Raw genomic sequence first — 57671 nt, 5'->3', positions numbered from 1 at the left:
TACGCAAAAGGCCCCTGACCTCGCCGAACGAGGTCAGGGGCCACCAGGCCGTACCGGCGCCGAAGCGCCGGATCGCTAGAGCTCCGCGCGGAACGCCTCCGCCGCCTTCAGGAAGAGGTCGTTGCCCTCGCTCTCCCCGATCGAGACCCGTACGCCCTCCCCCTTGAACGGGCGCACCACCACACCGGCCCGCTCACAGGCGGCGGCGAAGTCGAGGGTCCGCTCGCCGAGCCGCAGCCAGACGAAGTTGGCGTGCGACTCCGGCACGGTCCAGCCCTGCCGCACCAGCTCCTCGCTCACCCGGCTCCGCTCGGAGACCAGCGAACCGACCCGGCCCAGCAGCTCGTCCTCGGCGCGCAGCGAGGCGACCGCCGCGTCCTGGGCGAGCTGGCTGACGCCGAAGGGGACGGCGGTCTTCCGCAGCGCGGCGGCCACCGGCTCATGGGCGACGGCGAACCCGACCCGCAGCCCCGCGAGGCCGTACGCCTTGGAGAAGGTCCGCAGCACCGCCACATTGGGCCGGTCCCGGTAGATCTCGATGCCGTCGGGCACATCGGCGTCGCGGATGAACTCCTTGTACGCCTCGTCGAGCACCACCAGCACATCGCTCGGCACCCGGTCCAGGAACCGCTCCAGCTCGGCCCGGCGCACCACGGTCCCGGTCGGGTTGTTCGGGTTGCAGACGAAGATCAGCCGGGTCCGGTCGGTGATCGCCGCGGCCATCGCGTCGAGGTCGTGCACCTCACCGCTGGTCAGCGGGACCTTCACCGAGGTCGCGCCGCTCACCTGCGTGATGATCGGGTACGCCTCGAAGGACCGCCAGGCGTAGATGACCTCGTCGCCCGGGCCCGAGGTGGCCTGGAGCAGCTGCTGCGCCACCCCGACCGATCCGGTGCCGGTCGCCAGGTGCGAGAGCGGCACACCGAACCGGTCCGACAACTCGTTCATCAGCCCGGTGCACGCCATGTCCGGGTAGCGGTTGAAGCTGCCCGCCGCGGCGAGCGCCGACTCCAGGACCCCCGGCAGCGGCGGGTAGGGGTTCTCGTTCGAGGACAGCTTGTACGCGACCGGTCCGCCGGCCGCGGCGGGCTTGCCCGGCACATAGGCGGGAACGCCGTCCAGCTCGGCGCGCAGCTTGGGGCTCGTCTCGCTCACCGCAGGTCCTCCTCGACCGTCGTACACATCCATACCGTCGTACACATCAATACTGCTCACCTTATGAGGATTGGGCGCCGCTGCGAATGGCCCGGGCGCGGAATCTCCCGCAGTGCCGGGAATGGTCCGCGTCCGGAGGCTTCCTCAGGGGGAGCGTTTCGGGTTCCGGCGCGCGCCCGTGTCTCACGCCGTGGCGCGCGTCCCCCGAAGTGGTGAGTTGAGACCTCTTCGAGACATCGACCATTCAGCAGGCCGCCGACCGCCAACACCTGACACACTAAAGTCATATCCACCAACGCCCTTTTTTTACAAGGCATTTGATGGCTAACGATCATGCAAAAACGTGCCTGTCAATGGGTGCATATGCGACCGGACCGACCACCCCTCGGAGCCCTACTATCGGCTCGCCATGACAGCAGCAGGGAAGCACCAGGTGAGCCGGACGGAGACCCCCCGGCGCAGCGGCCGGCCAGGACGGGCGGGGATCCGTGACGTGGCCGCCGCGGCCGGAGTCTCGATCACGACCGTCTCCGACGCGCTCAACGGCAAGGGCAGGCTCCCGGACGCCACCCGCAGCCATGTCCGCGAGGTCGCAGAGCGCTTGGGCTACCGCCCCTCCGCAGCGGCCCGAACCCTCCGTACCGGCAAGTCGGGGCTGATCGGCCTGACCGTGACCACGTACGGGGATGAACCTTTCACCTTCACCGAATTCGCGTACTTCGCGGAGATGGCGAGAGCCGCGACCTCGGCGGCGCTCGCCCGGGGCTACGCCCTGGTCATCCTCCCCGCCACCTCCCGGCACGACGTCTGGTCGAACGTCGCGCTCGACGGGACCGTCGTCATCGACCCCTCCGACCAGGACCCGGTCGTCACCGAACTCGTCCGCCAGGGGCTGCCCGTCGTCTCGGACGGCCGCCCGGCCGGCACGCTCCCCGTCACCGCCTGGGTCGACAACGACCACCGGGCCGCCGTGCTCGACCTCCTCGACCACCTCGCCGCCGCCGGAGCGCGCCGCATCGGCCTGCTGACCGGCACCACCACCGACACGTACACCCGGCTCTCCACCACCGCGTACCTCCACTGGTGCGAGCGGGTCGGCCAGGATCCCGTCTACGAGTCCTACCCGGCGCACGACCCCTGCGCGGGCGCGGTCGCCGCCGACCGGCTGCTCGCGCGGCCGGACCGGCCCGACGCCGTCTACGGGCTCTTCGACCCCAACGGCACCGACCTCCTCGCGGCCGCCCGCCGCTACGGACTGCGGGTCCCCGAGGACCTGCTGCTGGTCTGCTGCAGCGAGTCCACCGTGTACGCGGCCACCGAACCGCCCATCACGACGCTCTCGCTGAAGCCCCGGCGCATCGGCACGGCCGTCGTCCAGCTCCTCATCGACGCCATCGAAGGCGTGGAGCACGACGGGCCGGTGGAGCAGGTGATACCGACGGAGCTCATCGTCCGGACCTCCTCGCAACGCCGTCCGCCGCGCACCACGGTCAGCGCGCCCCGCTCTCCGAGCAGGGACTGATCGTCTCTTGAGCAGGGACTGATCGTCTTTTTTCGGACCAATCGGCCGGTGAACCGTACGTGCGCCCGGATTCACCACCCCTGGTGCGTCACACAGATCGATCCGCATTCCTATGATGGGCGCACGACACCGCGGACCACCTCTACCAGGCAGGGCCCGTCAGGTGTACGGCGGCGCGACGGTGGTGGAGGGGTCGATGACTCAGGGGGCCGGTCAGGAACCCGTGGTGCGGACGGCGACGTTGCGTGACTTCAGAGTTCCGCCGTACGCGCAGACACCCGTACCACCGGCGGCGCCCGGCGCGGCGCCGCACCCGTCCGTGCCCCCGCACGCGCCGGCGCCGCCCGCGCCCGCGCCGCACTCCTCCGTGCCTCCGCACGCCCCGGCACCGCCCCACCTGCCGCATCCGGGCAACGCCGCCGTCGGCGACGAGCCGCCGGAGGGGTACACCCCCACCGAGCGCGACCTCCCCGTCATCAACCGCGGCGACACCGTCAAGATGGACACCGTCACCGAGCCCCGACCGGTCACCGAGGAAGGGCGCGGCCCGCTCTTCGTCGTCGGCGACGTCCACGGCTACCTCGACGAGCTGGTGGCCGCCCTCGCCGCACAGGGCCTCATCGACGCCGACGGCAACTGGGCCGCGGGCAACGCCCGGCTCTGGTTCCTGGGCGACTTCACCGACCGGGGCCCCGACGGCATCGGCGTCATCGACCTCGTCATGCGGCTCTCCGCCGAGGCGGCGGCGGCCGGCGGCTACTGCAAGGCCCTGATGGGCAATCACGAGCTGCTGCTGATCGGCGCCAAGCGGTTCTCCGACACCCCCGTCAACTCCGGTGCGGGCACCGCCACCTTCCAGGCCGCCTGGCTGCTCAACGGCGGCCAGAAGAGCGACATGGACCGCCTCCAGGATGTGCACCTGCAGTGGATGTCCCGGCTCGACGCGGTCGTCGAGGAGGACGGACATCTGCTGATGCACTCCGACACGACGGCCTACCTCGACTACGGCACCACCATCGACGCCGTCAACGACACCATCACCGACATCCTCACGCGCAACGACGCCGACGAGTGCTGGGACCTCTTCCGCAAGCTCACCAAGCGGTTCGCCTTCCGCGACGAGGGCGGCGCCGAAGCGGTACGCGAACTGCTGACGACGTACGGCGGACAGCGCGTCGTCCACGGTCACAGCCCGATCCCGTACCTCCTGGGCGAGGTCGGCACGGAGGACGGCGAGGACGGTTCGGGGCCGGTGGTGAACGGTCCGCACGTCTACGCGGACGGGCTCGCCATCGCCATGGACGGCGGAGTGACCATGGCCGGAAAGCTCCTGGTCGTCCAACTCCCCCTGCATGACTGAGCCCTGACGGGGAAGACGGCCCTGGATCGGACCGCGCCGATCATCGGGCCTATTTCCGGAAACACCCTGTCACCGCGCGCCGTGAGCGCTCTACCATCGGCTCATCAGTAGCAGGCTCTCCTCCGTTTCCGCCCGACCGCCCGGCCAACGCGGGCTGCCGGGCCCGACGGAGCATCGGGGGATGCAGATGACAAGCGCTCCGCACCTGCAAGCCGAGGACGGTCCCGAGTACGCCCGGATTCTCGGCGACGCGCTGCGCCACGCCCACGAACGCCCGGACCTGGAAGGCGTCGGCGACCGGCTCAACACCGAGCAGCTGCGCACGATGGCACTCAACGCCACGGCGCTGATCACCGCGGCCGCGGCCACCGAGTACGAGCACTACGTGAAGGCCCGGGCCGAGCTGCGCGCGGCGAGCGCGACCGTGCCGGAGGGTGAGCCGTACGGAGACGCCTCGTCGGCCACCGGGCCGGGCGCCGGCATAGGAGCGGTCCTCACGGTCCTGACGCCGATCCTGGCGGGCACCGCCGCCGTGATCTTCCTGCTCGTCGGCTATCTGATGAGGGCCCTCAGCCCGTCCGTCGGCTTCGGCAACACCATGGTCGCGGCCGGGTGGTCCTTCGCGGCCCTCGCCGCCGCGGCCATCCTGGTCGCCGCCGTGGGGCTGCTCGTCACGGCCCTGCGCAACGGTTCGACCTCGCTCGCCGCCGAAGACGAGGAGGACGAGCTGTCGGAAGAGGTCGCCCGGGCCCGGGAGGCCTGGCGCCACGCGCTGCTGGAGCGCGGCATCCTGCCGTTCCTGCGGGACGCCCTGGCCGACCCGACCGCGGGCCCCGCCGCGCGGACCCCGCACCGCTCACCGAACCGGATCCCGAAGGTCGGCTACAGCAGGCCGGACTTCTCCGGTCCGGAGGACGGCCCGTCGGCCGGACCCCGGCCGACCTTCACGAGCCCCGACTTCACCAGCCCGGACTTCGGCGGACCGGACCACCGGCCGGAGTAGGACCCACGGGTCACGAGAAACGCCACAGGCCGGGGCGGCGAGTGCCGCGCCCGGCCTGTGCGGTGCTCCGGGTCGACCGGAGCGGTGGATCAGACGGTCTGCGGAGCCAGCTTCGGGTTGGCGCCGTGCTCGTTCTGCTCCGGCTTGCCCTCCGAGGCGACAAAGACCAGCAGAATGATGCCGCCGACCAGCGGGACGAACGAGATCAGGAACCACCAGCCGGAGCGGCCGGTGTCGTGCAGACGGCGCACCAGCACGGCGAGCGACGGGACGAACGTCGCGAGGACGTAGAGGAAGTACGGGATCGTCGTGTCGATCGCGAGGCCGAGACCGAACAGGACGGCCGCGACGACCAGGTGGATGAGCGAGAACATCCAGAACTCCTTGCGGCGCGCGCGCCCGCTGAAGCCTGCGTAGTTCTTGAGTACGTCGACGTACCAGTTCACTGTGATTCCCTCCCCAGGCCCCCGTGCGAGGGCCACCAAATTTCAGCCAAGCAAGCCGGAAAATAAGCCACAGATAAGGAACGGGTCAAGCCCAGTTGACGCAGCTGCGAAACGTACATCCAGCTGCCACACGACTGTGTCCATACTGTCGCTTAACATGCACCGCTATCACGCCAGATGGTGGCCAAGGCGACAAGTAGCCCATAGGGGAGGGGCCTTGGCATCACATCACCGGTCACCCGGCCCGTACGCAAGCCGTCCCCGACGCCGGACGGGGCGTCGGGGACGGAGAGGCGGACCACGGTCCCAGGGCGTGTCCTAGTCGGCGATCGGCAGGTAGACCCGGTTGCCGGCGGCCGCGAACTCCTTCGACTTCTCGGCCATGCCCTCCTCGATCTCCTCCTGCGAACCGCCGTGCTGACGCCGGATATCCTGGGAGATCTTCATCGAGCAGAACTTCGGCCCGCACATCGAGCAGAAGTGCGCCGTCTTCGCCGGCTCGGCCGGCAGCGTCTCGTCGTGGAACTCCCGGGCCGTGTCCGGGTCGAGGGCCAGGTTGAACTGGTCCTCCCACCGGAACTCGAACCGCGCGTCGGAGAGCGCGTCGTCCCACTCCTGCGCGCCCGGGTGGCCCTTGGCGAGGTCGGCCGCGTGGGCGGCGATCTTGTAGGTGATGACGCCGGTCTTCACGTCGTCCCGGTTCGGCAGGCCCAGGTGCTCCTTGGGCGTGACGTAACAGAGCATCGCGGTGCCCCACCAGGCGATCATCGCGGCGCCGATGCCCGAGGTGATGTGGTCGTAGGCGGGCGCGACATCCGTGGTCAGCGGGCCGAGCGTGTAGAACGGCGCCTCCTCGCAGATCTCCTGCTGAAGGTCGATGTTCTCCTTGATCTTGTGCATCGGGACGTGCCCGGGGCCCTCGATCATCGTCTGCACGCCGTGCCGCTTGGCGATGGTGTTCAGCTCGCCCAGCGTGCGCAGTTCGGCGAACTGCGCCTCGTCGTTGGCGTCCGCGATCGACCCGGGGCGCAGTCCGTCACCGAGGGAGTAGGTGACGTCGTACGTCGCGAGGATCTCGCAGAGCTCCTCGAAGTGCTCGTAGAGGAACGACTCCTTGTGGTGCGCCAGGCACCAGGCCGCCATGATCGAGCCGCCGCGCGAGACGATGCCGGTCTTACGGCGGGCCGTCAGCGGGACGTACGGCAGCCGCACTCCGGCGTGCACCGTCATGTAGTCCACGCCCTGCTCGGCCTGTTCGATGACCGTGTCCTTGTAGATCTCCCACGTCAGCTCCTCGGCTCGGCCGTCCACCTTCTCCAACGCCTGGTAGAGCGGCACCGTTCCGATCGGTACGGGGGAGTTGCGCAGCACCCACTCGCGGGTGGTGTGGATGTTGCGGCCGGTGGACAGGTCCATGACCGTGTCGGCGCCCCACTTGGTCGCCCAGGTCATCTTGTCCACCTCCTCCTCGATGGAGGAGGTGACGGCCGAGTTGCCGATGTTGGCGTTGACCTTCACCAGGAACCGCTTGCCGATGATCATCGGCTCGATCTCCGGGTGGTTGACGTTGGCCGGCAGCACCGCCCGGCCCGCCGCGATCTCCTCGCGTACGACCTCGGCCTCGACGTTCTCCCGGATCGCGACGTACTCCATCTCCGGCGTGATCTCCCCGCGCCGGGCGTACGCGAGCTGGGTGACGGGCCGTCCGTCGCGGCTGCGGCGCGGCTGGCGCGGGCGGCCGGGGAAGACCGCGTCCAGGTTGCGCAGTCCGCCGCGCGGCGAGGTGTGCTTGAGCCCGTCGTCCTCGGGGCGGACCGGGCGGCCCGCGTACTCCTCGGTGTCGCCGCGGGCGATGATCCAGTTCTCCCGCAGGGGCGCGAGGCCCCGGCGGACGTCGGTGTCGATCCCGGGATCGGTGTACGGCCCCGACGTGTCGTACAGCGTCACGTCCTTGCCGTTGGTGAGGTGCACCTGCCGGACCGGCACCCGGAGGTCCGGGCGCGAGCCCTGGACGTACCCCTTGTGCCAGCCGATGGACTTCCCGGCCTCGCCGTCCGGAGCGCCGTCCGGCGTTCCGTCGTTCTGTTTCGAGGCAGGCGTGCGTGCGTCCGCTGTGGTCATGAGACCTACTCCCTACGCCGGCATTACCCGGTAACAGGTTCGGCGGTCGGCGCAGCGTGTCCCGTACGGATGTACGGCGGTCAGCGCCCTCTCAGCCCGGTGCTCCGAGCTCCCGCGTGTGCAAAGGTGCCTCCACGCTAGCGTCCTTTCCGGCGAGCTGACCAGAGGGCCCTCCTGTTCTTGCGATGATCGCCCCGTGACCTCCCCCCAAAGCGACCCCGCACCCCAGCCGCCGCCCCAGGGCCACAGCCACGGCCACACGCACAGCCACGGACCCGCCGCACCGGTCTCCAAGCACCTGCGCAAGGTCATCGCGGCCGTCCTGATCCCGTTCGCCACGGCGGTCGTCGTCGGCCTGATCGCGTTCTGGCCCGGCGGCGTCCCCGACCACGAGCGCACCGGCGTCGGCTTCGACCGGCAGACCCAGGACGGCAAGGTCGTCCAGGTCGTCCAGGTCGACTGCGCCGACGTCAACGCCGCACAGGTCCCGCCGACCGGTGACACCTCCACGCCCTCGGGCCGCGAGGCGGTCGCCGAGCAGGAGGGGGAGTGCGCGAAGGCGACTGTCGAGGTGACCAGCGGCGACGACAAGGGCCGCAGGTTCGTCGAGGTGGTCCAACCGGACGCGCCGCGTCAACTGCGCGAGGGCCAGGGCGTGGTGGTGGCGTACGCCCCCGACGCGCCGCGCGACCTCCAGTACAGCGTCACCGATGTGAACCGGAAGATCCCCATGACGCTGCTGGCCGCGATCTTCGCGCTGGCGGTGGTCGCGGTGGGCCGGCTGCGCGGGGTGATGGCGCTGGTGGCGCTGGCCGTCTCGTTCGCCGTACTGACCCTGTTCATCCTGCCGGCGATCCTCCAGGGCTCGAATCCGCTGGTGGTGGCGGTGATCGGGGCCAGCGCCATCATGCTGGCGGCGCTCTACATGTGCCACGGGGTGACGGCCCGGACCTCCGTCGCTGTCGTCGGCACGCTGATCTCCCTGCTGCTGATCGGCCTGCTCGGGTCCCTCTTCATCGGCTGGGCGGATCTGAGCGGCAACACCGACGACAACACCGGCCTCATCCACGGCCTCTACCCGGACATCGACATGAGCGGTCTGCTGCTGGCCGGTGTCATCATCGGATCGCTCGGTGTGCTCGACGATGTGACGGTCACCCAGACCTCCGCCGTCTGGGAACTGCACCAGGCGGACCCGCGGATGGGTTGGCGCGGGCTGTACCGGGCAGGTATCCGGATCGGACGGGACCACATCGCCTCGGTCGTGAACACCCTGGTGCTGGCGTACGCGGGCGCGGCGCTGCCGTTGCTGCTGCTCTTCTCCATCGCCCAGAGCAGCGTGGGCACGGTGGCCAACAGCGAGCTGGTCGCCGAGGAGATCGTGCGGACGCTGGTCGGCTCGATCGGTCTGGTCGCCTCGGTGCCGGTGACGACGGTGCTCGCCGCACTGGTGGTCTCGGCTGACCGCCCGGGCGCCTCCCCCTCCTCGTCGACGGCCGCCGCCCCCGCACGGACCGGCAGGGGCCGCCGCCGCAAGGCGTGAGGAAGATGAGGCGGGGAGGTACGTGCGGTGCGGCTCAGCCGGCGTTCTGCTCCTCGGCGAGGATGCGGCCGAGCGCCTCCTCCAGGTTCCCGTCGAAGTCACCCAGCGTGTGCTCCTGACCGAGGGGAACCAGTTTGTCGGTTCTGTCGAGGAAGGCGACGAGCGGTGCCGTACCGGCCCGGAACAGCGCGCGGTCCGCGCCGACCTGGAGGCGGATGTGCACATCGCCGAGACCCTCGGGTTCGGTCGGCCCGATGTGCACATCGCCGTCGCCGCTCGGGCTGTTGAGCCCGTCCAGCAGCAGCTCACGGCCGAACGCCCAGGTCACCGGGGCATCGCCGGGCAGATGGAACGTCATCCGGATGGCATAGGGATCAGCCACCTCGTACCGGAGCTCCACCGGAATACGGAACGAGAGCTCCTCGGAGACGAGGAAGCTCATCATGACCTCTGCTTGAACCGACTCGCGCATCGTTCAACCCCGCAGTAGATGAAACTGGCCAGGAATGATCCCCTATGGCCCTATTGACGCCATCGTGGTGCACGCGATAGCAGATCACAAGGAGTGATTTTTCAGATACTGATAGAGAACACGAACGAACGCAAGAGGCTCGCCACTTCGCCACGTAGCTGTTCGACTGCGGGCAGCAACCGTTCCTCACGGTCCAGGGGTACGGAAATGGCCATCGCCGCAATGGTGGCACCGGCTGTGACGGGAATGGCGGCGCAGACGGTCCCCAGTGCGTACTCCTGGCGTTCGATGACCGGTTCACCCCGGCGCAGCGTCCGGAGGCGTTCCAGAAGTGCCGCGCGATCTCGCACTGAGTAACGAGTAAGGGGCCGTACGGGGTGCCGGTCGAGGTGGTCCTCGCGGTCCTTCTCGTCGAGCTGGCCGAGAAGACACTGCCCGATCGCGTGCGCGTGCCCGGTCTCCCGGAAGGAGGCCCACTCGTCGACCGCCGGGGCGTCGGGGGCGTCCGCGACCGCGATGAGCTCGATCTCACCGTCGCGGTAGACCGCGCAGTACACCGGGACCCCGATGGCGTCCCGCCAGTGCGCGAGGGAGTCGGTGACGGAGGCGGGCCGGCTCCTGGAGCCCCGGGCCGCGGTCAGGTTCTCGGCGGCCGCGCCGAAGAGGAAGACGCCGTTCTCCCGGCGGAGATAGCCCTCATGGGTCAGCGTGCGCAGCAGGTGGTACGCCGTCGGCAGCGGTAGCCCGGCCTCCCGCGCGAGTTGCTTGGCGGGCGCCCCGTCCCGATGGGTGCCCACAGCCTCCAGCAGCCTCAACGCCCGCTGAACCGAACCGATCAACGTCGGGACAGCGGTGCTCGATGCCGTGGTCAAAGGTCACCCCCAGGCATGGTGACGGGCCGTCGGCCCTCCCGTGGGGGCCGCCCCCACGGGCCTGCCGCACCTACGACCGGACTGTCGTTCAAACCACTGGTCACTCGGTCGGTTCGGTGACAGAAGGTCACATTCCAGATGGCGGCGGCAGCGTTACGTCACTGTATCGGCCGCCCTCTGAAGGGAGGAGTTTTCCTCCGGGACTTAGCTCAGCTGGGCTAATCCGCAGGCCTGTGCGCACCCCCGATCCCGCACGGGCCCGCGGCAGCCTTCCTACCAGTCACCACGCGAGGACGAGGAGGACATGAACTTGCGTACGACGAAGACCAGACCGCCGACCAGCACGACGAAGACCAGCACCTTGAAGAGCAGGCCGATCACGAAGCCGATCACACTGGCGATCAGACCGCCGAACACGAAGATCGCGATGACGGGCACCGCGATCCACTTCACCCACCAGGGCATCCCCGCGAATATCTCCCGCACGGCCATCGCCATCTACCTCGTCTCTCTGGGTTCCTGCCTCGATGCTAAGCGCGCGGGGGACCCCGTCGGGGGCTCCACAGCCCTTGAAGACCCCTGATCGAACCCTTAGGGAACCCGGGGCTCCGGAGACCTCCGACCGGGGGTCTCAGCCCTCCGGCGGCGAGAAGACGACCATCACCCGCAGGTCCTCGGTGATGTGGTGGAACTTGTGGGCCACCCCGGCCGGCACATAGACGACGCTCCCCCGGCCGACCTGGGTCGTCTCCGTCCCGACCGTGATCGACGCACGGCCGCTGACGACGAAGTACACCTCGTCCTGCTGGTGCGGCTGCTGCGGATCGAGTTCGCCCGCGTCCAGGGCGTACAGGCCGACGGACATGTTCCGCTCCCGCACGAACTGCAGGTACGCGCCGTCGTTGGCGGCCCGTTCCGCCTCCAGCTCGTCCAGTCTGAATGCCTTCATGGCCTGTCCGCCCCTTGTGACCTGTGCCGTCGGCCCTGGTGACCTGTGCCGTCGGTTCCGCCTGCGCTGTCGGTGTCCACCACCGATCATGTCTGCCACGATCAGACACATGAAGAATTTCGTAGTCAAGACGATCGCCAACGCGGGTGCGCTGGCCGTGGCCATCTGGCTGATCGGGGACATCACGCTGGAGGGCGGCTCCACCGGCCGCAAGGTCCTCACCCTGATCCTGGTCGCGCTGCTCTTCGGTCTGGTGAACTTCCTGGTCAAGCCGGTGGTCCAGCTGCTGACCTTCCCCCTGTTCATCCTGACGCTCGGGCTGATCACCCTGGTGGTCAACGCCCTGATGCTGCTGCTGACCTCCTGGCTGGCCGGGGTCTTCGATCTCAGCTTCCATGTCGAGGGCTTCTGGACCGCGGTCCTCGGCGCCCTGATCATCTCGGTCGTCTCCTGGGCCCTCAACATGGTCCTGCCGGACGAGGACTGACTTCCCGGCCCTCCGGGGCCGCCCGACCACTTGACTACGGAGCAGCATGAACAGCATGGGCGACGGAACGCGCGCGGTACGCGCCGGACTTCCCGAACCGGAGCAGTACGAGCCGACCCTGCCCGGGCCGGTCTTCGCCGCGCACTTCCATCTCTCCGGCGAGCCGGTGGGCCCCTACACCTACGGCCGGGACACCAATCCGACGTGGACCCGTCTGGAGCGGGCCATCGGCGAGCTGGAGGCGCCCGGCGAGGACGTGAGCACGACGGTGTTCGCCTCCGGCATGGCGGCGATCACCGCGGTGCTGCTCTCGCAGGTGCGCACCGGCGACACCGTGGTGCTGCCGGACGACGGCTACCAGGCGCTGCCGCTCGTACGGGAGCAGCTGACGGCCTTCGGTGTCGAGGTCAGGACCGCGCCGACCGGCGGCGATGCCCAGCTGGCGCTGCTGGAGGGCGCGAAGCTGCTGTGGATCGAGAGCCCGTCCAACCCGGGCCTGGACGTCTGCGACATCCGCCGGCTCGTGGCCGCCGCGCACGAGGCGGGTGCGCTGGTCGCCGTCGACAACACCCTGGCCACGCCGATCGGCCAGCGTCCGCTGGAGCTCGGGGCGGACTTCTCGGTCGCCAGCGACACCAAGGGCATGACCGGGCACGGCGACATCCTGCTGGGCCATGTCACCTGCCGTGATCCCGGCCTGACCGCCGATGTACGGCGCTGGCGCAAGGTCGTCGGCGCGATCCCCGGCCCGATGGAGGCCTGGCTCGCCCACCGCTCGCTCTCCACGCTCCAGCTGCGCATCGAGCGGCAGTGCACCACGGCGCTGGCCCTCGCCGAGGCGCTGTCCCAGCGGGCCGAGGTCACGGGGCTGCGGTATCCGGGGTTGCCGACGGACCCGTCGTACGGGATCGCCGTGCGCCAGATGCGGCGCTTCGGTTCGGTGGTGTCGTTCGAACTGGCCGACCGGGAGACAGCGGAGCGCTTCCTCTCCGCGCTGCGGCTGGTCGACGACGCGACGAGTTTCGGGGGCGTACGGTCCACCGCCGAGCGCCGGGGCCGCTGGGGCGGCGACGCGGTGCCGGAGGGGTTCATCCGCTTCTCGGTCGGCGCGGAGGACCCGGAGGACCTGCTGGCGGACGTGGCGCGGGCGCTGGACGAGGCGGCCCGGTAGGCCGGGGGAGTTTCAGACGGGTCCGCACGGGCCACTCTCTTGCCATGACCGAACGTCCTGTGGTCAAGCGCACCGCACGCGCCATCCTGGTCGACGGCGACGACCTCGTCCTGATCAAGCGCACGAAGCCGGGGGTCGATCCGTACTGGCTCACGCCCGGCGGCGGGGTCGAGCCGGAGGACGCCACCGTCGTCGAGGCCCTGCACCGCGAGGTCGACGAGGAGCTCGGCGCCAAGATCACCGATGTGGTGCCCTGCTTCGTCGACACCGTCGAGCACATCGCGGACGGCGGGGTCACGGGCGTGAAGGTCCAGCACTTCTTCGTCTGCCGGCTCGCGTCGATGGACGTGAGCCGGCGGCACGGCCCGGAGATCGACGAGCCCTGCGGGGAGTACGAGATCGTCAGGGTGCCGTTCAGCCGGGTCGGGATCGCCGCCGTCCACCTCGTACCGCTCTCGCTGCGCCACTATCTGGACGGCAACATCGAAGGCGTACGGGCGATGCACGCGCCTGACCTCAGCTGACGGCCCCTGGCCTCCACACGCGTCCGCCGTCATGTTTCACGTGAAACATGACGGCGGACGCTTCGGTTCTCGGCCAGTTCCGGGAAACCGCTGGACGGGCGATCATCACGTCGGACAGCCTGGCCCCATGCACAGCCCATCACCCCCGCCCCTCGTCGACCTGCCCGTACGCCGCCTCACCCGGGGAGATCTGGTCGCCTGCGCCGACCTCTCCGAGGAACGCGGCTGGCCGCGCGACGAACACCGATGGGGGCTGCTGCTCTCCGCGGGCACCGGGTACGGGATCGCGGAGCCGGACGGGAAGGGCCTGGTCGCGGCCTGTGTGGTGACGTCGTACGGGCCCCGCCTGGCCGCCGTCGGGATGCTGCTCGTCGCCGGACGCCACACCCGCCAGGGGATCGCCCGGCGCCTCATGCGCCATGTCATGGAGGAGACCGGGTCCACTCCGCTCGCGCTGTACGCCACACCCCAGGGAGAGCGGCTCTACGAGGAGCTCGGCTTCACCCACGTCGGCCGGAGCGAGCGGGTGCTCGGCCGGTTCCGGGCGGAGGACGGGCCGTCGGCCGTCACCACGCGCGCGGCCGCAGCGGACGATCTCCAGGCGATGGTCCGCCTCGACCTGCCGGCCTTCGGGGTCGACCGTACGCACATCATCGCCCGGCTCCCGGCCTTCTCCGACCGGCTCCAGGTCGCGGAGGAGAACGGCGAGCTGACCGGTTACGCGGCGCTCTGGCCGAGCGGCGACGTCCATGCCGTCGGCCCGCTCATCGCGCGCGACACGGCGACCGCCGAGGCCCTCGTCACCGCGCTGGCCGCCACGACGGACCGGCCGCTGCGGGCCGATGTCGACGCGCGCCACGAGGAGCTGCTCGGCTGGCTGGTGGAGCGCGGCCTCGAACCGGGTTCCCGTACCTCGGTGATGACGTACGGCATCGCGGACCTCCCGGGCGACGCGACCCGCAGGTTCGCCCCGCTCACCATCGCGACGGGCTGACGCCCCTGTTCCGGGTGCTCGGCCTCAGCCGAGGGAGTCCGCGGCGGCGGACGCGAATCCGTGGTCCTGCTCCGGCGCTCCCCCGCCGACGCCGATGGCGCCGATCAGCCGGCCGCCGCGGTGCAGGGGGATGCCTCCGGCGATGAAGAGCAGCGGGCGGTCCAGCGCGGTCGGCAGGGTGTGGAAGAGCCCGCCGGGCTGGACCGCGTCGACCAGGTCCGCGGTCGGGGCGTCGAGCTGCAGCGTGGTGAACGCCTTGCGGGTGCTGGTCTCCCCGGCGATGAGGACCGCCCGGTCGTCACGCCGGAAGGCCAGGAGGTGGCCGCCCGCGTCCACGACGCTCACGGCGACGGCGACCCCGGCCGCCTCGGCGGTGCTGCGGGCGGCGGTGACGAGAGCCTCGGCGTCCTGGATGGTCAGCGGGGTGACAGCGGGGATGGTGCTCATGGAACTGCTCCTGATCGTTGTGCGGTGCGGTGCGGAGGGGTCTGGGGCGGGGCTCAGTGCCTTGCCGGGGCGGTGACGGGTTCGAGGCTGCTCCCGGCGACGATCCGGCCTCCGGTTCCGGCGGTACGGCGCTCCAGCACGCTGGAGACCACGGCCAGCACCAGGGCGGAGGCGGCGAGGGCGGCGCCGACCCAGTTGGGGGCGGTGTAGCCGAGGCCAGCGGCGATCACGAGGCCGCCGAGCCAGGCGGCGAGGGCGTTGCCGAGGTTGAAGGCGCCGATGTTGACCGCGGAGGCCAGGGTGGGGGCGCCCGCCGCCTGGTCGAGGACCCGCTTCTGCAGCGGGGGCACGGTCGCGAAGCCGAGGGCACCGATGAGGACGATGGTGACGGCCGCGGCGGCCTTGTTGTGGGCGGTCACGGTGAAGAGGCCGAGGACCAGGGCGAGCGCGCCGAGCGAGACGTACAGCATCGGCATCAGGTGGCGGTCGGCGAACCGTCCGCCGACCAGGTTGCCGCCCACCATGCCGAGGCCGAAGAGGACCAGCAGCCAGGTGACGGAGGAGGCCGAGTAGCCGGCGATCTCGGTCATCATCGGGGTGATGTAGGTGATCGCGGCGAAGACTCCGCCGAAGCCCAGGACGGTCATGGCCATCGCGAGGAGGACCTGGACGTTGCGGAACGCGGCCAGTTCGTGGCGGATGCGTACGCCTTCGGCCTTGGGCTGCTCGGGGACGAGCTTCGCCACTCCGAGGAGCCCGATCACGCCGAGGAGCGCCACGATGACGAAGGTGGTCCGCCAGCCCGCGGACTGTCCGATGTAGGTGCCGAGCGGGACGCCGACGACATTGGCGACCGTGAGCCCGGTGAACATCATGGCGATGGCGCCGGCCTTCTTCTGCGGGGCGACGAGATCGGCCGCGACCACCGAGCCGATACCGAAGAAGGCACCGTGCGCGAGGGAGGCGACGACCCGGCCGGCGAGCATGACGCCGAAGACGGGGGCGAGGGCGGATACGAGGTTGCCCACGATGAAGAGGCCCATCAGGAGCATCAGCATCCGTTTACGGGTGACCCGGGTGCCCAGGAGCGTCATCAGCGGAGCACCGAGGACGACCCCCAGCGCGTAGCCGGTCACCAGGAAGCCTGCGGTCGGGATCGAGACCTGGAAGTCCGCGGCGACCTCGGGGAGCAACCCCATGATCACGAATTCGGTCGTTCCGATCCCGAATGCCCCGATGGCCAGGGCCAGGAGCGCGAGCGGCATGGGTTCCACCTTCTCTGAAGATTGCGTCTGCGCCTTACGAGCGTCCACAATAATTGCAGACGCTAGCTAATTGCAAGCGCGGGCTATTGCAGGCGTCCCCTATCCTGGAACCACGCAGCTCCCGCACGGAGGAGAGACCATGACCGCGACCGACCCGGCCCTGACCGCCCTCGCCCAGGGATGGTGCGCCCTCTCCTTGCTCCACGGGAAGATCGAGGCCCGCATCGAGCGCGCCCTGCAGTCGGGCCACGGGCTCAGCGCGCGGGAGTACTCGCTGCTCGACGTGTTGAGCCGGCAGCACAGCGGCCCCGGCGGCCATCTCCAGATGAAGCAGGTCGCCGACGCCGTGGTCCTCAGCCAGAGCGCCACCACCCGTCTGGTCACGCGGCTGGAGGACCGCGGACTGCTGACCCGGTATCTGTGCGACACCGATCGGCGCGGCATCTATACCGATGTCACGGAGGCCGGTCTCACCCTCCTCGCGGAGGCCCGGCCGACCAACGACAGCGCCCTGCGGGCGGCGCTGGACGAGGCCGCGGAGAACCCCGAACTGGCGCCGCTGGTCCGGGCGGTCGAGGAGCTGAAGGTCGCGGCCTGACGGCTGTGGAGCGCGTACGCTGCCGATCATGAGCGATCTTGAGATACGCCCCGTTGCCGAGCCCGACCTCGACGCCGTGGTGGCCATGCTGGCCGACGACCCGCTCGGCGCGCAGCGCGAGTCGCCGGACGACCTCACCCCGTACCGCGCGGCGCTCCGGCGGCTGGCCGACGACCCGAACCAGCACGTCGTCGTCGCCGTCCGCGAGGACCGTGTGGTCGGGACCCTCCAGCTGTCGGTGATCCCCGGTCTCTCCCGGCGCGGCGCCACCCGCTCGATCATCGAGGCCGTCCGCATCCACGCCGACGAGCGCGGCAGCGGGCTCGGTACGCAGCTGATCCAGTGGGCGGTCGACGAATCCCGCCGCCAGGGCTGCCAGTTGGTGCAGCTGACCTCGGATGCCACTCGCGAGGACGCGCACCGCTTCTACGAGCGGCTCGGGTTCACGGCCAGCCATGTGGGCTTCAAGCTGGCCCTCTGAAGGTCTCGCTCTCCGAAGGTCTCGCTCTCGAACGGCAACGGCCGGCGGGTCGGTGTTTCACGTGAAACACCGACCCACCGGCCGTTGCCGTTCAGCCGTCAGCCGCCGAGCCCCCGCCATCCCGCCGGGTCCAGCCCGCCCGGAACGTCGGCGCCCGTCTCGTACGGCTCCCGGGTGAAGGCGAACGATCCGAGGTCGAGGTGGTCGACCGAGCCGTCGTCCCGGCGTACGACGCGCAGGGTCTCTCCCGCGTAGTAGTCGTCCAGGCCCGTCCACGTGCCGTCCGGCCGGCGTACGAAGGCCGCTCCGCGCCCCGTACCGCCCAGCGGCCTGAGCTCAAGCCCCCGGCCCCCGGTGAGCCGCAGCGTGAACGTGTGCGTCCCCCAGTGCCAGATCCCGGTCAGGGCCAGCAGCTCCTGGTCGACCTCGGGCAGCGGGCGCCAGGGCTCCGGGATCCGCGGCTCGGCGTCCGCGACGACGGTCAGGAGTTCGGCGGCCACCGTGGCGGCGGGCAGCCCGGAGGTGGCGTTGGCGAGGGCGACCGCGGCCACGTCGTCCTCCTCGCTGAACCAGAGACCGGCGACGAACCCGGGCAGCGAACCCGCGTGCCCGCAGAGGACGCGGCTGTCGGTCTTCACGATCTGCAGCCCGAGGCCGTATCCGCTGCCACCGGCCTCGGCGGCGGCCGCGGCGGGCGTCCTCATCTCCCGTACGGAGGCGGCCGACAGGACCCGGTCGTCGCCCTCGGCCAGGAAGCCGGCGAAGCGCAGCAGGTCGGCAGCGGTCGACCAGAGCTGGCCGGCGGGCGCCATCAGCCCGAGGTCCTCGGCGGGCTCGCTCACCACGGCATCGGCCCAGGGATGCACGGCCCAGCCCTCCGCGTACGGGGCGACCGGCCCGTAGGTCGTGCGGTGCAGGCCCAGCGGCTCCAGGATCTCTCTGCGCAGCGCCTCCTCCCAGGAGACCCCGCGCACCGCTTCGACCAGCGAACCGAGCAGCGTGTAGCCCGGGTTGGAGTAGTGGAAGCGGTGGCCCGCCGGGTGCGTCTGCGGCCGCTCGCCGAGCACATCGGCGAGCTCGGGCCGCAGGCTTCCCGGGGTCCGCTCCCACCACGGAGCGGGAGTCTCGGCACCCAGGCCCGCGCTGTGGCCGAGCAGTTGGAAGACGGTGGCACTGCCCGCTCCGGTGCCCGGGAGGTGCTTCTCCAGCTGGTCGTCCAGGTCGATCAGGCCTTCGTCGCGCAGCCGCAGGACCAGCACCGCGGTGAACGTCTTGGTGAGCGAGCCGATCCGGTACTGCGTATCGGCGTCCGGCGCCTGCCCCTCCAGGCCCGTACGGCCCCCGCTCCACGCGATCCGGCCCTCCCGCTGCACGGCGGCCACCAGTGAGGGTGCCCGGCCCTCCCGCTGGGCCGTGGCGACGCGGTGGAGAAGGGAGCGCCGGGTACTGGGAAGCAGTTCTTCACGCGGAGAGGTCATGGTCAACCCATACCCGACGGGCCGCCGCCTGACGAGGGGATTACCTCGCGGCGAAAGTCCTGGGGAGCAGGCCTCAGCGCTTCCGGCTGTACGTCCGCACCAGAACCCCGTTCGCGAAGGCCCGCACCTGCTCCAGCGTGAACTCCTGGGCCGCGAACCCGGACCCGAACATCGGCATCCCGGAGCCGTACACCAGCGGATAGGTCTTGATCACGAGCTCGTCGACCTCGTCGGCCAACTGCCCCGCCAGCTGGGATCCGCCGCAGAGCCAGATGTCCAGCCCGCTCTCCTCCGCCTTCAGCTTCCTGATCCTGCCGACCACGTCCTCCGCGATCAGCTCCACGTTCGGATCCGGTGACTCGGTGAGCGTCCGGGAGGCGACGAACTCGCGCATATGGCCGTAAGGGCTCGTCAACCCCGCGTCCAGGCCCACCTGGTAGCTGGCCCGCCCCTGGATCACGGTGTCGAACCGCCGGTTCTCCAGGTGCTCGATTCCCAGGGCCTTGCGGCCCGGAGCCGAGATCGTCTCCGGGTACTCCTCCTTGAGGAAGGCGATGAACTCCTCGTCGACGAAGGCCATCATCGTCTCGGCATCACCGTGCGGGTCACCGATGAAGCCGTCGATCGAACAGGCGATGAAGTAGGTGAGCTTGCGCATGTGTTCCCCGTTCGACGTGCCGGCACGGGCCCGACGGCCCAGGACGAGGCCGCGACCGTGTCACCGGGGTGACGAGCCGCAACCACGACACTTATAGTGCTTCAGGTGTAGTGGTCGCGCAACCTCTTCCCGGAGGACGACGAGCAGGGAGAAGGACGCATGGCGAAGAACCCCGAGCGCAGGGTGGCGCTCACGGACGCGGCGGTCGAGGTCCTGGCGCAGGAGGGGGCCCGCGGGCTCACCTTCCGCGCTGTGGACGCCCGGGCCGGCGTGCCGGTGGGCACCGCGTCGAACTACTTCAGCAGCCGTGACGACCTGTTCATGCAGACGGGCGCCCGCATCCACGACCGGATGACCCCGGACCCGGTCCAGGTCGAACAGGCGCTGCGCCCCGCGCCCTCCCGTGAACTGGTCGCCGAGCTGATGCACTGGCTGGTCCGGCGGATGACCGACGACCGCACCGGCTACCTGGCCCTGCTGGAACTCCGCCTGGAGGCGACCCGCCGCCCGGAGCTACGTACGCAGCTGACCCGGACCGTCCGCACGGCCTTCGAGGAGAGCGCCGCCTTCCACCGCGACACGGACCTCCCCGGCGACCACTCCGCGTTCCTCGTGCTCTACCTGGCCATGACCGGCGTGCTCCTGGAGCACTTCACCCTGCCCGAGATGCTCGGCGACATCGCCCTCGGCACCTTGGTGGACACGGTCGTGGAGCGGATCATTCCGGTCCGGTGACGGGGTGACTTCCACCTCACGATCTTGTCCTTCCGAGGCCACCCTCGCCATTGACGACGGGAGCAGGATGCGGCGCACCGCCGTGGCGACTTCGCTCGCGGCACGCAGCTGGGCCTGGCGGGTGCCGGCGCCGATGTGCGGTGTGGGGAGCACAGCAGCATCGCCGAGGAGCGGGGAGTCGGCAGCCGGGGGTTCCATGGCGAAGACGTCGAGAGCGGCACCGGCGATACGGCCCTCCTTGAGAGCGGCCTCCAGGGCACTCTCATCGACAATGCCGCCGCGGGACGTGTTGACCACGCGGAGCGTCGGCCTGGCCAGCCGAAGTGCTTCGTGGCTCACGATGCCCATCGTCTCCGGGGTACGCGGCAGATGGACGGTCAGGATGTCCGAGCGAAGCATCAGGGTCTCGAACGGGACTCCGGTCACGCCCAGTTCGCCCATGAAAGAGTCTGGTACGTGCGGGTCGTGGGCGAGCAACTCGACGCCGAACGGGGCGAGCCGCGCAGCAACGAGCCTGCCGATACGGCCGAAGCCGAGGACACCGACCGTCTTGCCGCACAGTTCCTCGCCCTGGAAGGCGCTGCGCCGCCATTCGCCACGGCGCACGGACGCGCTCGCCGCAGGGATGTGCCGCAGGGAGGAGAGGATCAGGCCGACGGCGAGTTCGGCGACGCTGACGACATTCGATTCAGGCGCGTTGACGACCTCAACGCCGGCCTGAGTCGCCGCGGGGACGTCGACGTTGTCGAGGCCGACCCCGGCACGGGCGACGACGCGCAGCGCCGGAGCGGCGTCAATGACCTCTCGGTCGACCTGTGTGGCGCTGCGGACGATCAGCGCGGCCGCCTGCGGGATGGCATTCAGCAGGGCGGAGCGGTCTGCTCCGTCGCAGTGGCGTACGTCGAAGTCAGTCGCCAGATCGGCGGAGACGCCCTCGTCGAGCGGATCGGCGACGAGGATGACCGGCTGAGGCACAGTGGGAGCTTTCCTTGGGTGGGGGTCGGTCAGGCGTAGCGGTTCATATCGTGGAAGAAGCCCTCGACAGGCGCCGCGAGACCCCTACGGGTGGCCTCGGCGTAGATGTGCGTGCCCACGGCCAGATCCAGGACGCCGAGTCCGAACGGCGAGAACACCACAGGGCGGTCCGTGGGGAGCTCGACCTTCTTCTCCAGCACGTCATGAAGCGTGCCGTCGATGAACGACCGGTTCCCAGAGGCCAGTTCGGCCAGGTGCGGCGACGTACGCGCCTTCAGGCAGTGCTCGACATCGTCCACGATGTTCGTCGAGCCAAGGATGATCTCCGGGGCCAGATCGCGCAGGGAGATGTGCAGGACGGTCGGGTTGTGGTCGAACCAGGCCGCTTCGTGCACATGCGGCTCCCCTGCCGTCGTGGCGAAGACGACAAGGTCGGAGTCGCGAATGGCAGTCTCGGCGTCGGGCATGACCCGCACCGTGTCCGCAGTGCCCGTCCCGGACACGTACTCGGCGAACCGCGTGGCGTACTCAGGACTGTGGTCGTACACACTGACGGCGTCGAAGTTCCAGCCGGTGCCGATCAGGTACCTGTGGATGTAGCGGGCGATCAGTCCCGTGCCGAAGAACGTGATACGCCGCGGCCGGGGTCGGTCGGAGTGCAGCCGGTCGGCGGCGAGAGCTGCCGAGGCGGCGGTGCGCGTAGCACTGATGATGGAGCTCTCCAGGCACGCGAACGGATAGCCCGTCTCGTGGTCGTTCAGGATCAAGACGGCCGAGGCGCGCGGCATGCCCGAGGCTATGTTGGCCGGGAAGCTGGAGATCCACTTGATGCCGTCAACGCTGAACTCCGCTCCCAGGGAGGCGGGAAGCGCGATGATGCGCGCGTCGGGCTTGTCGGGGAAGCGCAGGAAGTAGCTGGGCGGGTTGACGCTCTGCTGCTCGCCGTGGGCGGTGTAGGCGCGGGAGACCAAGTCGACGATCTCCTGCTCGCGGCCGGCGAGCACGTCGTGGACGGTGGCTCCGCTGATGACGGAGAACTGCGGGGTGTTCGACATGAACTGCCTCCAGAGGCGGAGTAGATGTGGATCCAGGGGGAAAGGTGGTGGCTTCAGGCGTCCGTGGCCCGGGAGTCCGCAGTCCTGAGGCGCCCCTCCCACACGGCGACGCCCACCGTTGCCGCCAATGTCGCCAGAAAAAGACCGCTTTGGTACGGAAGTTGGTGCAGGGCCAGAGCGAGTCCGCCGCCCAGCAGGCCCGCTGCGACCGCGCGCCTGCTTGTGAAGCAGGAGACGACCAGGCCGATGTAGGTGGCGTAGATCGCGAAGTCCAGACCGAGTCCGTCGATTCGCGTGACGTCTTGGCCGAACAGATAGCCGACCAAAGTGCTGGAGAGCCAGCCGACGTACATCACGACGGCGGTGGCCAGGACGTACCAGTGCCGCTGACCGGTTCGCTCGCCGACCGCCCCGTCGTATCGCTTGGCAGCGAGCGCGTAGACGGCGTCGATCATCCCGAAGGCGAGCACCGCGCGCCACACCGGCGACAGATGCCGCACCTGTGCCGACAACGCCGCCGAGTAGAAGACATGGCGCATGTTCACGACCAGACAGGTCGCCACGACCAGGAACCAAGCGGTACCCGACGACATCAGGCCGATGCCGATCATCTGCGCGGAGCCGCCGTTGACCAGAGCGCTCATCAGCATGGCGTCCGGCAGGCTCAGCCCCGACTGCTGCGCGACAGCGCCGAACAACAGGCCGAAGGGCAGCGCGCCGAGCGCCAGCGGCAGCGCATCGCGCAGCCCGGCGCGGCTCTCCTGGCGGCGGCTCAGCAGCGGGGCGGGCATCGGAGACGAATGCGTAGTCAAGGGTGGACTCTCCGTCACAGCAGGATCTTGGCCACGGCGAACGCGGCGATGGAGGAGGCGAACACCAGGAAGAAGTTGTCCTTCTTGAAGACGCCGACGGCGAAGCCGACCAGCGCGCCGATCAGATAGGGCGACAACGGTCCGAGACTGTTGTCGGGCGACTTGGCGAGCACCACGGATGGGACGATGATCGCCATCAGGACGGCGGGCATCACATAGGGCAGCGCCCGTTCGACGCCGCCGGGCAGCCGCTCCGTCTTGAGCGGGCCGAAGAAGCAGGCCCGTAGGGCGAAGGTGACCGCGCCCATGAGCACGATCGTGACGGTGGTCATCGGTCAGACTCCCAGGTCGGTACGGAGGGCGGCAGCGATCTGCTCGGGGCGGGTGGCGTTGAGGTAGTGACCGCCGTCGGCGGCGACCTCGATCCGCACCGTATCCGCGAACAGCTCCCAGTTGTGTGCCGTGTCCTCGTGGCCCTGCGCCAGCGGGTCGTCGTCGGCGATCAGCACCGTCAACGCACAGTCGAGCCGGCTCGCGGGGTGAGCGGTCAGCGCCTGGTGGAAGGCACGGGTGGCCTGTGCGGTGTCGTACTGGAAGGCACCGGCCAGATCGGCGCGCTCCTGGCGACCGAGGCCCGCGATCTCGTCGAACCCCGTGTGGTCCACCAGCCAGTCGAGAATCTGCTGATCAGACATGTCGACGACCTCGTTCGCGGCGTGGTCCGCCGGGTCCACCGACTTGAGCAGCTTGGCGACCACCAGCAGCGTCCGCACATCGACTCCGGCGCGGCGCAGCGCGGGCACCGTCACCAGGCCGAGCGCGGCCCCGGCACAGTGGCCGAGCAGCGCGACGGGACCGTCCACGGCGTCCGCGACCTCGTCCGCGAGGTGCTGGGCAAGCTCCTCGACGGGGACCTGAGCGAGGGTGTCGCCCGCGTCGCGGCCCGGCAGTTCGACGCCGAGCACCCTAACCGGGGCGCCTGCGGCGGCGAGCTCCCTGGCAAGGGCGACGTAACTGACGGCGCTGCCGCCCGCGAACGGAACGCACACCACGGTCGCTGCGGGCTGCGCACAGGTGGCGCCCGCTGCCGCCGTGAGATCCACGAGCAGGTCTCGGGAGGTGGATGCCGTCTCCCGGATACCGATGGCCAGTTGGCGTGCTGTCGGACGGGCCAGCAGGTCGCGCAGGACGATGCGGCCCTGGGAGGCGGCGGTGACCTTCATGGCGGCCAGTGAGTGCCCGCCGATCTCGAAGAAGTTGTCGGTCACGCCGACCGCCTCCGGTGCCAGGTTCAGTACCTGCGCGAACAGATCGCGTACCAGCCGCTCCTGCGCGTCAGCGGGCGGCACGGCATCCGTACGCTGCGTGGCGGCGAGTTCGTGACGGGCCAGTGCCTTGCGGTCGACCTTCCCGTTGCCGGTGAGCGGGAACGCGTCCAGGCGCACCACGATCTCGGGGTGCATGTATGCCGGGAGTGAAGCGGCGAGCAGGGTGTGGAAGACGGCCGCGTCGGGCTCGGCCGCACCGGTGTAGAACGCGACCAGGCGCTTGTCGCCGTGAAGCTCGCGGGTCAGTGTGACGGCGCCGTCGACCTCGGGCAGCCGCTCCAGCGCGACGTCGATCTCGGAGAGCTCGATACGGTGTCCGCGCACCTTGACCTGGTGGTCGACGCGGCCCGCGCAGTCCAGCGACCCGTCCGGCAGCCAGCGGCCCACGTCGCCGGTGCGGTACATGACCGGCGACAGGTCGTCGAGCGTGTTCGGCACGAAGACGGCCGCGGTGCGCTCCGGGTCGTTGACGTAGCCGATGCCGACACCGGCTCCGGTCACGCAGATTTCACCGTAACTGCCGATCGGACGGGAGGAGTCATCGGGTCCGACCACATGGATGCCGGTGTTGATGACGGGCCGTCCGACGGGGGTGCGCACCTCCTCCACGGGGTGTTCGATGATGTGGTGCGTGACGTCGTCGGAGGCCTCGGTGGGCCCGTAGGCGTTCACGAGTGGTGCGCCGTAGTGGGCGAACCAGCGGCGGGTGAGGGCCGGCGGCAGGGGCTCCCCGGTGACCATGTTGAAGCGCAGGTCGGGCAGGTCGACGGGGCGCACGGCGACCTCGGTCAGCAGGGCGTCCAGGTAGGACGGGACGACCTCCAGGATCGTGACGCGGTCGGTGCGCAGCGATGCCAGGAAGGAGCCCGCCTCGACGATCTCGTCCTGCCCGTAGATCACGGTCCGGCCGCCGCGCAGCCACGCGACGAGCAGCTGCCATACGGAGATGTCGAAGCACTGCGTCGCGATCTGTGCCACCCGGTCGGCGCCGGTGAGCTTGAGGTCGATCTCCTTGGCCAGCAGGTGGTTGAGCATGCCGGAGTGCCGGATGGCGGCGCCCTTGGGCTCGCCCGTGGAGCCCGAGGTGAAGATGATGTACGCGCAGTCGTCGGGCCCGGGCCGCACGGACAGCGGGCGCGCCTCTGCCGTCTCGGCATCCTCGTATGCCAGCACGCGCAGCGGTGCCACCCGCTCGCCGAGCACCTCCTGGAGGCGCGCGGTGTCCAGCCGGTCCGCGACGACGTACCGGCAGGCACTGCGGCGCAGCACCGAGGCGACACGGTCGGCGGGGTAGTCGCGGTCCTGCGGGAGATAGACGGCGCCGCTCTTGAGCAGGGCGAGGACTGTCACCGACCAGCCGATGCCGCGCGGCAGCATCGTCGTCACGACGTCGCCCGCGCGCACGCCCTGCCCGGCGAGGAAGGCGGCGAACCGGTCGGACTCCCGGTCGAGCTCTGCATAGGTGAGGCGCTCGTCGCCATGCTGCACCGCCACCGCGTCGGGGGCCTTCGCGACGGACTCGGCGAACGAGTCGACGAACGTGCCCTGCGGCAGCGTCAGCCGGGGCCCCGCGAAGTCACCGAGCGCGGTCAGCTCGGCCTCCTCCATCAGGGACGCCCCATGCACCGGCCGCTCCGGATCGGTCGCGAGCAGCGTCAGGGCCCGGGCGTAGTACGCCCCGATGCGCGCGATCTGGGCGGGGCCGAAGACGTCCGGGTGGTAGTGGAGGCTGAGCAGCACCTCGTCGGAGACGGCGTCCTGCGAGAACTCCGCGCGGAACGGGAACTCCGTCTGCGCGTTGACCACCGAGCGCACCAGGGCGAAGCCGTCGCGTTCGCCCAGGCTCTTCAGGACGTGGAAGTGGGTGAAGTTGAAGATCGTCTCGAAGAGCGTGTCACGGCTGCCGACGGCCCGCTTGATCTCGGCCATCGGATAGCGGCGGTGCGGCAGCATGCCGCTCTCCGTCTCGTACACGGCCCGGGCCAGGTCCGCCCAGGACTGCCCGGGCGTCATCGCCAGCCGGAACGGCACGGTGTTCAGGAACAGCCCGGGGACGCTCTCGCCGCCCTCGGCCTCGGGTCGCCCCGAGTGCTCGTAGCCGGTGAGCACGTCGTCGGTTCCCGCCACGAACCCGAGTACCGCGGTGTGCGCCGCCAGCAGCAGCGACTTGACCGGGATCCGCAAGGCATGTGCTCGCCGGATCAGCCCGGTGGACAGGCCCTCGGGCAGGGTCACGTCGTGCAGCACCACCGGCGGCAGATCCGCCGTGGCATCCGACTCAGCGGTCAGGCGCGGCAGCTGGGTCCGCTCCGCGTCCGCCATCACCGTGCCCCAGTAGGCGCGCTGCTCCTCGGAACCGAGGGCCTCGCGCTCCAGGGCGATAAAGTCCCGGTACGCCACGTCGTACGCGGACGCCTCGGGCTGCTCCCCATCGAGCAGGGCGAAGTACGCGGCAAAGATGTCGCGGTGGATGGTGTTGACGCTCCAGCCGTCCAGCGCGGCGTCGTGGTAGCTGAGCGAGTACTGGAACCGCTCGGGGCCCAGCAGATGCAGATGGACACGCACCAGATCGGCGGTGCCGTACGCGAAACCGGCCCGCAGCTCCTTCCGGGAGAACTCCTCCAGGGCCGCGGCCTGCTCGGCGCTCGGCAGCGCGCGCAGATCGTGCACCGTCAGCGGCGTCGGCGCCTCGGCGTGTACCAGCTGGACCGGCGTGCTGAACCCGTCGAGGTGGAAGGAGGTGCGGAACACCGCGTGCCGGCGGGCGACATGGTCAACAGCCTGACGGAACAGGTCAACGTCCACCCGCTCGTCGATGCCGTAGCTGAGGATGTCGTGGTACAGACCCTCGACGCTGCTGCGGGTGGCCTCGTAGATCAGACCGACCTGGAGCTGTGACATCGGGTACGCGTCGCTGACGCCCGGGGGGACACGGTCGCGGTCGGCGGCGTCGAGCAGCGCGAACGGAGCGAGCCGCCCGGCGCCGTCGGCGTCCGTGGGCTCACCGGTCTCAACGACGGTGGCCAGCTGCGCCACGGTGGGGTGCGCGAAGAGCGCCTGGAAGGTGAACCGCAGACCGGCTGCACGGGCCCTGGCCAGTACGCCGATGAACTTGATGGAGTCGCCGCCGAGCGCGAAAAAGCTGTCATGGACACCGACTCGGTCCAGGCCGAGCACCTCCGCCCAGATGTCAGCGAGTCGCTGCTCGACGGGCGTGCGCGGAGCCACGCTCGGCTCCACGATGTCGTCGACGTCCGCCGGCGCCGGCCGCGGCAGCGCCTTGAGGTCGCGCTTGCCGTTGTGGTTGGTCGGGATCGCGTCGACCTCGATGACGTGCTGCGGAACCATGTACGAGGGCAGGCGAGCGGCGAGATACGTACGCAGGGTTTCGGCGTTGAAACCGTCGCCCGCGACGACGTACGCGGCGAGAGACCGGTCGCCGCCGGCATCCTCGACGGCGGTCACGGCGCAGTCGGCGACGCCGGGGCAGCTGCCCGCGACGTGTTCGATCTCGCCGAGCTCGATGCGGTAGCCGCGCACCTTGACCTGGGAGTCGATGCGGCCGAGGTACTCGATCGTGCCGTTCGGCAGCCAGCGCGCGAGATCGCCGGTGCGGTAGATGCGGCCGGACGGCTCGAACGGGTTCGGCACGAACCGCTCGTCGGTCAGCTCCGGCGCGTTGAGATATCCGCGGGCCAGACCCACGCCCGCGATGCAGAGTTCGCCGGGGGTGCCGATCGGAGCCTGGGCCCCCGCGGTGGTGCGGATGTACAGGCGGATGTTGTCGATGGGCCGCCCGATCGGGATCGACCGGGTCGGGTCGACCGTCGTGCACGGCTGCCAGGTGACGTCTACGGCCGCCTCGGTCGGCCCGTACAGATTGACCAGGTCAGCGTTGAGCGTCTCCTGGAACAGCTCGGCGTGCGCCACGGCGAGCGCCTCGCCGCTGGCGAACACCCTGCGCACCGTGGCAAGTTGGGCTGCACTACCGGTGGCACGCAGATACTGCAGGAACGCGTGGAGCATCGGCGGGACGAAGTGCAGGGTGGTGACGCCCGCCGTCGCGATCCGCTCGGCAATCCGCTCCGGGTTCTTCTCGTCGCCGTTGGGCAGTGTGGCTACGGCCGCGCCCGCGAACGACCACCAGAAGATCTCCCAGACGGACACGTCGAAGGTGAAGGGCGTCTTGTGCAGGATCACGTCGTCGCCGCCCAGCGGATACGCCCGCTGCATCCACCACAGCCGGTTCACGATGGCACGGTGCTCGACCATGACGCCCTTGGGCTTGCCGGTGGAGCCGGAGGTGTAGATCACGTACGCGAGGTTTCCGGGGCCGCTCACCGGCTCCAGGTCGCCCCCGTCGCTCTCGGTGTCGCCCGCGCTGATGTCGAGGACCTCGTGTCCGGCGACGACGTCACGGGTCTCCTCGGTGGTGACGACGAGCGTGGTTCGGCTGTGGCCGAGGATGTAGTCCACGCGTTCACGCGGCAGCGTCGGGTCGACGGGCAGATACGCGCCGCCCGCCTTCAGGGCGGCGTAGATCGCTACGAGCATCGGCGTGGAGCGGGGGACGCACACGCCGACGACGCTGTCCGCGCCGACGCCGCGCGCCTGCAGCACCCGGGCCAGCCGGTTGGCGGCGGCATTGAGCTCGCCGTAAGTCGTGGCGTCGTCGACGATGGCGACGGTGTCCGGGGTGGTGGCCGCCCGTTCCTCCAGGAAGCCGTGCAGCGTCCGCGTCTCGGGGAACTCCGCGCCGGTCGCGTTGAACTCTCCTGACATCAGACGCAGCTCTTCCGCGTCTGCCGCGAGGTGACCGGCCACGGGCGTGGTCGGGTCCATGGCCAGCGCGGCGAACAGGCCGGCGTAGGCGTCGGCGAGCCGTTGAGCGGTGGTCGCGGTGAACAGCCGCCCGTCGAAGTGGACGGTTACGGAGTCGTCGTGTACGTCGAACAGCAGCGGGCAGCCCGCACGCTCCGCATCGGCCAGGGCGAACTGCCCGTCCAAGGACAGCAGGAGGTCGCTGGGTCGGTCTTCGTCCCGGTCGAGCAGAGCCTGTACGGGGATGTCGAGATGCTGCACGGCGGTCAGGTAGGCGGTGCGCAGCCCGGTGAGCAGCGCGCGGCCCGTGAGGTCGCCCGTGACGGTGAGCGGGACCGGGGTCGGTCCGGCATCGGTCGGCAGGAAGACGGTCAGGCCCTGGCGATCGGTGGCACGGGCGGCCACCAGCGCGAGCACGGAGCCCGCGAGGACCCGGCGCAGCGTCGGATCGCCGGAGGTCAGCCGGTCGGCCGCGGCACAGGCATCAGTGGCCAGGGTGGTGCGGACGTGCGTGCCGCCCTCGGAGCGCGGGCGCAGGTGGTCGCGGACCAGGACGGTCGGTTCGGCCCAGGTATGCCGCTGTTCCTGCCAGTACGCGGCCTGCTGGGGGTAGGCACGCAGGGCCTGCTGAAGAGCGATGACGTTACTCATGAAGGGGTTCCTAGAAGGCGAAGTCGGCCGCGGGTACGACGGGAGCGGGCGCCGCAGCAGGTACCGGCGCGAGGACCAGGCGGTCGGGTGAGTGCAGCACCTCATCCATGACGGCCACGATCTGATCGAGGAGCGTCGCGGCGGACTGCCGGGTGAACAGAGCTGTGGAGTACTCGAGTTCGAGGCATAGCCCTTCGGGCCGCTGGTAGGCCTGGAGGTTCAGGTCGAAGCGGGCGGTGCCGGGGTGCGGCAGCGTGAGCCTGACGCGGCGGCCGTGCTTGCGGAACGTGTAGAAGTCGATGTTCTGCAGCGCGAAGAAGGCGTCGAACAGGGCGTTGCGGCTCAGGTCACGGCGTGGCATGAGCTGCCGCACCAACTGCTCGAAGGGGTATGCCTGATGGGTAAGGGCGGTGCGATGCTCCTGCCCGGACTGTCCCAACAGCTCGGTGATCGTGGTGGTGTCGTCGATCCGCAGCCGCAGTGGCAGTGTGTTGACGAACATGCCGATCACCCCGTCGAGGTCAGGATGGACCCGCCCGCTGACCGGGCACCCCACGACCAGGTCCTGCTGCCCGCTGAGCCGGGCCAGCACGGTGGCATAAGCAACGAGCAGTACGGAGAAGTCGGTGACCGCGTGTGCAGCGGCGCAGTGGGCCACCTTCTGCTGGACCACCTGGCCCAGATCCCGCCGGACCACGGCTCCTTGACTGCTACGGATCGCGGCGCGAGGGTGGTCCGTCGGCAGATTGAGGGGTTCCGGAACATCCCGGAACCGCTCCTGCCAGTACGGGCCGTCGGTGGCGAACCGGCCGCCCGCGCCGAGCTCGCGTGTCAGCCACCCGGCGGCCGCCGCGTAGGTCGTGGCCGGCTGCTCGGGGGTGACACCGACGTAAAGGTCGAGCAGTTCGTCGACGAGCAGCGCGAGGGAGACCCCGTCGAAGACAATGTGGTGGACGTCGAGATACAGACGGTCGTCACCGTGCTCCTGAGGGACGAACAAGGCCCGCAGCAGCGGGGCTCGCGCGAGGTCGAACGGGCGCACAAGGCGTTCGACGGCCGCCTCGTCCGTGGGCACGTCGGCGTTCACCGCGATGTCCAGCGGAACCTCGACGGTGCTCTCGACGACCTGTTGGACGGTGTCGAGTTCGGCGAAGAAGCGGGTGCGCAGGGCCTCATGGCGCTGTGTGAGAGAGGCCAGCGCTGACCGTAGCCGGGCGGGCTCCAGGTGTCCGCTGATGTCCAGGCGCACCGGGATGTTGTACGCGAGCGACTCCTCGTCGGACTGCCACAGGGCGTAGAGGCCGCGCTGCTGCGGGTGCAGCGGCAGCGGACCTTCGCCCGGAGCGGCCGGAATCGCCGTGAACGCATCAGCACCGCCAGCCGCGACCGCGCGGGCCATCGTACGCAGGGTCCGGGTGGCGAACAGATCCTGGAAGCTGAGGACTCCGCCGGTGCCACGGGCGATCCGGCCGATGAGCGCGCCGGCGGTGATGGAAGTACCACCGAGCTCGAAGAAGTCGCTGTCGGGGCCGATGAGTTCGGCGTCCGTAGCGAGTACGTCGGCCCAGAGTCGGGCGAGCTGCGTCTCCTCGGCGCTGAGCCGCTCGGTGCGCGGCTGCGCTGCCGCCGGTGCGGGCAGCTGGGCGGCGTCGACCTTGCCGTTGGCGTTGAGTGGCAGGCGGGGCAGCGCCATGACACGGTCGGGGCACATGTACGCGGGCAGCCTGCGTCGCAGTTCGGCCAGAACGGTGTGGGCGTCATGCCCGGTGTCCAGGACCGCATAGGCGATCAGGCGCTTGCCGTTGCCGGGATCGCGTACGGCGGTGTACGCGTCCCGCACGCCCGGCACGTCGAGCAGGGCGCTGTTGACCTCCTTCACCTCGACACGGTGACCGCGGATCTTCACCTGGTCGTCGGTGCGGCCGTGGAAGGACAGGACCCCGGTGGCGTCCACGCTCACGAGGTCGCCGGTGCGGTAGTGCCGCTCGCCGTCGACGTCGACGAAGCTCGCCGCCGTCGCCGCCGGGTTGTGGAGGTAGCCACGGGCGAGCCCGAGGCCCGCGGTGAACAGCTCCCCGATCTGGCCTGGTGCGACCGGCCGCAGGGCGTCGTCCAGGACACGCACCGTGGTTCCCGTGATCGGCCGGCCAATGGGCACGGCGGTGTCGTGGAGCGTCGCCACGGGGAAGACCGTGGTGAACGTCGTGTTCTCGGTGGGGCCGTAGCAGTTGAGCAGTCGCAGCCCCGGCCAGGCACCGAGGACCTTGTTCACGTGAGGGCAGGACAAGGTGTCGCCGCCGACGAGGAGCGTGCCGAGCCTCTCGAAGAGGGTGACGTCTTCATCGACGAGCTGGTGGAACAGCGGTGCGGTCAGCCACAGCACCGTCGCGTCGGCGTCGCGCAGCGCCCGCTTGAGACGCTCCGGGACGACGAGCGTCTCCTGCTCGACGATGTGCAGCGTCGCCCCGTTCAGGAGCGCACCCCAGATCTCGAAGGTCGAGGCGTCGAACTCCAGGGCGCCTGTGAGCAGAAAGCGCTCGTCCGCGGAGAAGGCGAAGTAGTCGGTGTCCTTGACGAGGCGCACCACGCCCTGGTGCTCGACCATGACGCCCTTGGGGCGGCCGGTGCTGCCCGACGTGTACATCACATAGGCGAGCGAGTCGGGCGACGCCTCCTGCGGGAGCGGGGCGCGATGCTCGTCCTGGGGCGCGGCGCGGAGCAGGTCGTCGAACCGGTGCAGCACCGCCCCTTCGGGAAGCGCCGCCTCAAGGGTCGGCGCTGCCTGCGGGTCGCAGACGGCCAGCGGTGTCTGCGAGTCGCCGAGGATGCTGGTCAGACGTTCGGCGGGGAAGTCCGGGTTGACGGGCAGATACGCGCCGCCCGCCAGAACGATGCCCAGCAGGCACACGACGGCATCCGCAGACCGGGGGAACGCCATGGCGACGAGAGTCTCCCGGCGGACGCCGAGGTCCCGCAGCTGCCAGGCCACCCGGTGGGCCTCGGCCCGCAGTTCCCGGTAGGTCAGCCGCTCCTCGCCGAAGACCAGTGCGGTGCGGTCCGGTGTCGCGTGCGCCTGCTGCTCGAACCGTTCCTGAAGACTCTGCGGCCGCGCCATCAGATGGCTCCCGTCTCGGAGAGGTCGAATCGTCCGCGGACCCACTCGTCATCGTAGATGGAATCGAGGTACCGCTCACCGAGATCGGGCGAAATGGCGACGACCTTCGTCCTGGGACTCTCGTCGGCGATGCGACCAGCCATCCCGGCGAGTACGGTGCCGGTCGAACCGCCGAACAGAAAGCCTCGGGCTGCAAGCTTTCTACACATACGCACCGTGTCGACTTCTGGCACCATGATGATTTCGTCGATGACGCTTTCGTCGACGATCTCCGGACGCTTTCCGGTACCAAGGCCCGGAATGTGACGGACCCCTGCCGGGCCGCCGAACGTGACGGATCCGACGCTGTCGACGGCGATGATCCGCGCGGGGTGCCCGACTTCCTTCAGATAGCGCGCACAGCCGGTGAGTGTGCCAGTCGTGCCGGCCCCGATGAAGACCATGTCGGCATCCGGGTACTCGGCGGCGATGGCGGGTCCGGTGCTCTTGTAGTGGGACAGCCAGTTGTTCTTGTTGGCGTACTGGTTGATCCAGAAGATGTCCGGGTCAGCCGCACAGACGTCTCGGACGTGCTGGATCCGGGCACCAAGCAGCCCGGTGACCGGATCCGGGGTGTCGATGACGACGACTTGGGCGCCGTAGACCTTCATGAGCCGCAGATTGCGCTCGTTGCAGCGGCTGTCGGTAACGCAGATGAACTCGTAGCCGCGGTGAGCGGCGATCATCGCGAGCGCGACTCCGAGGCTCCCGGAGGATGACTCGATGAACTTTCCACCGGGCTTGAGGATCCCTGTGCGCTCGGCTGCGTCGACCATTTCGGCCGCTGCCTTGATCTTCACAGAACCGGCGAGGTTGAGCCCCTCACACTTCACGTGGACATGTCGGCCAAAGAGTGCGGAGAGGTCGATGTAGACACCGTCGGGAGCGTACTCCGAGGGGCAGGAGAGCAGGCGAGAAGCGCCGCGGCCGACCTGCGGGTCCGGCACAGCGAGTGTTTCAGTCATGACTTTCCGGGTGTGCAGTGTGCGACGGCATTTCCGTTTTGCCCTGCCATGGTGCGGGATGGGCGTCCGGGGCGATCGGATGGACCCATGATCGAATGCGCGTGCAGGCTATACGACGAACATACGAAGAAGCGAGCGAGGTTTTGTAGCTTTGTGTAAAACCACAGGTGGGAGCGTTGCTCGTGCCTCCTCGGCCTGGCTCGGAGATGGCGAGCGGCCGGCCGCGAAGATGGTGTTCGGCCCCTTACGCGTCACACCAACTTCTCCGTGGGGACGTCGGCCTGGGCCTCGAAGCCCAGGTCCCGCTCGAGCTCGCTGATCTTTCTGATCAACGTGGACCTGGATCGGGACGGAGGTGGGCGCCGGTGATGTCGTACGGGGCGCACCGGGTGAGATCCTCGGCGGGGAGGGCGGACGGCACGCGCCCGCTCAGGGCGCGGATGTCGCCCAGCGCGCCAGGAGCCGGCTGCGGCATGAGGGCGTAGACACCGAAGGTAGCGGTGCCCGCTCTCGATGATGTCCATGATGAGGTTCTGCGCGGCCACGACCGGATGGTCGGTCGGCAGGCGCAGGGCGACGTCTGCGTGAGGGCCGGACAAGGGCAGAGGTCAATGAGGAAGGGACACCGGAAACGCGAACCTACAGACCGTCCCTCAGGTCTGCGCCATGTCCACGAAGCGCGAGTAGTGGCCCTGGAAGGCCACGGTGATGGTGGCCGTCGGGCCGTTACGGTGCTTGCCGACGATGATGTCGGCCTCGCCCGCGCGCGGTGACTCCTTCTCGTACGCGTCCTCGCGATGGAGCAGGATGACCATGTCGGCGTCCTGCTCGATGGAGCCGGACTCACGCAGGTCGGAGACCATCGGCTTCTTGTCCGTGCGCTGCTCGGGGCCACGGTTCAGCTGCGAGAGCGCGATGACCGGGACCTCCAGCTCCTTGGCCAGCAGCTTCAGGTTTCGGGACATGTCCGAGACCTCCTGCTGACGGCTCTCGGAACGCTTCGATCCGCCGGCCTGCATCAGCTGCAGATAGTCGATGATCACGAGCTTGATGTCGTTGCGCTGCTTGAGCCGGCGGCACTTCGCGCGGATCTCCATCATCGACAGGTTGGGGGAGTCGTCGATGTAGAGCGGGGCGGCCGAGACCTCGGGCATCCGGCGCGCGAGCCGCGTCCAGTCCTCGTCCGTCATCGTGCCGGACCGCATGTGGTGCAGGGCCACCCGCGCCTCGGCGGACAGCAGACGCATCGCGATCTCGTTGCGCCCCATTTCGAGGGAGAAGATGACGCTGGGCAGGTTGTTCTTGATCGACGCGGCGCGCGCGAAGTCCAGGGCCAGCGTGGACTTGCCCATGGCGGGACGGGCCGCGATGACGATCATCTGGCCGGGGTGCATGCCGTTCGTCAGAGCGTCCAGGTCCGTGAAGCCCGTCGGGACACCGGTCATCTCGCCGCTGCGCGACCCGATGGCCTCGATCTCGTCGAGCGCGCCCTCCATGATGTCGCCGAGGGGGAGGTAGTCCTCGCTGGTGCGCTGCTCGGTGACCGCGTAGATCTCGGCCTGCGCGGAGTTGACGATCTCGTCGACGTCCCCGTCGGCCGCGTATCCCATCTGCGTGATCTTCGTGCCGGCCTCGACGAGCCGTCGGAGGACGGCCCGCTCGTGGACGATCTCCGCGTAGTACGAGGCGTTGGCCGCGGTCGGGACGGACTGGACCAGGGTATGCAGATACGGCGCTCCGCCGACCTTGGTGATCTCTCCGCGCTTGACCAGCTCGGCGGCGACCGTGATCGGGTCGGCCGGCTCGCCCTTGGCGTACAGGTCGAGAATGGCCGTGTAGACGGTCTCGTGTGCCGGGCGGTAGAAGTCGTGGCCCTTGATGATCTCCACGACATCGGCGATGGCGTCCTTGGACAGGAGCATGCCGCCGAGCACCGACTGCTCCGCGTCCAGGTCCTGCGGTGGCACCCGCTCGAAGCCGGACGGGCCGCCGCCGTCCCATCCCTCGTCGGAGCCCCGGTCGTGCCGGTCCTCGCGGTTGCCCTTGCGCTCCCCGCGGCGCGGGCGGGAGACAGGCAGACGGTCGCCGGGACCGGCCTCGGTCCAGGGGTCGTCCAAAGGCTCGGGAATGCTCACCGGGCCCACCTCCTCCCGTCCGCATCGCGGACCTAGCCGTGCCACTCTTTCTTACGGCACGGCGCTGACAAACAAGTCGCCCGACTCCGCTTCCGGCGCGTCTGGTTCTGCTGATTCCGGTGCCGGAACGGAGTGCGGGCGCCGGACCACGGTAGGCCTGTCTCCACCGTCAGCCAATCTGGTTATCCACAGGGCATGTGGATGACGGACCAGATGCTGTGGAGAACTCCTCGGAACCTGTGCACGGAACGGGGGACAGCACTGTGGACAAACTCATAGCAGGATCACCATCACCCGCCTGAGCTGCATGTTCTCCGTCCACTGACTGTGGGGGAGAAAAACTTTCGCCCTGATTTCAAGATCACTGCAAACGGCGCACGGACGGGCGCCCCACGGGAGATCGAGTAAGGGACACTAGCCCATTGCATCTCTTACCTGTGGAAGATTAGATTGACCCCCATGACCCCGGCCCCCACCACCCCGCGAACAGGCCGCCGACGGCACGACCGCGAGATCATCGCCCTCGCCGTACCGGCGTTCGGCGCGCTGGTCGCCGAGCCCCTGTTCGTGATGGTCGACAGCGCCATCGTCGGCCACCTCGGCACTCCGCAACTGGCCGGTCTCGGGATCGCCGCCGCCCTGCTGATGACCGCCGTGAGCATCTTCGTCTTCCTCGCCTACGCCACCACGGCCGCCGTCGCCCGACGGGTCGGGGCGGGCGATCTGCCCGCGGCGATCCGCCAGGGCATGGACGGCATCTGGCTCGCCCTGCTGCTCGGTGCCGTCGTCGTGGCGCTCGCCATCCCCTCGGCCCCCTGGCTCGTCGATGTGTTCGGCGCCTCCGACACCGCCGCCCCGTACGCCATCACGTATCTGCGGATCTCCAGCTTCGGTATCCCGGCCATGCTGGTCGTCCTCGCCGCCACCGGTGTGCTCCGCGGCCTCCAGGACACCCGGACCCCGCTGTACGTCGCCATCGGCGGCTTCACGGCGAACGGCATCCTCAACGTGGTCCTCGTCTACGGTGCCGGGCTCGGCATCGCCGGATCCGCCTGGGGCACGGTGATCGCCCAGGTGGGCATGGCCGTCGCCTATCTCGTCGTGGTCGTACGCGGAGCCCGCAGACACGGCGCCTCCCTGCGCCCCGACGCCGCCGGCATCAGGGCCAGCGCCCGGGCGGGCGTGCCGCTCCTGGTCCGTACGCTCTCGCTCCGGGCCGTCCTCATGATCGCCACCGCTGTGGCCGCGCGGCTCGGGGACGTCGACATCGCCGCGCACCAGATCATCCTCTCCCTCTGGAGCCTGACCGCCTTCGCACTCGACGCCATCGCCATCGCGGGCCAGGCGATCATCGGCCGCTATCTGGGGGCCAGCGACGAGAAGGGCGCGCGGGAGGCCTGCCGTCGCATGGTCGAGTGGGGCATCGGCTGCGGCATCGCGCTCGGCGTACTGATCATGCTCGCCCGGCCGCTCTTCATCCCGCTCTTCACCAGCGATCCGGCGGTGAAGGAGACCCTGCTCCCCGCACTCCTGGTCGTGGCGGTCTCGCAGCCGATCGCCGGAGTGGTCTTCGTCCTGGACGGCGTGCTGATGGGAGCGGGCGACGGACGCTACCTCGCCTGGGCCATGCTGGCGACGCTGGCCGTCTTCGCTCCGGTCGCGCTTCTGGTGCCTGCTCTCGGCGGTGACCTCACCGCGCTCTGGTGGGCGATGACGCTGATGATGGCCGTCCGGCTGGCCACCCTCTGGGTGCGTACGCGCTCCGGCCGGTGGATCGTCACCGGAGCGACCCGCTGAGGCGCGGGCTCGACGGGAGTGTTTCACGTGAAACGCTACGGCCTCGCCGACCGCTTCGACGACGCTGTTTCACGTGAAACACTCCCCCGGCACACAGCAAAGGGCCGCATCCCCGACGGGATGCGGCCCTTCACCTGCTCTGCTGAGCTCTGCCCTTAGGCAGCAATGACCTCGACGGCCAGCTTCGCAGCGACCTCGGGGTGCAGACGCACGGACACCTGGTGCCCGCCGAGCGTCTTGATCGGCGAACCGAGCTCCACACGACGCTTGTCGACGTCCGGACCACCGGCGGCCTTGATCGCCGAAGCGACGTCGGCCGGGGTGACCGAGCCGAAGAGCCGGCCGGCGTCACCGGAGCGAACGGCCAGACGGACCTTCACGCCCTCGAGCTTGGCCTTGATCTCGTTGGCCTGCTCGATCGTCGCGATCTCGTGGATCTTGCGGGCGCGGCGGATCTGCGCCACGTCCTTCTCGCCGCCCTTGGTCCAGCGGATGGCGAAGCCACGCGGAACCAGGTAGTTGCGGGCGTACCCGTCCTTGACGTCGACGACGTCGCCAGCGGTGCCGAGGCCGGAGACCTCGTGGGTGAGGATGATCTTCATGCTGTTGTCACCCTTCCCTTATCGCGCGGTGGACGTGTAGGGCAGCAGCGCCATCTCACGGCTGTTCTTGACAGCCGTGGCGACGTCACGCTGGTGCTGCGTGCAGTTGCCGGTGACGCGGCGGGCACGGATCTTGCCGCGGTCGGAAATGAACTTCCGCAGCATGTTCGTGTCCTTGTAGTCCACGTACTGGGTCTTGTCCTTGCAGAACGCGCAGACCTTCTTCTTAGGCTTGCGCACAGGCGGCTTCGCCATGGTGTTTCTCCTGTGTGATCAAGAAGTGGGGGTACGAGCCGCCCTAGAAGGGGGGCTCGTCCGAGTAGCCGCCGCCGGAGCCGCCGGAACCACCGGGGCTTCCGCCCCAGCCGCTCCCGCCGCCCTGCTGGCCCCCGCCCTGCTGGCCGCCTGACGGCGCGCCGGTCGCCCACGGGTCGTCGGCGGGAGCACCGCCGCCGCCCTGCTGGCCACCGCCACCGGGACCGCCGCCCCAGTTGCCGCCACCCTGCTGGCCGCCACCGCCGCCGTATCCGCCCTGGCCGCCCTGACCGCCGCGACCGGTGGTCTTGGTGACCTTGGCCGTGGCGTTCTTGAGGCTGGGGCCGACTTCCTCGACATCCAGCTCGTAGACCGTGCGCTTGACGCCCTCACGGTCCTCGTAGGACCGCTGCTTCAGCCGGCCCTGCACGACGACGCGCATGCCTCGCTGGAGCGATTCCGCGACGTTCTCCGCCGCCTGACGCCAGACCGAGCAGGTGAGGAACAGGCCTTCGCCGTCCTTCCACTCATTGGTCTGCCGGTCGAAGATGCGGGGAGTGGACGCGACACGGAACTTCGCGACCGCCGCACCGGACGGGGTGAAGCGCAGCTCGGGGTCGTCGACGAGATTGCCGACGACCGTGATGACGGTCTCGCCTGCCATGGGTGAACCTCTCGGCGGGGATTGCTTCTGGCTGCTTGCTGCTACTCGGACCCGAAAACCGCTGAGCTAGACGCTCAGTGGATCTCGGGACGGAGGACCTTGGTCCGGAGGACCGACTCGTTCAGGTTCATCTGGCGGTCGAGCTCCTTGACGACCGCAGGCTCGGCCTGCAGGTCGATGACCGAGTAGATGCCCTCGGGCTTCTTCTTGATCTCGTAAGCGAGCCGACGACGGCCCCAGGTGTCGACCTTCTCCACCTTTCCGTTGCCCTCACGGACGACGGAGAGGAAGTTCTCGATCAGCGGGGAGACTGCTCGCTCCTCGAGATCGGGGTCGAGGATGACCATCACCTCGTAGTGACGCATGTGGAACCCACCTCCTTTGGACTCAGCGGCCACGGTCGTTCCGTGGCAGGAGGGTCGTGATGCGTAGCGCAACGGTGTCCGTCGAGGAGAACACCCGGCACTGACAATCCGCTCCCGGGAAGATTCCTGGGGGAGGGGCTCGCCGTGCTGGCCTGGGCAGACACCGGTGCAGACCGTACAGACTACCCGCAGACCGACCTCCGGTTGAAATCCGGAGGTCAGGGGGCACATGCGGGCCGCTTTCCGGAGGGCGGATCCCGAGCCGCAGGGGCACAATCGAGACAGATGCGGTGTGAGAGGCGCTACATTCCACCGCCCGTCCGGCCAGGAGGTCATCCATGGCACAGACCATTCGTCCCGCTGGCTCCCGGTCCACGACCGGCCGCCCCGCCACCGGCTCGCTCTTCGCGACGGACGGCAGGCCCCACCCCGTCCAGGACGTCCTGATGGTGGTGACCGGGGTGCTCGGCGTCCTCGCCTTCGTGACGGCGATGTTCCACCATCTGCACCTGATCAGCTCCTGGGCGGGGCTGGTCGGCATCCTGACCGGCCTCTACGGCCAGTACATCTCGAAGACCACCTGGGAGAGGTTCGGCCTGATCATGGGGATCGGCGCCTCGGCGGTGGGCTTCTACCTCGGCATGGCGCACGGCGGCCTCTTCGGCGGCGTCATCACCTGACCGGCGCAGGACCCGGCGCGGCCGTCGACCCGGCCGCGCCGGTCCGTCGCGGGCGATCCGGGCCTACGCGGCCAGGCCGGGTGCCCCTCGGTCACAGTAGGCTTCGGCGCGAGAGCCGGAGCCCCTGACCGATGGGGACACACCTGCCGAGGAGCGCCCCGCATGAGCCTGACCCTGAGGACCATCAGCCGAGAGCAGCATCTGGCGTACATCCAGAGCCTGCCCTCGGCCAGTCACTGCCAGGTCCCGGCGTGGGCTGATGTGAAGACGGAATGGCGCTCGGAGAGCCTGGGCTGGTTCGACCGGGACGGCCAGATCGTCGGCGCCGGCCTCGTCCTGTACCGCCAGCTGCCGAAGATCAAGCGCTACCTGGCGTACCTGCCCGAGGGCCCGGTCATCAACTGGTACGCGCCCAACCTGGCCGACTGGCTCCAGCCGATGCTCGCCCACCTCAAGCAGCAGGGCGCGTTCTCCGTGAAGATGGGCCCGCCGGTCGTCATCCGGCGCTGGGACTCGGCGGCCATCAAGTCCGGCATCCAGGACCCGGACGTGAAGCGCCTGCGCGACGTCGAGGCCACCCACATCGAGCCGCGCGCCTTCGAGGTGGCGGACCGGCTGCGGAAGATGGGCTGGCAGCAGGGCGAGGACGGCGGCGCCGGATTCGGTGACGTACAGCCGCGTTACGTCTTCCAGGTGCCGCTCGCCAACCGCTCCCTGGAGGATGTCCTCAAGGGCTTCAACCAGCTGTGGCGCCGCAACATCAAGAAGGCCGACAAGGCCGGTGTCGAGGTGGTCCAGGGCGGTTACGAGGACCTGGCCGAGTGGCAGCGGCTCTACGAGATCACGGCCGTGCGCGACCACTTCCGCCCGCGCCCGCTCTCGTACTTCCAGCGCATGTGGACCGTCCTCAACTCCGAGGACCCCAACCGGATGCGGCTCTACTTCGCCCGCCACAACGGCGTGAACCTCTCCGCCGCCACGATGCTCGTCGTGGGCGGGCACGTCTGGTACTCCTACGGTGCTTCCGACAACATCGGGCGCGAGGTCCGGCCGTCGAACGCCATGCAGTGGCGGATGCTCCGCGACAGCTACGCGATGGGCGCCACCGTCTACGACCTGCGCGGCATCAGCGACTCGCTGGACGAGAACGACCACCTCTTCGGCCTGATCCAGTTCAAGGTCGGCACCGGTGGCGAGGCCGTGGAGTACGTCGGCGAGTGGGACTTCCCGCTGAACAAGGTGCTCCACAAGGCGCTCGACATCTACATGTCGCGCCGCTGACGCGCCTCAATACAGCACGCGCTTCACCACAGCACCAACCCACCGCATCCACAGCCACCAGAAAGGTTCCGGGCCGGCCATGGCGCTCTCCCTCTACGTCGACACCGCGCGCTGGCGGGCGCACCAGAAGTCCGTGATCGACCAGTTCCCCGGCCTCGTACCGGTCTGCAAGGGCAACGGGTACGGCTTCGGCCACGAGCGGCTCGCCGACGAGACGATCCGCTTCGGCTCCGACACCCTCGCCGTCGGCACGACGTACGAGGCCGCCACGATCAAGGACTGGTTCAGCGGCGACCTGCTCGTGCTGACCCCGTTCCGGCGCGGTGAGGAGCCCGTACCGCTGCCGGACCGCGTCATCCGGTCCGTCTCCTCCGTCGACGGGGTGCACGCCCTGGTGGGCGCCCGGGTCGTCATCGAGTGCATGAGCTCGATGAAGCGCCACGGGGTCAAGGAGGAGGAGCTCGGGCTGCTGCACGCGGCGATCGAGGACGTACGGCTCGAAGGGTTCGCGCTGCACCTGCCGCTGGACCGCACCGACGGCTCGGACGCCGTCGAGGAGGTCATAGGGTGGATGGACCGGCTGCGCGCCGCCCGGCTGCCGCTGCACACCATGTTCGTCAGCCACCTGCGCGCCGAGGAGCTGGCCCGGCTCCAACAGCAGTTCCCGCAGACCCGCTTCCGCGCCCGCATCGGCACCCGGCTCTGGCTGGGTGACCACGAGGCCACGGAGTACCGGGGTGCCGTCCTGGACGTCACGCCCGTCACCAAGGGCGACCGGTTCGGCTACCGCCAGCAGAAGGCCGCCTCCGACGGCTGGCTGGTCGTCGTCGCGGGCGGTACGTCGCACGGGGTCGGCCTGGAGGCGCCCAAGGCGCTGCACGGGGTGATGCCGCGGGCCAAGGGCGTCGCGCGCGCGGGTCTGGCCACGGTCAACCGCAACCTGTCGCCGTTCGTCTGGGCGGGCAAGCAGCGCTGGTTCGCCGAACCGCCGCACATGCAGGTGTCGATCCTGTTCGTGCCGTCGGACGCGCAGGAACCGCGGGTCGGTGACGAGCTGGTAGCCCATCTGCGCCACACGACCACGCAGTACGACCGGCTCGTCGACCACTGAGCGAGCCGCCCGGGTCACCGCTCCCGGGCCGTGCCCCACTCCACCTGAGGTCCCGTGACCGCCGGGGCCGTGTGCCCCGGCGTACGGGGATCGGGTGCCAGCACGAACGCGTCCGGCGCCCCGTCGAGCACCCCGCCCGACGGGTCGTCGGAGCCGTCCCGGCGCACCGGGTCCTTGTCGGGCAGCAGGATGTCCCGGACGACCAGGGCGCACAGGTACAGCGTGCCCAGCAGATGCAGCGCGATCGCGAGCTGGTACCCCTCCTGCGGCAGCCCCTGGTGCTTGTCGCCGCCGCTCGTGTACGCGAGGTAGAACCAGATCCCCAGGAAGTACATGACCTCGCAGGCCTGCCAGATGAGGAAGTCGCGCCAGCGCGGCCGGGCCAGCACGGCGAGCGGGATCAGCCAGAGCACGTACTGCGGTGAGTAGACCTTGTTCGTCAGGATGAACGCGGCCACCACCAGGAACGCCAGTTGGGCGAAGCGCGGCCGGCGCGCGGCGGTGAGCGCCAGCCCCGCGATGCCCGCGCAGAACACCACCATCAGGACGACGGATGCGGTGTTCACCGTCTCGACGTCGATCGGCTTCCCGGTGCGCTGCGTGATGATCAGCCAGAAGGAGCCGAAGTCGATGGGCCGCTCCTGGCTGAACGTGTAGAACTTCCGCCACCCCTCGGGGGCGTAGAGCATCACCGGCAGGTTCACCACGAGCCAGGCCGCTCCGGCGCCGAGCAGCGCCGTGCCGTACTCGCGCCACCTGCCCGCCCGCCAGCAGAGCACCAGGAGCGGGCCGAGCAGCAGGACGGGATAGAGCTTGGCGGCCGTCGCGAGGCCGATGAGGATGCCGAACGCGAGGACCCGGCCCCGCGACCACATGAGCATCGCCGCGGCCGTCAGCGCGACGGCCAGCAGGTCCCAGTTGATCGTGGCGGTGAGGGCGAACGCGGGCGCCAGCGCGACCAGCAGGCCGTCCCAGGGGCGCCGACGGTGCGTGCGTACGGTGCACACGGCGATGACGACCGCGCAGATCATCAGCATGCCCGCGTTGACCATCCAGTACATCTGCTCGCGCTGCTGGATGGGGTCGCTGTCCGGTGTCAGCGTCAGCCAGGAGGCGATCTGCATGAACACCCCGGTCAGTACGGGGTACTCCAGGTACTGCATGTCGCCGCTCAGCCGGTCGAAGTACGGCACCAGCCCGTCGGCGAAACCGCGTCCCAGGAAGAGGTGCGGGATGTCGGAGTAGCAGGCGTGCGTGTACTGCGAGGTGGCTCCGCGGAACCAGGCCCACTCGTAGCAGGGGATCTTCTGGACCATGCCGAGCGCGAACATCCCGATCATGGTCAGGGCGACGACGCGTACGGGCGTCAGCGGACCGTCGCCGAGCCGCGCCCAGCGCCCCACCCGCCCGCCGAACAGCTCACTGCCGGCCGCCGCGACCTCGTCCTGATCGGTGGGCCGCACGACGGGCCGCTCCTGCTGCTGCACGCTCGTGTCCTCTGCGCTGGGGCTTGGCATGCCGCACATCCTGCCGTACGGGGCTGTGGCCCGGGCACGGACACGGGAGGAGGGCCCTTCGGCGGTCCGGAACGCGGCGAGGGCCGCCGCACCCGGTGTCCGGTGCGGCGGCCCTCGTCCTGTAGGCGTCCAGGGCCCTGCGCGGGCCCTGCTGCGGTGCGGCTATCCGCCGTTGGCACCGCTCCATAGGCCGCCGTTGGCTCCGGCGTTCCCGGCGTTGGCACCTTCGGTGGTCCCGCTGTTGGCTCCGCCGTCGGCTCCCGCGTTGGCGCCACCGTCCGTTCCCGCGTTGGCGCCACCATCCGCTCCGGCGTTGGCGCCACCATCCGCTCCCGCGTTCGCGCCGCCGTCCGCTCCGGCGTTCGCACCACCGCCGTTGGGGTTCTGGCACTCCCAGTCCCAGATCTCACACGTCTTGCTCGGCGACGGCGTCGGGGAGGGAGTGGTCGGGGTCGGCGTCGGGGAAGGCGACGGCGGCTCCGGCTCCTCGGTGGTGGGCGTCGGAGAGGGTGTCGGGCTGGGCGTCGGGCTCGGGCTGACCGCGCCACCGCCCCAGACCTCCTCGCCGATGGGCTCCGGCTTCGGGAACGAGAGGACCTTCTTCCCCTTCATCGCCGCGGTCATGTAGTCGTGCCAGATGGACGCCGGGAACGAGTTTCCGTGGATCTTCTTCTCGCCACCGGTGCCGAACATCTTCTCGAACTCGCGGTCCTTGTTGGTCTCGTCGTCGTCCAACCGGAACATGCTGATCGCCGTCGAGAGCTGCGGGGTGTAGCCGACGAACCAGGCGGACTTGTTGCCGTCCGTGGTACCCGTCTTCCCCGCCGCCTCACGTCCCTCCAGCCGCGCGGGCTGGCCCGTACCGTTCTCCACCACGTTCTTCAGCACGTCCGTGATGTTGTCCGCAATGCGCGGGGTGAAGGCGCGCTTGGACTGCTTCTTGTGCTGGAAGACGACGCTGCCGTTCTGCTTCACCTCGGTGACCGAGTACGTGGGGTTCTGCTGGCCGCTCGTGGCGAAGGTGGCGTAGGCGCCCGCCATCCGGATGGCGCTGGGCGAGGACGTACCGATGGAGAACGACGGAACGGTGGCGTCCGCCATCATGTCGTCGTCCTTCAGACCGGCGGCGACGGCGGCATCCTTGACCTTGTCCGTCCCGACGTCCATACCGAGCTGGACGAAGGGGGAGTTGGCCGATTGCTCCATGGCGTGCCGCAGGTCGATCTCACCGTGGTCGTAGTCGCCGTCGTTGGTCTGGAGCCACCCCTTGTCGTCCTTGCCCTTCCAGACCTCCCCGTCGTAGTTCTTGATCTCCAGCTTGTTGTCGCCGTTGTAGATGCTCTTGGGCGAGACGATGGTGCGCTGCGAGAGGTCCTGGTCGGGCCCGAGCTTCGGGTCGCGTACGCCGTACTGCATCGCCGCCGCCAGCACGAAGGGCTTCCAGGTCGAGCCGACCTGGGCGCCGGTCGCGTCGGCGTTGTTGGTGAAGTGCTTCGTGGCGTCCTGGCCGCCGTACGTGGCGAGGATGGCGCCCGTCCTGGCGTCCACCGAGGCACCGCCGAACTCCACATGGGTGTCCGTCTTCGGACGCTCCTCGGGGCGGATCTTGGCCTTGTAGACCTTGTCCACCGCCTTGGCGAGCTGCTTCACCTTCGTCTCGTCGAAGGTGGTGTGGATCTCGAAGCCGCCGAGCTCCATGTCCTTGGCCTTGATGTTCCGGTCGTTGTTGGCGAGGAAGTACTTACGCGCCAGCTCCACCAGATAGCCGGTCTGACCGCCCAGCTTGGCGTTCTTCTTCGGCTTCTCGGGCATGGGGAACTCTTTGTACGTCGCCCGCTCCTCGGCCGACATCTTGCCGTCCTTGACCTGCTCGTCGAGGATCCACCGCCAGCGCTTCTCGGCGCGGTCGAGGTTCTTCTCCGGCGTCGCGTTCTTGTCGATGTCGGTGGCACCGGCCGGGTCGTAGTAGCTCGCACCCTTCAGCAGTGTCGCGAGGAAGGCGCACTCGCTCGGATCCAGGTCCGTGGCGTCCTTGTCGTAGTACGTACGAGCCGCGGCCTGGATGCCGGATGCGCCACGGCCGTAGTAGGAGACGTTGAGGTAGCCGGCCATGACGTCCTCCTTCTTCTCCTCGCCGGCGACCTTCAGGGTGATGAAGAGCTCCTTGAACTTCCGCGTGAACGTCTGGTCCTGGTTCAGCCGCGAGTTCTTCACGTACTGCTGGGTGATGGTCGAACCGCCCTGGGTCTGACCGCCCGTGGCCATGTTGAACACCGCCCGGCCGATGCCCTTGGGGTCGATGCCCTTGTCCGTCCAGAAGCTCTTGTTCTCTGCCGCGACCACGGCGTTGCGCATCGCCACGGGGATCTGCTCGTAGCTGATCTCCTGGCGGTTGACGACACCGCCGGTCGCCACCATCTGGTTGCCGTTGGCCCAGTAGTAGACGTTGTTCTGCGCTGTGGCCGCGTCCTGGATGTTCGGCGTGCTCACCAGGGCGTACGAGACACCGGCGACACCCATCAGCAGGCCGAGGAAGCCCACGCAGAGACCCGAGACGAGCTTCCACGACGGCAGCCAGCGACGGAACCCGTACCGCCCGTGGCGCGGGTAGTCGATGACGCGCTTCTTGCCGGGAGGCCCGGCCTCGCCGCCGCCCCGGCGCCGGCCCCCGCCGCGCTGAGCCGCACGGCGGGCCTCGGCACGGCTGCCGTACTGGCGCTCCTCGCCCTGCGACTCGCCCTGCGACTCGGCATGTGACACGGATGTGGCTCTGCGTGACGGCGCTGCCCGACGTCCTGCCGGCTGCTGGGCGGCTCGTCTGGCCGCGGCCCGCCCGCCACCTTGCGGCTGGGACGATTTGCGACGGTGCTCGCTCATGGAACGACTACTCCTCGGGCAGGCGAGAGCGCCTGGAAGCGGCAGTTGAGATCCGGTCCCCCCGAATTACGGACCAGCCCTGCGGAAGGCTCATCCGCAGTACATCCGGCAGTCCGCGATAACTGACGCACAACGGCGCCTCACGGTTCCCGGTGGTCTGCATGCCGCACAGACTACGCACGGTCAAAACCCTCCTAGGGCCGAACTTCACCCCAAACAACGCAAGTCGATACCTACGAATTGGTGATGTGACGCCGCTCACGAAGGTCACCCTTGTCGAACCCGCCGGTGCGATCTATCGTGCTGATGTATCGAGTCGATACATCAGCACGGCATAAGTACGCCAGTGGATCCGGCAGACGGTTCCCGCGGAACCAGCGGCAGAAGGAGGAGGAGCCCGTGAGCCGACGCTCCGGCATCCTCGAGTTCGCCGTTCTCGGACTGCTCCGCGAGTCTCCGATGCACGGCTACGAGCTGCGCAAACGCCTCAACACCTCGCTGGGGATCTTCCGTGCGTTCAGCTACGGGACGCTCTACCCGTGCCTCAAGACGCTGGTGGCCAGCGGCTGGTTGATCGAGGAGCCCGCGAGCGACCCGGCGGACACCACGCCCGCCTCCTCCCTCACGGGACGCCGGGCCAAGATCGTCTACCGGCTGACGGCGGAAGGTAAGGAGCACTTCGAGGAGCTGCTCTCGCACACCGGTCCGGACGCCTGGGAGGACGAGCACTTCGCGGCACGCTTCGCCTTCTTCGGGCAGACCGAACGCGAGGTGCGGATGCGGGTGCTCGAAGGCCGGCGCAGCAGGCTGGAGGAGCGTCTGGAGAAGATGCGCGCCTCCCTCGCCCGCACGCGTGAACGACTCGACGACTACACACTTGAGCTGCAGCGGCACGGCATGGAGTCCGTGGAGCGCGAAGTGCGCTGGCTGAACGAGCTCATCGAGAGCGAGCGGTCGGGACGGGACCGGAGACGGTCCTCGCCCGAGGGCTCTGCTCAGCAGGACACATCAGGAGAGACGGGCGGCCTGCCCCGGCGCCGGGGTGACACCCCGCCGGATCCGTCCGACGACACCGCCAAGTGAAGTCACCGCACTCCGCGGGGACTTCATCGGAAACACCGATCACACAGGGAGCAACCGGAATGGGTTCGGTTCGCGTAGCCATCGTAGGCGTGGGCAACTGCGCCGCCTCGCTGGTGCAGGGCGTCGAGTACTACAAGGACGCAGATCCGGCCGGCAAGGTGCCCGGCCTGATGCACGTCCAGTTCGGCGATTACCACGTCAGCGACGTCGAGTTCGTCGCCGCCTTCGACGTCGACGCGAAGAAGGTCGGCCTCGACCTCGCGGACGCCATCGGCGCCAGCGAGAACAACACCATCAAGATCGCGGACGTGCCGAACACGGGCGTCACCGTCCAGCGCGGCCACACCCACGACGGTCTGGGCAAGTACTACCGCGAGACGATCGAGGAGTCTGCGGACGCCCCGGTCGACGTCGTCCAGGTCCTCAAGGACCAGCAGGTCGACGTTCTCGTCTGCTACCTCCCCGTCGGTTCCGAGGTCGCCGCGAAGTTCTACGCGCAGTGCGCCATCGACGCCAAGGTCGCCTTCGTCAACGCCCTCCCGGTCTTCATCGCCGGCACCAAGGAGTGGGCGGACAAGTTCACCGAGGCCGGTGTCCCGATCGTCGGCGACGACATCAAGTCCCAGGTGGGCGCCACCATCACGCACCGCGTGATGGCGAAGCTCTTCGAGGACCGCGGTGTCATCCTGGACCGCACGATGCAGCTGAACGTCGGCGGCAACATGGACTTCAAGAACATGCTCGAGCGCGAGCGCCTGGAGTCCAAGAAGATCTCGAAGACGCAGGCCGTCACCTCGCAGATCCGTGACCGTGAGCTCGGCGAGGACAACGTCCACATCGGCCCCTCGGACTACGTGGCCTGGCTGGACGACCGCAAGTGGGCGTACGTGCGCCTCGAGGGCCGCGCCTTCGGTGACGTCCCGCTCAACTTGGAGTACAAGCTCGAGGTGTGGGACTCCCCGAACTCGGCCGGTGTCATCATCGACGCCGTCCGTGCGGCGAAGATCGCCAAGGACCGCGGCATCGGCGGCCCGATCCTCTCGGCTTCGAGCTACTTCATGAAGTCGCCGCCCGTCCAGTACTTCGACGACGAGGCGCGCGAGAACGTCGAGAAGTTCATCAAGGGCGAGACCGAGCGCTGAACCGGCTCTCACGTCCGACCGCATCACCGGAGAACTGAGCGGCGACGCTCACCTCCTCCTGCCGCACGTCGGGGGTCCCCGGGCAATCCGCCCGCGGACCCCCGACGTGTGTGACGCTTGCTCCCATGTCTGTCGCGCGTGATCTGGGCACCCTGCTGCGCCTGCGGAACTTCCGCCGCCTGCTCACCGTGCGGCTCCTCTCCCAGTCCGCCGACGGCGTCTACCAGGTCGCCCTCGCCGCGTACGTCGTCTTCTCCCCGGAGAAGCAGACCTCGGCGGCCGCCATCGCCTCGGCCATGGCGGTCCTCCTCCTCCCGTACTCACTGATCGGCCCCTTCGCCGGCGTGCTGCTGGACCGCTGGCCCCGCCGCCAGGTCTTCCTGTACGGGAACCTCCTGCGCGCCTCCCTGGCCTGCTGCACAGCCCTGCTGATCCTGGCCTCCGTACCGGACTGGCTCTTCTACGCCTCGGCCCTCTGCGTCACCGCCGTCAACCGCTTCGTGCTGGCCGGGCTCTCCGCCGCGCTGCCACGGGTGGTCGACGACGACCGGCTCGTCATCGCCAACTCGCTCTCCCCGACGGCCGGCACCCTCGCGGCCACCGCGGGCGGCGGACTCGCCTTCGTCGTACGGCTGGTGGCCGACGAGTCCGACGCGGCCGTCGTCCTGCTGGGCGCCCTGCTCTATCTGCTCTCCGCGCTGGCGTCGCTGAGCCTGCCGCGCACCCTGCTGGGACCCGACCCCGACGGAACGCCTCTCCGGCTGCGGGCCGCACTGGCCGTCACGGCCCACGGGCTCGTCGCCGGGTTGCGCCACCTGGGAGAGCGGACCCATGCGGCGCGGGCGCTGGCCGCGATGACGGTGCTCCGCTTCTGCTACGGCGCGCTCACCGTGATGGTGCTCATGCTCTGCCGCTACGCCTGGTCGGGCGAGGGCTCCGACGGGCTGGCCCTGCTCGGCCTGGCGGTCGGAGCCTCCGGCGCGGGCTTCTTCGTCGCCGCCGTGGTGACCCCCTGGACCGTGGGACGGCTCGGCCGGTACGGATGGATCGTCGCCTGTGCCGGATCCGCGGCTGTCCTGGTACCGGCGCTGGGCCTCTCCTTCGCTCCCGTACCGATGCTGCTCGCCGCCTTCGTGCTCGGTGTCGTGACCCAAGGAGCGAAGATCGCGACGGACACGGTCGTCCAGACCTCGGTGGACGACTCCTTCCGCGGCCGCGTCTTCTCGCTCTACGACGTGCTGTTCAACGTCGCGTTCGTCAGCGCGGCAGGGGTCGCGGCGCTGCTGCTCCCGCCGGACGGCAGGTCCGTGACCGTGGTGGCCGGAGTGTCCGTGCTGTACGCGGCCGTCGCGGTGGCGATGTTCCGCCGGCGCCGCACGAGCAGCGGCGGGTAGCCGGTCCCGGATGCGGGGAGGGGCGTTGTTTCACGTGAAACAACGCCCCTCCCCACGCCCGGTGCGGGTGATGTTTCACGTGAAACAACGCCCGCGCCGACTCAGCTCTGCTCCGCCCACCACTCCTTGAGCGCCGCCACCGCCGCGTCGCGCTCCATAGGGCCGTGCTCCAGCCGCAGCTCCAGCAGGAACGCGTACGCCTTGCCGATCACCGGCCCGGGGCCCACACCGAGGATCTGCATGATGTCGTTGCCATCCAGATCCGGGCGGATGGAGTCGAGCTCCTCCTGCTCCTGGAGCAGGGCGATCCGCTCCTCCAGACCGTCGTACGTCCGGGAGAGGGCGTTCGCCTTGCGCTTGTTCCGGGTCGTGCAGTCCGACCGGGTCAGCTTGTGGAGGCGTTCGAGGAGCGGCCCGGCGTCGCGCACATACCGGCGGACGGCGGAGTCGGTCCACTCGCCGTCGCCGTACCCGTGGAAGCGCAGATGGAGCTCGACCAGCTTCGCGACGTCCTTGACCAGGTCGTTGGAGTACTTCAGCTCGGTCATGCGCTTCTTGGTCATCTTGGCGCCCACCACCTCGTGGTGGTGGAAGGAGACGCGGCCGTCCTTCTCGAACCGCCGCGTCCTCGGCTTGCCGATGTCGTGGAGCAGCGCCGCCAGACGCAGGACGAGGTCGGGGCCGTCCTCCTCCAGGTCGATGGCCTGCTCCAGGACGGTCAGCGAGTGCTCGTAGACGTCCTTGTGGCGGTGATGCTCGTCACTCTCCAGCCGCAGCGCCGGGAGCTCGGGCAGCACATGGCCGGCCAGCCCGGTGTCGACGAGAAGCCCCAGGCCCTTGCGCGGGTGGGCGGAGAGAAGGAGCTTGTTGAGCTCCTCGCGGACCCGCTCGGCGGAGACGATCTCGATCCGGCCGGCCATCTCCGTCATCGCGGTGACGACCTCGGGGGCGACCTCGAAGTCGAGCTGCGCGGCGAACCGGGCAGCACGCAGCATGCGCAGCGGGTCGTCCGAGAAGGACGCCTCGGGCGTTCCCGGGGTGCGCAGCACGCGCTCGGCCAGGTCCTTCAGGCCGCCGTGCGGGTCGATGAACTCCTTCTCCGGCAGTGCGACGGCCATCGCGTTGACGGTGAAGTCCCGGCGCACGAGGTCTTCCTCGATGGAGTCGCCGTAGGACACCTCCGGCTTGCGCGAGGTCCTGTCGTACGCCTCCGACCGGTAGGTCGTGACCTCGATCTGGTAGCCGTCCTTCTGGGAGCCGACGGTGCCGAAGGCGATCCCGACCTCCCACACCGCGTCGGCCCAGGGGCGGACGATGGCCAGCACGTCCTCCGGGCGGGCGTCGGTGGTGAAGTCCAGGTCGTTCCCGAGCCTGCCGAGCAGCGCGTCGCGGACCGAGCCGCCGACCAGCGCGAGGCCGAATCCGGCCTGGCGGAATCGGCGGGCGAGGTCGTCGGCGACCGGGGACACGCGCAGCAGCTCACTCACCGCGCGATGCTGCACCTGGTTCAGGGCACTGGCGTTCTCTTCGTTGGCGTTCGGCACAACAGAAAAGGGTACGTGCACCGACCGGCCGCGGCGTCATCGTTTATCCGGACCCTGCGGGCCTCCCGCGATCATGTGAACCGGACCCCAGCACTTCGGTCCTCCGCACCTCGTTACCATGCGGGGACGCAGGACCGACAACGATCGACAGACTCCGATGACGACGAGGGACGGGTAGGCGCGTGGCCCAGGCGGCAGACAACCAGGGGATGCGTCCCTCTCCTGCCCGCCGGTGGCTGCGGCGCACCGCCTCGGCGGTTCTCGGAGCTCCTCTGCTGGCCGGACTGCTGGCTCTTCCGGCCGCCGGGAGCGCGGGCGCCGCCGAACCGGTGAAGGCCCCCACCGGATCCAGCACGGTGGATGTGTCCCTGGACACGCTCTCCCCCGCCGCCCCTGTGGAGGGCGACACCCTGACCGTCTCCGGGACGCTCACCAACAAGGGCAAGGAGACGATCGACGACGCCGAGGTCGACCTGCGGGTGGGACCCCGGCTCTCCGGCCGCGGAGAGGTCGACGACGCCGCCAAGCGCAAGGGTTACACCCCAGGCGCCGACCCGGAGCCGATCGACGGCAAGTACACGGTGAAGATCCCCAAGCTCGCCAAGGGGATCAGCCAGAACTTCACGCTCGCCGTTCCCGTGGACAAGCTGGACCTCGACGCGTCGGGCGTCTACCAGTTGGGCGTCTCGGTCTCCGGCCGCACGGCGGCCGCCCCGTACGAGCAGGTGCTGGGCATCGAGCGCTCGTACCTCCCGTGGCAGACCGAGAAGAGCGACAAGAGGACCAAGCTCACCTTCCTCTGGCCGCTGATCGCCTCCCCGCACGTCACCGCCGAGACGCGCTCGGACGAACAGCAGACGCCGGTGTTCGCCGACGACAAGCTGGCCGAGGAGCTGGCGCCGGGCGGGCGGCTGGAGCAGATGGTGGCCCTGGGCAGCCGCCTCCCCGTCACCTGGGTCATCGACCCGGACCTCCTGGCGAGCGTCGCCGCGATGGCCGGCGGATACGAGGTGAAGTCCGGTGACACGACCGTCCCGGGCAGGAACGGGGCCGTCGCCGGACAGTGGATCACCGCCCTGCAGAAGGTCGTCGAGGACGGCAAGGTGATCGCGCTGCCGTTCGCCGACCCGGACCTGGCCTCCATCGCGCACCGTGGCAAGAGCGTCTCCGGCACGCTCAGCCATCTGCAGAACGCCTCCACGGTGGGCGCCTCCACGGTGGAGACCATCCTCCACGTGAAGCCGTCCACCGACTTCGCCTGGCCCGTGAACGGCGCGGTCGATTCGGGCATCGTGGATGTGGCGACCTCCGCCGGCGCCCACCATGTGATCGCCCGCAGCGACAGCTTCCAGGAGACCGGCGGCCTGCCGTACACCCCGACGGCGGCCCGGCCGATCGGCGGGGGCACCACCGCCGTCGTCGCCGACTCCCGGCTGTCGACCGCCTTCGACGGCAACCTGCTCCGGGCAGGCGCCTCGACCCTCGCGGTCCAGAAGTTCCTGGCGCAGACCCTCGCCCTGAACGAGCAGGCGCCGGACAACGAGCGCTCCATCGTCGTGGCACCTCAGCGGATGCCCACGACCACTCAGGCGCAGTCGATGGCGCGCGCGCTGGAAGCCCTGTCGGGCGACCGCTGGACGCAGCCGCAGGACCTGGTCGCCGCCGCCGAGGCGAAGCCGGACCCGCAGGCGACCACGAAGGTGCCGAGGGCCTCCGCGTACCCGAAGAAGCTCCGCAGCCAGGAGCTGCCCACCCAGGCGTTCCAGGAGATCCGGACCACCCAGGGCTCCATCGACAGCTTCGAGACCATCCTCACGCTGCCCGAGCGCGTGGTGACCCCCTTCGGCAACGCGGTGAACCGCTCGATGTCGACGTCCTGGCGAGGCCGCCCCGAGGAGGCGCGGACCTACCGGGGCGATGTGCTCAAGCACCTGAAGGACCTCACCGGCGAGGTCCAGCTGATCGACAAGTCGGACGTCACGCTCTCCGGCCGCAGCGCGACGATCCCGGTGACCGTGCAGAACAAGCTGGTGCAGGGCGTCGACCGGCTCGTCCTCAGGCTGACCTCGGACAACATCCGCCTGAAGTTCAACGACGGCGGGACGATGGCCGAGCTGCCGGTCCGGATCGCGGGCGGGCACAGCCAGTCGGTGAAGTTCGACACGGCGACCAGCGCCAACGGACGCGCCCAGGTCACCGCCCGGCTCTTCACCGAGGACGGCACACCGTACGGCGAGGAGATGACCTTCACCGTGAAGGTCTCCGAGGTCACCCCCACCGTCCTGCTCGTCATCGCCGGCGGGCTGCTCCTCCTGGTGCTGGCAGGCGTCAGGATGTACAGCCACCGTAAGCGCGCCGTGGCAAGCGACACGGCGAACGGCGACGGCGGCGAACCCGAGCAGCCGAGTGACCCGACCCCGGACACCGGACCGGAAAGCGGGGCCTCGTCGGGAACGGGTGAGAAAGTGGACCGTTGAGCGATGTCTGGCGTGGCCGGTCGGCCGGGGACGATGAGGTAGGGGTTTCGATGAACGCGCCGTACGACGGTGACCGCGGCGAGGGCGCCGGCGGAGCGGGGTCTCCGGCCGGCCCCCCGGTCCCTCCGGGCCCGGGTCAGGACGGCCAGGTGCCGCCCGACCCGTACCTCCAGCACGCCTACGAGGACGACCCCTACCGGGCGCGGGACCTCGCGGCCCAGGACCCGGTGGGCGAGGCGCTCTACGACCGCGCGTCCCACCCGCCGCCGCCTCCCGGCACCTACCAGGAGCCGCAGGCCCTCTACCAGCAGCCGCCCGCCGCCCCGTACGCCCCCGACCCGCGCATCTGGGCCCAGACACCGCCGCCCGAGCCCTCGGGGCCCTCACGCCACCTCCCGTACGGCGACCGGCCGGCGACCACGCAGTTCGTCGGCGTCGACGACCTGGTCACCCAGGCCTCCGGCGACCGGCAGGAGCCCGACGCCTTCGCCCACCTCTTCCGGGACCAGGAAGGGTCCGGGAAGCCTCCGGTCCCGGCCCAGCCGGAACCGCTGCCCGCTCCCGTCCCGCCGAAGTCCGGCGGCGGCAAGTTCTCCGGAGTGCTGAAGTCCAGCGCGCTGATGGCGGCCGGCACCCTCGTCTCCCGGCTCACCGGCTTCATCCGCTCGCTGGTGATCACCGCGGCGCTCGGCGCCGCGCTGCTCGGTGACAGCTTCACCATCGCGTACACGCTGCCGACCATGATCTACATCCTCACCGTCGGCGGTGGTCTCAACTCGGTCTTCGTCCCGCAGCTCGTCCGCGCCATGAAGGACGACGAGGACGGCGGCGAGGCCTTCGCCAACCGGCTGCTGACCCTGGTGATGGTCGCGCTCGGCCTGATCGTGGCCATCGCCGTCCTCGTCGCGCCGGTGCTGATCCAGCTGATGTCGAACACCATCGCCGACGACGTCGCCGCCAACAGCGTCGCCGTCACCTTCGCCCGGTACTGCCTGCCCACCATCTTCTTCATGGGTGTGCACGTGGTGATGGGTCAGATCCTGAACGCCCGGGGCAAGTTCGGCGCGATGATGTGGACCCCGGTCCTCAACAACATCGTCATGATCATCACGTTCGGCCTCTTCATCTGGGTCTACGGCACCTCCGCCGAGTCCCGGATGGGCGTGGACACCATCCCGCCGGAGGGCGTCCGGCTGCTGGGCATCGGCACCCTTCTCGGGCTGGTCGTCCAGGCGCTGGCGATGATCCCGTACCTGCGCGAGGCGGGCTTCCGCTTCCGTCCCCGCTTCGACTGGCGGGGCCACGGGCTCGGCAAGACGGTCAAGCTGGCCAAGTGGACCGTGCTGTTCGTCCTGGCCAACCAGGCAGGCGTCCTGGTCGTCACCCAACTCGCCACCGCGGCGGGCAAGCTCTCCGACAAGGACGGCACCGGCTTCCTGGCCTACTCCAACGCCCAGCTGATCTGGGGCATGCCGCAGGCCATCATCACCGTCTCCGTCATGGCCGCGCTGCTGCCCCGCATCTCCCGGGCCGCCCACGACAACGACCCGGGCGCGGTCCGCGACGACATCTCGCAGGGGCTGCGCAACTCCGCCGTCGCCATCGTCCCGGTCGCCTTCACCTTCCTCGCGCTCGGCCTGCCGATGTGCACCCTGCTGTACGCCTCCAGCGGCGCCGAGGCCGCCCGCTCCATGGGCTTCATCCTGATGGCGTTCGCGCTCGGCCTGATCCCGTACTCCGTGCAGTACGTCGTGCTCCGCGGCTTCTACGCGTACGAGGACACCCGCACGCCCTTCTACAACACGGTCATCGTGGCGGCCGTCAACGCCGCCGCCTCCGCGCTCTGCTACGTCGTCCTGCCCGCCCGCTGGGCCGTCGTCGGCATGGCCTTCTCCTACGGTCTGGCCTACGCGGTCGGTGTCGGTGTCGCCTGGCGCCGGCTGCGCACCCGGCTCGGCGGCGACCTGGACGGGGCGCACATCGTGCGGACCTACGCCCGGCTCTGCATGGCGGCGGTACCCGCGGCCGTCATCGGCGGCGGCATCGGCTTCGCGATCCTCGAACTGCTCGGCACGAGCGCTCTCGGATCGCTGGCCGCGCTGATCTGTGGCGGCATCGTCCTCATGGGCATCTTCTTCGTCGCGGCGAAGAAGATGCGTATCGAAGAGGTCAACGGCCTGGTCGGCATGGTCCGTGGACGGCTCGGTCGCTGAATGAACGCACGGCCGCACAACCATCGTCGGACTCCGCGTGTCGTGGATAGCGCCGGAGTGTGGGCACAATTGGCGTGACTGTGGCGAGCTGGCCGGCTTCGCGCAACGGATGGGGAGGCAGGAACGACGGTGGCGGAACGTAGCACGGCTGCCGTCGACGTGGCCGACAACGGCGGCGACGAGCCGTCGGCCGCCAAGGCGGACGAGGCGACGAACGACGGAACGACGCAGGCCGAGGAGACCGGGGGCACGACCCCCGAGAAGCCCGGGGGCCAGGACGGCGGGCGGGCCCGCTCCGAGGCCGTTCCGGCGACCCCGGACGTACACAGCGGCCACAAACTGGCCGAGCGCTACCGGCTGGAGGAGTGCGTCACCCGTCTGGACGGCTTCAGCAGCTGGCGGGCGGTCGACGAGAAACTGCGCCGCGCGGTCGGCGTGCACCTGCTGCCCGCCGGCCACCCGCGGGCCCGCTCCGTGCTGGCAGCGGCCCGC

The 57671-nt window shown here is 69.5% G+C and carries 46 protein-coding genes and 1 pseudogene (1 of these 47 only partly in view); 21 read left to right on the top strand and 26 right to left on the bottom strand.

Features of this window, described 5'->3' with window-relative positions; translation table 11 throughout:
* Positions 1-75: 75 nt before the first annotated feature.
* Positions 76-1155 carry a histidinol-phosphate transaminase gene (gene hisC / locus ACQP09_RS17450; protein WP_018513829.1) on the bottom strand — a complete coding sequence of 360 codons (1080 nt, stop codon included), beginning with the start codon at positions 1153-1155 and terminating at the stop codon, positions 76-78.
* 409 nt (positions 1156-1564) lie between these two features.
* Here hisC and ACQP09_RS17445 point away from each other — a divergent pair, with 409 nt between their 5' ends.
* The 3 genes from ACQP09_RS17445 (at position 1565) to ACQP09_RS17435 (ending at position 5040) form a co-directional block, all read left to right on the top strand.
* On the top strand, positions 1565-2677 hold the full coding sequence (locus ACQP09_RS17445; protein ID WP_076967683.1) for a LacI family DNA-binding transcriptional regulator: 1113 nt from the start codon (positions 1565-1567) through the stop codon (positions 2675-2677).
* Positions 2678-2873: 196 nt separating this feature from the next.
* The gene (locus ACQP09_RS17440; protein ID WP_433400574.1) at positions 2874-4037 is read left to right on the top strand and encodes a metallophosphoesterase; all 1164 of its coding nucleotides are present in this window, start codon (positions 2874-2876) and stop codon (positions 4035-4037) included.
* A 181-nt stretch (positions 4038-4218) separates the two neighbouring features.
* Positions 4219-5040 carry a hypothetical protein gene (locus tag ACQP09_RS17435; protein WP_433400572.1) on the top strand — a complete coding sequence of 274 codons (822 nt, stop codon included), beginning with the start codon at positions 4219-4221 and terminating at the stop codon, positions 5038-5040.
* An 89-nt stretch (positions 5041-5129) separates the two neighbouring features.
* On the opposite strand, the gene ACQP09_RS17430 is transcribed toward ACQP09_RS17435, so the two are convergent.
* Positions 5130-5486, bottom strand: coding sequence for a DUF805 domain-containing protein (locus tag ACQP09_RS17430; RefSeq protein WP_433400570.1), 357 nt, complete (start codon positions 5484-5486; stop codon positions 5130-5132).
* Between the two features lie 318 nt (positions 5487-5804).
* Positions 5805-7607: a phosphomethylpyrimidine synthase ThiC gene (gene thiC, locus ACQP09_RS17425; RefSeq protein WP_432149407.1), complete on the bottom strand. Its 1803-nt coding sequence runs from the start codon at positions 7605-7607 to the stop codon at positions 5805-5807.
* Positions 7608-7803: 196 nt separating this feature from the next.
* Here thiC and ACQP09_RS17420 point away from each other — a divergent pair, with 196 nt between their 5' ends.
* Positions 7804-9150 carry a YibE/F family protein gene (locus ACQP09_RS17420; RefSeq protein WP_433400567.1) on the top strand — a complete coding sequence of 449 codons (1347 nt, stop codon included), beginning with the start codon at positions 7804-7806 and terminating at the stop codon, positions 9148-9150.
* A 34-nt stretch (positions 9151-9184) separates the two neighbouring features.
* Here ACQP09_RS17420 and ACQP09_RS17415 read toward each other — a convergent pair whose 3' ends face one another.
* The 4 genes from ACQP09_RS17415 to ACQP09_RS17400 all read right to left on the bottom strand — a co-directional run bounded on the left by ACQP09_RS17415 (position 9185) and on the right by ACQP09_RS17400 (position 11443).
* A complete protein-coding gene (locus tag ACQP09_RS17415; protein WP_015609883.1) occupies positions 9185-9622 on the bottom strand; it encodes an SsgA family sporulation/cell division regulator in 438 nt (145 codons plus the stop codon).
* A 101-nt stretch (positions 9623-9723) separates the two neighbouring features.
* A complete protein-coding gene (locus ACQP09_RS17410; protein ID WP_433400563.1) occupies positions 9724-10494 on the bottom strand; it encodes an IclR family transcriptional regulator in 771 nt (256 codons plus the stop codon).
* Between the two features lie 273 nt (positions 10495-10767).
* A complete protein-coding gene (locus ACQP09_RS17405; RefSeq protein ID WP_432149449.1) occupies positions 10768-10980 on the bottom strand; it encodes a DUF5326 family protein in 213 nt (70 codons plus the stop codon).
* A 145-nt stretch (positions 10981-11125) separates the two neighbouring features.
* Positions 11126-11443: a cupin domain-containing protein gene (locus tag ACQP09_RS17400; protein WP_069743704.1), complete on the bottom strand. Its 318-nt coding sequence runs from the start codon at positions 11441-11443 to the stop codon at positions 11126-11128.
* Between the two features lie 109 nt (positions 11444-11552).
* Between ACQP09_RS17400 and ACQP09_RS17395 the strand changes: the two genes are divergently transcribed.
* The 4 genes from ACQP09_RS17395 to ACQP09_RS17380 all read left to right on the top strand — a co-directional run bounded on the left by ACQP09_RS17395 (position 11553) and on the right by ACQP09_RS17380 (position 14619).
* Positions 11553-11930, top strand: coding sequence for a phage holin family protein (locus ACQP09_RS17395; RefSeq protein WP_433400561.1), 378 nt, complete (start codon positions 11553-11555; stop codon positions 11928-11930).
* A 46-nt stretch (positions 11931-11976) separates the two neighbouring features.
* Positions 11977-13101 (top strand): cystathionine gamma-lyase, encoded by a 1125-nt coding sequence (locus tag ACQP09_RS17390; RefSeq protein WP_432149410.1) that lies wholly within the window; start codon positions 11977-11979, stop codon positions 13099-13101.
* A gap of 44 nt (positions 13102-13145) precedes the next feature.
* The gene (locus tag ACQP09_RS17385; protein WP_433400557.1) at positions 13146-13625 is read left to right on the top strand and encodes an NUDIX domain-containing protein; all 480 of its coding nucleotides are present in this window, start codon (positions 13146-13148) and stop codon (positions 13623-13625) included.
* 127 nt (positions 13626-13752) lie between these two features.
* Positions 13753-14619, top strand: a complete 867-nt coding sequence (locus ACQP09_RS17380) for a GNAT family N-acetyltransferase (protein ID WP_433400555.1) — start codon at positions 13753-13755, stop codon at positions 14617-14619.
* A 24-nt stretch (positions 14620-14643) separates the two neighbouring features.
* Here the strand turns inward: ACQP09_RS17380 and ACQP09_RS17375 are convergent, their stop codons facing one another.
* Together ACQP09_RS17375 and ACQP09_RS17370 are read right to left on the bottom strand one after the other, a co-directional pair.
* Positions 14644-15066 (bottom strand): GlcG/HbpS family heme-binding protein, encoded by a 423-nt coding sequence (locus ACQP09_RS17375; protein WP_433400553.1) that lies wholly within the window; start codon positions 15064-15066, stop codon positions 14644-14646.
* A gap of 53 nt (positions 15067-15119) precedes the next feature.
* Positions 15120-16331, bottom strand: coding sequence for an MFS transporter (locus ACQP09_RS17370; protein WP_433400551.1), 1212 nt, complete (start codon positions 16329-16331; stop codon positions 15120-15122).
* Positions 16332-16470: 139 nt separating this feature from the next.
* Here ACQP09_RS17370 and ACQP09_RS17365 point away from each other — a divergent pair, with 139 nt between their 5' ends.
* Both ACQP09_RS17365 and ACQP09_RS17360 read left to right on the top strand, forming a co-directional pair.
* Positions 16471-16929 (top strand): MarR family winged helix-turn-helix transcriptional regulator, encoded by a 459-nt coding sequence (locus ACQP09_RS17365; protein ID WP_404061199.1) that lies wholly within the window; start codon positions 16471-16473, stop codon positions 16927-16929.
* Positions 16930-16957: 28 nt separating this feature from the next.
* Positions 16958-17410 carry an N-acetyltransferase family protein gene (locus ACQP09_RS17360; protein ID WP_432149415.1) on the top strand — a complete coding sequence of 151 codons (453 nt, stop codon included), beginning with the start codon at positions 16958-16960 and terminating at the stop codon, positions 17408-17410.
* Between the two features lie 98 nt (positions 17411-17508).
* Here the strand turns inward: ACQP09_RS17360 and ACQP09_RS17355 are convergent, their stop codons facing one another.
* Complete coding sequence (locus ACQP09_RS17355; RefSeq protein ID WP_433400548.1) at positions 17509-18888, bottom strand: serine hydrolase domain-containing protein; 1380 nt, start codon at positions 18886-18888, stop codon at positions 17509-17511.
* A 73-nt stretch (positions 18889-18961) separates the two neighbouring features.
* Complete coding sequence (locus tag ACQP09_RS17350; RefSeq protein WP_433400545.1) at positions 18962-19546, bottom strand: dihydrofolate reductase family protein; 585 nt, start codon at positions 19544-19546, stop codon at positions 18962-18964.
* A 159-nt stretch (positions 19547-19705) separates the two neighbouring features.
* Between ACQP09_RS17350 and ACQP09_RS17345 the strand changes: the two genes are divergently transcribed.
* Positions 19706-20281: a TetR/AcrR family transcriptional regulator gene (locus ACQP09_RS17345; RefSeq protein ID WP_433400542.1), complete on the top strand. Its 576-nt coding sequence runs from the start codon at positions 19706-19708 to the stop codon at positions 20279-20281.
* A 120-nt stretch (positions 20282-20401) separates the two neighbouring features.
* Here the strand turns inward: ACQP09_RS17345 and ACQP09_RS17340 are convergent.
* The 8 genes and pseudogenes from ACQP09_RS17340 to dnaB form a co-directional block, all read right to left on the bottom strand.
* Positions 20402-21256: pseudogene (locus tag ACQP09_RS17340) on the bottom strand (hydroxyacid dehydrogenase); the annotation flags it as partial.
* A 29-nt stretch (positions 21257-21285) separates the two neighbouring features.
* Positions 21286-22311: a 2,3-diaminopropionate biosynthesis protein SbnB gene (gene sbnB, locus ACQP09_RS17335; protein WP_433400540.1), complete on the bottom strand. Its 1026-nt coding sequence runs from the start codon at positions 22309-22311 to the stop codon at positions 21286-21288.
* 53 nt (positions 22312-22364) lie between these two features.
* Positions 22365-23102, bottom strand: a complete 738-nt coding sequence (locus ACQP09_RS17330; protein ID WP_433400537.1) for an AzlC family ABC transporter permease — start codon at positions 23100-23102, stop codon at positions 22365-22367.
* 35 nt (positions 23103-23137) lie between these two features.
* Positions 23138-23455 (bottom strand): AzlD domain-containing protein, encoded by a 318-nt coding sequence (locus ACQP09_RS17325; RefSeq protein ID WP_433400534.1) that lies wholly within the window; start codon positions 23453-23455, stop codon positions 23138-23140.
* Between the two features lie 3 nt (positions 23456-23458).
* Positions 23459-29923 (bottom strand): amino acid adenylation domain-containing protein, encoded by a 6465-nt coding sequence (locus ACQP09_RS17320; RefSeq protein WP_433400531.1) that lies wholly within the window; start codon positions 29921-29923, stop codon positions 23459-23461.
* 10 nt (positions 29924-29933) lie between these two features.
* The gene (locus ACQP09_RS17315; RefSeq protein ID WP_433400528.1) at positions 29934-33038 is read right to left on the bottom strand and encodes an amino acid adenylation domain-containing protein; all 3105 of its coding nucleotides are present in this window, start codon (positions 33036-33038) and stop codon (positions 29934-29936) included.
* Positions 33038-34042 carry a 2,3-diaminopropionate biosynthesis protein SbnA gene (gene sbnA / locus ACQP09_RS17310; protein WP_433400525.1) on the bottom strand — a complete coding sequence of 335 codons (1005 nt, stop codon included), beginning with the start codon at positions 34040-34042 and terminating at the stop codon, positions 33038-33040. The genes ACQP09_RS17315 and sbnA overlap by 1 nt, the downstream gene beginning before the upstream one ends.
* 653 nt (positions 34043-34695) lie before the next feature.
* On the bottom strand, positions 34696-36177 hold the full coding sequence (gene dnaB, locus ACQP09_RS17305) for a replicative DNA helicase (protein WP_404061213.1): 1482 nt from the start codon (positions 36175-36177) through the stop codon (positions 34696-34698).
* Between the two features lie 459 nt (positions 36178-36636).
* Here dnaB and ACQP09_RS17300 point away from each other — a divergent pair, with 459 nt between their 5' ends.
* Positions 36637-37974, top strand: a complete 1338-nt coding sequence (locus ACQP09_RS17300) for an MATE family efflux transporter (protein ID WP_433400521.1) — start codon at positions 36637-36639, stop codon at positions 37972-37974.
* Positions 37975-38129: 155 nt separating this feature from the next.
* Here the strand turns inward: ACQP09_RS17300 and rplI are convergent, their stop codons facing one another.
* From rplI to rpsF, 4 genes are all read right to left on the bottom strand, one after another.
* Positions 38130-38576, bottom strand: a complete 447-nt coding sequence (gene rplI, locus ACQP09_RS17295; protein WP_404061218.1) for a 50S ribosomal protein L9 — start codon at positions 38574-38576, stop codon at positions 38130-38132.
* 18 nt (positions 38577-38594) lie between these two features.
* Positions 38595-38831, bottom strand: a complete 237-nt coding sequence (rpsR, locus tag ACQP09_RS17290) for a 30S ribosomal protein S18 (RefSeq protein WP_003967857.1) — start codon at positions 38829-38831, stop codon at positions 38595-38597.
* 43 nt (positions 38832-38874) lie between these two features.
* Positions 38875-39495 (bottom strand): single-stranded DNA-binding protein, encoded by a 621-nt coding sequence (locus tag ACQP09_RS17285; RefSeq protein WP_404061221.1) that lies wholly within the window; start codon positions 39493-39495, stop codon positions 38875-38877.
* Positions 39496-39569: 74 nt separating this feature from the next.
* Positions 39570-39860, bottom strand: coding sequence for a 30S ribosomal protein S6 (gene rpsF / locus ACQP09_RS17280; RefSeq protein WP_015609864.1), 291 nt, complete (start codon positions 39858-39860; stop codon positions 39570-39572).
* 338 nt (positions 39861-40198) lie between these two features.
* On the opposite strand from rpsF, the gene ACQP09_RS17275 reads away from it, so the two are divergent.
* The 3 genes from ACQP09_RS17275 to ACQP09_RS17265 all read left to right on the top strand — a co-directional run bounded on the left by ACQP09_RS17275 (position 40199) and on the right by ACQP09_RS17265 (position 42932).
* Positions 40199-40540, top strand: a complete 342-nt coding sequence (locus ACQP09_RS17275; protein WP_018513856.1) for a hypothetical protein — start codon at positions 40199-40201, stop codon at positions 40538-40540.
* Positions 40541-40702: 162 nt separating this feature from the next.
* Positions 40703-41821, top strand: a complete 1119-nt coding sequence (locus tag ACQP09_RS17270) for a lipid II:glycine glycyltransferase FemX (RefSeq protein WP_433400516.1) — start codon at positions 40703-40705, stop codon at positions 41819-41821.
* A 79-nt stretch (positions 41822-41900) separates the two neighbouring features.
* Positions 41901-42932, top strand: coding sequence for an alanine racemase (locus tag ACQP09_RS17265; RefSeq protein WP_433400513.1), 1032 nt, complete (start codon positions 41901-41903; stop codon positions 42930-42932).
* 14 nt (positions 42933-42946) lie between these two features.
* Here ACQP09_RS17265 and ACQP09_RS17260 read toward each other — a convergent pair whose 3' ends face one another.
* Both ACQP09_RS17260 and ACQP09_RS17255 read right to left on the bottom strand, forming a co-directional pair.
* A complete protein-coding gene (locus ACQP09_RS17260) occupies positions 42947-44449 on the bottom strand; it encodes a glycosyltransferase family 87 protein (protein ID WP_404061229.1) in 1503 nt (500 codons plus the stop codon).
* A 162-nt stretch (positions 44450-44611) separates the two neighbouring features.
* On the bottom strand, positions 44612-47326 hold the full coding sequence (locus tag ACQP09_RS17255) for a transglycosylase domain-containing protein (RefSeq protein WP_433400511.1): 2715 nt from the start codon (positions 47324-47326) through the stop codon (positions 44612-44614).
* Between the two features lie 399 nt (positions 47327-47725).
* On the opposite strand from ACQP09_RS17255, the gene ACQP09_RS17250 reads away from it, so the two are divergent.
* The 3 genes from ACQP09_RS17250 (at position 47726) to ACQP09_RS17240 (ending at position 50945) form a co-directional block, all read left to right on the top strand.
* The gene (locus ACQP09_RS17250; RefSeq protein ID WP_432149428.1) at positions 47726-48409 is read left to right on the top strand and encodes a helix-turn-helix transcriptional regulator; all 684 of its coding nucleotides are present in this window, start codon (positions 47726-47728) and stop codon (positions 48407-48409) included.
* A 59-nt stretch (positions 48410-48468) separates the two neighbouring features.
* Positions 48469-49551 (top strand): inositol-3-phosphate synthase, encoded by a 1083-nt coding sequence (locus ACQP09_RS17245; RefSeq protein WP_404061238.1) that lies wholly within the window; start codon positions 48469-48471, stop codon positions 49549-49551.
* A gap of 125 nt (positions 49552-49676) precedes the next feature.
* The gene (locus ACQP09_RS17240) at positions 49677-50945 is read left to right on the top strand and encodes an MFS transporter (protein WP_433400507.1); all 1269 of its coding nucleotides are present in this window, start codon (positions 49677-49679) and stop codon (positions 50943-50945) included.
* Positions 50946-51046: 101 nt separating this feature from the next.
* Here the strand turns inward: ACQP09_RS17240 and ACQP09_RS17235 are convergent, their stop codons facing one another.
* Positions 51047-52489: a CCA tRNA nucleotidyltransferase gene (locus tag ACQP09_RS17235; protein WP_433400504.1), complete on the bottom strand. Its 1443-nt coding sequence runs from the start codon at positions 52487-52489 to the stop codon at positions 51047-51049.
* A 182-nt stretch (positions 52490-52671) separates the two neighbouring features.
* Here ACQP09_RS17235 and ACQP09_RS17230 point away from each other — a divergent pair, with 182 nt between their 5' ends.
* From ACQP09_RS17230 to ACQP09_RS17220, 3 genes are all read left to right on the top strand, one after another.
* Positions 52672-54966 carry a DUF6049 family protein gene (locus ACQP09_RS17230; protein WP_433400501.1) on the top strand — a complete coding sequence of 765 codons (2295 nt, stop codon included), beginning with the start codon at positions 52672-52674 and terminating at the stop codon, positions 54964-54966.
* A 50-nt stretch (positions 54967-55016) separates the two neighbouring features.
* On the top strand, positions 55017-57179 hold the full coding sequence (murJ, locus tag ACQP09_RS17225) for a murein biosynthesis integral membrane protein MurJ (RefSeq protein ID WP_432151298.1): 2163 nt from the start codon (positions 55017-55019) through the stop codon (positions 57177-57179).
* Positions 57180-57308: 129 nt separating this feature from the next.
* On the top strand, positions 57309-57671 hold the start of the coding sequence (locus ACQP09_RS17220; protein ID WP_433400498.1) for a serine/threonine protein kinase. It continues 1368 nt past the right edge of the window; the window shows 363 of its 1731 coding nt (coding positions 1-363); the start codon lies at positions 57309-57311; the stop codon falls past the right edge of the window.

The organism is Streptomyces sp. CA-146814 (assembly GCF_050942385.1).
In the GTDB taxonomy this organism is placed as follows: Bacteria; Actinomycetota; Actinomycetes; order Streptomycetales; family Streptomycetaceae; genus Streptomyces.
The sequence above is the reverse complement of the archived record's forward strand: the minus strand, read 5'-3'. Positions and strand labels throughout refer to the sequence as shown.

Bases quoted from the DNA above. Each gene is read 5' to 3' on its own strand.
- ACQP09_RS17395 (WP_433400561.1), top strand. From the start codon at position 11,553: ATGAAGAATTTCGTAGTCAAGACGATCGCCAACGCGGGTGCGCTGGCC.
- ACQP09_RS17415 (WP_015609883.1), bottom strand. From the start codon at position 9,622: ATGCGCGAGTCGGTTCAAGCAGAGGTCATGATGAGCTTCCTCGTCTCC.
- ACQP09_RS17260 (WP_404061229.1), bottom strand. From the start codon at position 44,449: ATGCCAAGCCCCAGCGCAGAGGACACGAGCGTGCAGCAGCAGGAGCGG.
- ACQP09_RS17330 (WP_433400537.1), bottom strand. From the start codon at position 23,102: ATGCCCGCCCCGCTGCTGAGCCGCCGCCAGGAGAGCCGCGCCGGGCTG.
- ACQP09_RS17240 (WP_433400507.1), top strand. From the start codon at position 49,677: ATGTCTGTCGCGCGTGATCTGGGCACCCTGCTGCGCCTGCGGAACTTC.
- thiC (WP_432149407.1), bottom strand. From the start codon at position 7,607: ATGACCACAGCGGACGCACGCACGCCTGCCTCGAAACAGAACGACGGA.
- ACQP09_RS17435 (WP_433400572.1), top strand. From the start codon at position 4,219: ATGCAGATGACAAGCGCTCCGCACCTGCAAGCCGAGGACGGTCCCGAG.
- ACQP09_RS17365 (WP_404061199.1), top strand. From the start codon at position 16,471: ATGACCGCGACCGACCCGGCCCTGACCGCCCTCGCCCAGGGATGGTGC.
- rplI (WP_404061218.1), bottom strand. From the start codon at position 38,576: ATGAAGATCATCCTCACCCACGAGGTCTCCGGCCTCGGCACCGCTGGC.
- ACQP09_RS17255 (WP_433400511.1), bottom strand. From the start codon at position 47,326: ATGAGCGAGCACCGTCGCAAATCGTCCCAGCCGCAAGGTGGCGGGCGG.
- ACQP09_RS17445 (WP_076967683.1), top strand. From the start codon at position 1,565: ATGACAGCAGCAGGGAAGCACCAGGTGAGCCGGACGGAGACCCCCCGG.
- ACQP09_RS17325 (WP_433400534.1), bottom strand. From the start codon at position 23,455: ATGACCACCGTCACGATCGTGCTCATGGGCGCGGTCACCTTCGCCCTA.
- ACQP09_RS17375 (WP_433400553.1), bottom strand. From the start codon at position 15,066: ATGAGCACCATCCCCGCTGTCACCCCGCTGACCATCCAGGACGCCGAG.
- ACQP09_RS17245 (WP_404061238.1), top strand. From the start codon at position 48,469: ATGGGTTCGGTTCGCGTAGCCATCGTAGGCGTGGGCAACTGCGCCGCC.
- ACQP09_RS17300 (WP_433400521.1), top strand. From the start codon at position 36,637: ATGACCCCGGCCCCCACCACCCCGCGAACAGGCCGCCGACGGCACGAC.
- rpsR (WP_003967857.1), bottom strand. From the start codon at position 38,831: ATGGCGAAGCCGCCTGTGCGCAAGCCTAAGAAGAAGGTCTGCGCGTTC.
- ACQP09_RS17345 (WP_433400542.1), top strand. From the start codon at position 19,706: ATGGCGAAGAACCCCGAGCGCAGGGTGGCGCTCACGGACGCGGCGGTC.
- ACQP09_RS17275 (WP_018513856.1), top strand. From the start codon at position 40,199: ATGGCACAGACCATTCGTCCCGCTGGCTCCCGGTCCACGACCGGCCGC.
- ACQP09_RS17355 (WP_433400548.1), bottom strand. From the start codon at position 18,888: ATGACCTCTCCGCGTGAAGAACTGCTTCCCAGTACCCGGCGCTCCCTT.
- ACQP09_RS17285 (WP_404061221.1), bottom strand. From the start codon at position 39,495: ATGGCAGGCGAGACCGTCATCACGGTCGTCGGCAATCTCGTCGACGAC.
- ACQP09_RS17360 (WP_432149415.1), top strand. From the start codon at position 16,958: ATGAGCGATCTTGAGATACGCCCCGTTGCCGAGCCCGACCTCGACGCC.
- ACQP09_RS17270 (WP_433400516.1), top strand. From the start codon at position 40,703: ATGAGCCTGACCCTGAGGACCATCAGCCGAGAGCAGCATCTGGCGTAC.
- ACQP09_RS17370 (WP_433400551.1), bottom strand. From the start codon at position 16,331: ATGCCGCTCGCGCTCCTGGCCCTGGCCATCGGGGCATTCGGGATCGGA.
- murJ (WP_432151298.1), top strand. From the start codon at position 55,017: ATGAACGCGCCGTACGACGGTGACCGCGGCGAGGGCGCCGGCGGAGCG.
- sbnB (WP_433400540.1), bottom strand. From the start codon at position 22,311: ATGTCGAACACCCCGCAGTTCTCCGTCATCAGCGGAGCCACCGTCCAC.
- rpsF (WP_015609864.1), bottom strand. From the start codon at position 39,860: ATGCGTCACTACGAGGTGATGGTCATCCTCGACCCCGATCTCGAGGAG.
- ACQP09_RS17390 (WP_432149410.1), top strand. From the start codon at position 11,977: ATGAACAGCATGGGCGACGGAACGCGCGCGGTACGCGCCGGACTTCCC.
- ACQP09_RS17320 (WP_433400531.1), bottom strand. From the start codon at position 29,923: ATGAGTAACGTCATCGCTCTTCAGCAGGCCCTGCGTGCCTACCCCCAG.
- ACQP09_RS17315 (WP_433400528.1), bottom strand. From the start codon at position 33,038: ATGGCGCGGCCGCAGAGTCTTCAGGAACGGTTCGAGCAGCAGGCGCAC.
- sbnA (WP_433400525.1), bottom strand. From the start codon at position 34,042: ATGACTGAAACACTCGCTGTGCCGGACCCGCAGGTCGGCCGCGGCGCT.
- ACQP09_RS17265 (WP_433400513.1), top strand. From the start codon at position 41,901: ATGGCGCTCTCCCTCTACGTCGACACCGCGCGCTGGCGGGCGCACCAG.
- ACQP09_RS17350 (WP_433400545.1), bottom strand. From the start codon at position 19,546: ATGCGCAAGCTCACCTACTTCATCGCCTGTTCGATCGACGGCTTCATC.
- ACQP09_RS17380 (WP_433400555.1), top strand. From the start codon at position 13,753: ATGCACAGCCCATCACCCCCGCCCCTCGTCGACCTGCCCGTACGCCGC.
- ACQP09_RS17385 (WP_433400557.1), top strand. From the start codon at position 13,146: ATGACCGAACGTCCTGTGGTCAAGCGCACCGCACGCGCCATCCTGGTC.
- ACQP09_RS17440 (WP_433400574.1), top strand. From the start codon at position 2,874: ATGACTCAGGGGGCCGGTCAGGAACCCGTGGTGCGGACGGCGACGTTG.
- ACQP09_RS17400 (WP_069743704.1), bottom strand. From the start codon at position 11,443: ATGAAGGCATTCAGACTGGACGAGCTGGAGGCGGAACGGGCCGCCAAC.